55 protein-coding genes (1 of these 55 running past the window's edge) are annotated in these 57,671 nt (G+C 28.1%); 7 read left to right on the forward strand and 48 right to left on the reverse strand.

The window, feature by feature from the left end:
- Positions 1-85: 85 nt before the first annotated feature.
- The 20 genes from murA to ACQRD5_RS05135 form a co-directional block, all read right to left on the reverse strand.
- Positions 86-1,345, reverse strand: a complete 1,260-nt coding sequence (gene murA, locus ACQRD5_RS05040; RefSeq protein WP_427746546.1) for a UDP-N-acetylglucosamine 1-carboxyvinyltransferase — start codon at positions 1,343-1,345, stop codon at positions 86-88.
- A gap of 21 nt (positions 1,346-1,366) precedes the next feature.
- Positions 1,367-2,014 (reverse strand): hypothetical protein, encoded by a 648-nt coding sequence (locus ACQRD5_RS05045; protein WP_320901732.1) that lies wholly within the window; start codon positions 2,012-2,014, stop codon positions 1,367-1,369.
- A gap of 503 nt (positions 2,015-2,517) precedes the next feature.
- On the reverse strand, positions 2,518-2,922 hold the full coding sequence (locus ACQRD5_RS05050; protein ID WP_320901730.1) for an ATP synthase delta/epsilon chain alpha-helix domain-containing protein: 405 nt from the start codon (positions 2,920-2,922) through the stop codon (positions 2,518-2,520).
- An 11-nt stretch (positions 2,923-2,933) separates the two neighbouring features.
- Positions 2,934-4,325 carry a F0F1 ATP synthase subunit beta gene (gene atpD / locus ACQRD5_RS05055; RefSeq protein ID WP_320901728.1) on the reverse strand — a complete coding sequence of 464 codons (1,392 nt, stop codon included), beginning with the start codon at positions 4,323-4,325 and terminating at the stop codon, positions 2,934-2,936.
- Between the two features lie 15 nt (positions 4,326-4,340).
- A complete protein-coding gene (gene atpG, locus ACQRD5_RS05060) occupies positions 4,341-5,192 on the reverse strand; it encodes an ATP synthase F1 subunit gamma (protein WP_291628171.1) in 852 nt (283 codons plus the stop codon).
- A 126-nt stretch (positions 5,193-5,318) separates the two neighbouring features.
- Positions 5,319-6,833, reverse strand: coding sequence for a F0F1 ATP synthase subunit alpha (gene atpA / locus ACQRD5_RS05065; RefSeq protein ID WP_291628170.1), 1,515 nt, complete (start codon positions 6,831-6,833; stop codon positions 5,319-5,321).
- Between the two features lie 10 nt (positions 6,834-6,843).
- Positions 6,844-7,383 carry a F0F1 ATP synthase subunit delta gene (locus ACQRD5_RS05070; protein WP_320901726.1) on the reverse strand — a complete coding sequence of 180 codons (540 nt, stop codon included), beginning with the start codon at positions 7,381-7,383 and terminating at the stop codon, positions 6,844-6,846.
- Entirely contained in the window at positions 7,383-7,865 is a 483-nt protein-coding gene (locus tag ACQRD5_RS05075) for a F0F1 ATP synthase subunit B (RefSeq protein ID WP_291628184.1), read from the reverse strand. Before ACQRD5_RS05075 ends, ACQRD5_RS05070 begins: the two co-directional genes overlap by 1 nt.
- A 39-nt stretch (positions 7,866-7,904) precedes the next feature.
- Positions 7,905-8,135, reverse strand: coding sequence for an ATP synthase F0 subunit C (atpE, locus tag ACQRD5_RS05080; protein WP_320901724.1), 231 nt, complete (start codon positions 8,133-8,135; stop codon positions 7,905-7,907).
- Between the two features lie 64 nt (positions 8,136-8,199).
- Positions 8,200-8,898: a F0F1 ATP synthase subunit A gene (locus ACQRD5_RS05085; protein WP_320901722.1), complete on the reverse strand. Its 699-nt coding sequence runs from the start codon at positions 8,896-8,898 to the stop codon at positions 8,200-8,202.
- Entirely contained in the window at positions 8,899-9,261 is a 363-nt protein-coding gene (locus tag ACQRD5_RS05090) for an ATP synthase subunit I (RefSeq protein WP_291628162.1), read from the reverse strand. It lies immediately after the preceding gene.
- A gap of 448 nt (positions 9,262-9,709) precedes the next feature.
- On the reverse strand, positions 9,710-10,891 hold the full coding sequence (locus ACQRD5_RS05095) for an acetyl-CoA C-acetyltransferase (RefSeq protein WP_291628160.1): 1,182 nt from the start codon (positions 10,889-10,891) through the stop codon (positions 9,710-9,712).
- 119 nt (positions 10,892-11,010) lie between these two features.
- Positions 11,011-12,162: a non-hydrolyzing UDP-N-acetylglucosamine 2-epimerase gene (gene wecB, locus ACQRD5_RS05100; protein ID WP_291628158.1), complete on the reverse strand. Its 1,152-nt coding sequence runs from the start codon at positions 12,160-12,162 to the stop codon at positions 11,011-11,013.
- A gap of 270 nt (positions 12,163-12,432) precedes the next feature.
- Complete coding sequence (upp, locus tag ACQRD5_RS05105; protein ID WP_291628156.1) at positions 12,433-13,062, reverse strand: uracil phosphoribosyltransferase; 630 nt, start codon at positions 13,060-13,062, stop codon at positions 12,433-12,435.
- A 26-nt stretch (positions 13,063-13,088) separates the two neighbouring features.
- A complete protein-coding gene (rpiB, locus tag ACQRD5_RS05110; RefSeq protein ID WP_291628154.1) occupies positions 13,089-13,553 on the reverse strand; it encodes a ribose 5-phosphate isomerase B in 465 nt (154 codons plus the stop codon).
- Positions 13,554-13,706: 153 nt separating this feature from the next.
- Positions 13,707-14,756: an L-threonylcarbamoyladenylate synthase gene (locus ACQRD5_RS05115; RefSeq protein ID WP_291628152.1), complete on the reverse strand. Its 1,050-nt coding sequence runs from the start codon at positions 14,754-14,756 to the stop codon at positions 13,707-13,709.
- Positions 14,757-14,785: 29 nt separating this feature from the next.
- Complete coding sequence (locus ACQRD5_RS05120; RefSeq protein WP_320901718.1) at positions 14,786-15,373, reverse strand: hypothetical protein; 588 nt, start codon at positions 15,371-15,373, stop codon at positions 14,786-14,788.
- Between the two features lie 51 nt (positions 15,374-15,424).
- On the reverse strand, positions 15,425-16,510 hold the full coding sequence (prfA, locus tag ACQRD5_RS05125; RefSeq protein WP_291628148.1) for a peptide chain release factor 1: 1,086 nt from the start codon (positions 16,508-16,510) through the stop codon (positions 15,425-15,427).
- 63 nt (positions 16,511-16,573) lie between these two features.
- A complete protein-coding gene (gene prmC / locus ACQRD5_RS05130) occupies positions 16,574-18,334 on the reverse strand; it encodes a peptide chain release factor N(5)-glutamine methyltransferase (protein ID WP_320901715.1) in 1,761 nt (586 codons plus the stop codon).
- Positions 18,335-18,352: 18 nt separating this feature from the next.
- A complete protein-coding gene (locus ACQRD5_RS05135; RefSeq protein WP_291628144.1) occupies positions 18,353-18,940 on the reverse strand; it encodes a thymidine kinase in 588 nt (195 codons plus the stop codon).
- A 152-nt stretch (positions 18,941-19,092) separates the two neighbouring features.
- Between ACQRD5_RS05135 and rpmE the strand changes: the two genes are divergently transcribed.
- On the forward strand, positions 19,093-19,299 hold the full coding sequence (gene rpmE, locus ACQRD5_RS05140) for a 50S ribosomal protein L31 (protein WP_008676589.1): 207 nt from the start codon (positions 19,093-19,095) through the stop codon (positions 19,297-19,299).
- 239 nt (positions 19,300-19,538) lie between these two features.
- Positions 19,539-20,645 (forward strand): MGDG synthase family glycosyltransferase, encoded by a 1,107-nt coding sequence (locus ACQRD5_RS05145; RefSeq protein WP_294363632.1) that lies wholly within the window; start codon positions 19,539-19,541, stop codon positions 20,643-20,645.
- A 164-nt stretch (positions 20,646-20,809) separates the two neighbouring features.
- Here the strand turns inward: ACQRD5_RS05145 and rho are convergent, their stop codons facing one another.
- The 20 genes from rho to ACQRD5_RS05245 all read right to left on the reverse strand — a co-directional run bounded on the left by rho (position 20,810) and on the right by ACQRD5_RS05245 (position 44,306).
- Entirely contained in the window at positions 20,810-22,210 is a 1,401-nt protein-coding gene (rho, locus tag ACQRD5_RS05150; protein WP_291628135.1) for a transcription termination factor Rho, read from the reverse strand.
- A 266-nt stretch (positions 22,211-22,476) separates the two neighbouring features.
- Complete coding sequence (locus ACQRD5_RS05155; RefSeq protein ID WP_291628134.1) at positions 22,477-23,424, reverse strand: ABC transporter permease; 948 nt, start codon at positions 23,422-23,424, stop codon at positions 22,477-22,479.
- Positions 23,424-24,512: an ABC transporter permease gene (locus ACQRD5_RS05160; protein ID WP_291628133.1), complete on the reverse strand. Its 1,089-nt coding sequence runs from the start codon at positions 24,510-24,512 to the stop codon at positions 23,424-23,426. Before ACQRD5_RS05160 ends, ACQRD5_RS05155 begins: the two co-directional genes overlap by 1 nt.
- Positions 24,512-26,032, reverse strand: coding sequence for an ABC transporter ATP-binding protein (locus ACQRD5_RS05165; RefSeq protein ID WP_291628131.1), 1,521 nt, complete (start codon positions 26,030-26,032; stop codon positions 24,512-24,514). The genes ACQRD5_RS05160 and ACQRD5_RS05165 overlap by 1 nt, the downstream gene beginning before the upstream one ends.
- A 101-nt stretch (positions 26,033-26,133) precedes the next feature.
- The gene (locus ACQRD5_RS05170; protein WP_291628130.1) at positions 26,134-27,231 is read right to left on the reverse strand and encodes a BMP family lipoprotein; all 1,098 of its coding nucleotides are present in this window, start codon (positions 27,229-27,231) and stop codon (positions 26,134-26,136) included.
- A gap of 246 nt (positions 27,232-27,477) precedes the next feature.
- Positions 27,478-27,612 carry a hypothetical protein gene (locus ACQRD5_RS05175; protein WP_291628129.1) on the reverse strand — a complete coding sequence of 45 codons (135 nt, stop codon included), beginning with the start codon at positions 27,610-27,612 and terminating at the stop codon, positions 27,478-27,480.
- Positions 27,613-27,796: 184 nt separating this feature from the next.
- Positions 27,797-28,861, reverse strand: coding sequence for a BMP family lipoprotein (locus tag ACQRD5_RS05180; protein ID WP_291628128.1), 1,065 nt, complete (start codon positions 28,859-28,861; stop codon positions 27,797-27,799).
- A gap of 154 nt (positions 28,862-29,015) precedes the next feature.
- Positions 29,016-29,762 (reverse strand): response regulator transcription factor, encoded by a 747-nt coding sequence (locus ACQRD5_RS05185; protein WP_291628127.1) that lies wholly within the window; start codon positions 29,760-29,762, stop codon positions 29,016-29,018.
- The gene (locus tag ACQRD5_RS05190; RefSeq protein ID WP_291628126.1) at positions 29,759-31,522 is read right to left on the reverse strand and encodes a cache domain-containing sensor histidine kinase; all 1,764 of its coding nucleotides are present in this window, start codon (positions 31,520-31,522) and stop codon (positions 29,759-29,761) included. Before ACQRD5_RS05190 ends, ACQRD5_RS05185 begins: the two co-directional genes overlap by 4 nt.
- 145 nt (positions 31,523-31,667) lie before the next feature.
- The gene (locus ACQRD5_RS05195) at positions 31,668-33,269 is read right to left on the reverse strand and encodes a CTP synthase (protein ID WP_291628125.1); all 1,602 of its coding nucleotides are present in this window, start codon (positions 33,267-33,269) and stop codon (positions 31,668-31,670) included.
- A gap of 163 nt (positions 33,270-33,432) precedes the next feature.
- Positions 33,433-33,735: a hypothetical protein gene (locus ACQRD5_RS05200; protein WP_291628124.1), complete on the reverse strand. Its 303-nt coding sequence runs from the start codon at positions 33,733-33,735 to the stop codon at positions 33,433-33,435.
- Between the two features lie 165 nt (positions 33,736-33,900).
- Positions 33,901-34,317: a DUF1934 domain-containing protein gene (locus tag ACQRD5_RS05205; RefSeq protein WP_291628123.1), complete on the reverse strand. Its 417-nt coding sequence runs from the start codon at positions 34,315-34,317 to the stop codon at positions 33,901-33,903.
- A 145-nt stretch (positions 34,318-34,462) separates the two neighbouring features.
- Entirely contained in the window at positions 34,463-35,086 is a 624-nt protein-coding gene (spoIIR, locus tag ACQRD5_RS05210; RefSeq protein WP_291628122.1) for a stage II sporulation protein R, read from the reverse strand.
- A gap of 58 nt (positions 35,087-35,144) precedes the next feature.
- Positions 35,145-35,987, reverse strand: a complete 843-nt coding sequence (gene ispE / locus ACQRD5_RS05215) for a 4-(cytidine 5'-diphospho)-2-C-methyl-D-erythritol kinase (protein ID WP_291628121.1) — start codon at positions 35,985-35,987, stop codon at positions 35,145-35,147.
- A 298-nt stretch (positions 35,988-36,285) separates the two neighbouring features.
- The gene (cphA, locus tag ACQRD5_RS05220; protein WP_291628120.1) at positions 36,286-38,910 is read right to left on the reverse strand and encodes a cyanophycin synthetase; all 2,625 of its coding nucleotides are present in this window, start codon (positions 38,908-38,910) and stop codon (positions 36,286-36,288) included.
- A complete protein-coding gene (locus ACQRD5_RS05225; RefSeq protein ID WP_291628119.1) occupies positions 38,897-39,727 on the reverse strand; it encodes a cyanophycinase in 831 nt (276 codons plus the stop codon). Before ACQRD5_RS05225 ends, cphA begins: the two co-directional genes overlap by 14 nt.
- 141 nt (positions 39,728-39,868) lie before the next feature.
- Complete coding sequence (locus ACQRD5_RS05230) at positions 39,869-41,452, reverse strand: DUF3794 and LysM peptidoglycan-binding domain-containing protein (RefSeq protein ID WP_291628118.1); 1,584 nt, start codon at positions 41,450-41,452, stop codon at positions 39,869-39,871.
- Positions 41,453-41,835: 383 nt separating this feature from the next.
- Entirely contained in the window at positions 41,836-42,072 is a 237-nt protein-coding gene (locus tag ACQRD5_RS05235) for a Veg family protein (RefSeq protein WP_291628182.1), read from the reverse strand.
- Positions 42,073-42,257: 185 nt separating this feature from the next.
- On the reverse strand, positions 42,258-43,148 hold the full coding sequence (gene yabG, locus ACQRD5_RS05240; RefSeq protein WP_291628117.1) for a sporulation peptidase YabG: 891 nt from the start codon (positions 43,146-43,148) through the stop codon (positions 42,258-42,260).
- A 156-nt stretch (positions 43,149-43,304) separates the two neighbouring features.
- Entirely contained in the window at positions 43,305-44,306 is a 1,002-nt protein-coding gene (locus ACQRD5_RS05245) for a CotS family spore coat protein (protein ID WP_291628116.1), read from the reverse strand.
- Between the two features lie 105 nt (positions 44,307-44,411).
- Here ACQRD5_RS05245 and ACQRD5_RS05250 point away from each other — a divergent pair, with 105 nt between their 5' ends.
- Positions 44,412-45,530, forward strand: coding sequence for a glycosyltransferase family 4 protein (locus tag ACQRD5_RS05250; RefSeq protein WP_291628115.1), 1,119 nt, complete (start codon positions 44,412-44,414; stop codon positions 45,528-45,530).
- Between the two features lie 177 nt (positions 45,531-45,707).
- On the opposite strand, the gene ACQRD5_RS05255 is transcribed toward ACQRD5_RS05250, so the two are convergent.
- Genes ACQRD5_RS05255 through ACQRD5_RS05265 form a run of 3 tightly spaced genes read right to left on the reverse strand, consistent with a single transcriptional unit; the run spans position 45,708 to position 48,528 of the window.
- Positions 45,708-46,754: a CotS family spore coat protein gene (locus ACQRD5_RS05255; protein ID WP_291631576.1), complete on the reverse strand. Its 1,047-nt coding sequence runs from the start codon at positions 46,752-46,754 to the stop codon at positions 45,708-45,710.
- A 14-nt stretch (positions 46,755-46,768) separates the two neighbouring features.
- Positions 46,769-47,521, reverse strand: coding sequence for a hypothetical protein (locus ACQRD5_RS05260; RefSeq protein ID WP_291631577.1), 753 nt, complete (start codon positions 47,519-47,521; stop codon positions 46,769-46,771).
- Positions 47,522-47,532: 11 nt separating this feature from the next.
- Positions 47,533-48,528, reverse strand: a complete 996-nt coding sequence (locus ACQRD5_RS05265) for a CotS family spore coat protein (RefSeq protein ID WP_291631578.1) — start codon at positions 48,526-48,528, stop codon at positions 47,533-47,535.
- A 123-nt stretch (positions 48,529-48,651) separates the two neighbouring features.
- On the opposite strand from ACQRD5_RS05265, the gene ACQRD5_RS05270 reads away from it, so the two are divergent.
- Entirely contained in the window at positions 48,652-49,773 is a 1,122-nt protein-coding gene (locus ACQRD5_RS05270) for a glycosyltransferase family 4 protein (RefSeq protein ID WP_291631580.1), read from the forward strand.
- On the opposite strand, the gene ACQRD5_RS05275 is transcribed toward ACQRD5_RS05270, so the two are convergent.
- Positions 49,770-50,888 (reverse strand): ABC transporter substrate-binding protein, encoded by a 1,119-nt coding sequence (locus tag ACQRD5_RS05275; RefSeq protein ID WP_291631582.1) that lies wholly within the window; start codon positions 50,886-50,888, stop codon positions 49,770-49,772. The genes ACQRD5_RS05270 and ACQRD5_RS05275 overlap by 4 nt on opposite strands.
- A gap of 129 nt (positions 50,889-51,017) precedes the next feature.
- Between ACQRD5_RS05275 and ACQRD5_RS05280 the strand changes: the two genes are divergently transcribed.
- Positions 51,018-51,905: a LysR family transcriptional regulator gene (locus ACQRD5_RS05280; RefSeq protein WP_294362962.1), complete on the forward strand. Its 888-nt coding sequence runs from the start codon at positions 51,018-51,020 to the stop codon at positions 51,903-51,905.
- Positions 51,906-51,913: 8 nt separating this feature from the next.
- Here the strand turns inward: ACQRD5_RS05280 and ACQRD5_RS05285 are convergent, their stop codons facing one another.
- From ACQRD5_RS05285 to ACQRD5_RS05300, 4 genes are all read right to left on the reverse strand, one after another.
- Positions 51,914-52,879 carry a polyprenyl synthetase family protein gene (locus ACQRD5_RS05285; protein ID WP_294362965.1) on the reverse strand — a complete coding sequence of 322 codons (966 nt, stop codon included), beginning with the start codon at positions 52,877-52,879 and terminating at the stop codon, positions 51,914-51,916.
- Positions 52,880-52,937: 58 nt separating this feature from the next.
- On the reverse strand, positions 52,938-53,453 hold the full coding sequence (locus tag ACQRD5_RS05290; protein WP_291629828.1) for a Gx transporter family protein: 516 nt from the start codon (positions 53,451-53,453) through the stop codon (positions 52,938-52,940).
- Between the two features lie 9 nt (positions 53,454-53,462).
- The gene (locus tag ACQRD5_RS05295; RefSeq protein ID WP_291629826.1) at positions 53,463-53,843 is read right to left on the reverse strand and encodes a NusG domain II-containing protein; all 381 of its coding nucleotides are present in this window, start codon (positions 53,841-53,843) and stop codon (positions 53,463-53,465) included.
- A gap of 125 nt (positions 53,844-53,968) precedes the next feature.
- Positions 53,969-55,852 (reverse strand): FAD-dependent oxidoreductase, encoded by a 1,884-nt coding sequence (locus ACQRD5_RS05300; RefSeq protein ID WP_320901701.1) that lies wholly within the window; start codon positions 55,850-55,852, stop codon positions 53,969-53,971.
- 316 nt (positions 55,853-56,168) lie between these two features.
- Between ACQRD5_RS05300 and ACQRD5_RS05305 the strand changes: the two genes are divergently transcribed.
- Both ACQRD5_RS05305 and ACQRD5_RS05310 read left to right on the forward strand, forming a co-directional pair.
- Positions 56,169-56,591 carry an FMN-binding protein gene (locus ACQRD5_RS05305; RefSeq protein ID WP_291629821.1) on the forward strand — a complete coding sequence of 141 codons (423 nt, stop codon included), beginning with the start codon at positions 56,169-56,171 and terminating at the stop codon, positions 56,589-56,591.
- Positions 56,592-56,696: 105 nt separating this feature from the next.
- On the forward strand, positions 56,697-57,671 hold the 5' portion of the coding sequence (locus ACQRD5_RS05310) for an FAD:protein FMN transferase (protein ID WP_320901699.1). 72 nt of this gene lie beyond the right edge of the window; the window shows 975 of its 1,047 coding nt (coding positions 1-975); the start codon lies at positions 56,697-56,699; its stop codon lies off the right edge, out of view.

Here is a 57,671-nt window from a genome sequence, read left to right on the forward strand (position 1 = left end):
AAATTATAGGAGTTGCTCTTTCTGCAACTCCTTAATAAAAATATAGAGTATTAAATTTAAATTAAAGTATTTATTTAAACTAATATTATTTTTCTATTCTATATATATTAGCTCCTAATTTTCTGAATTTTTCCTCTATATTAACATAGCCTCTATCGATATGATATAATTCACTGATTTCTGTTTTTCCTTGAGCTACTAGTCCTGCTAATATCATAGCAGCTCCAGCTCTTAAATCTGTTGCCTTAACATCACATCCTGTTAAGGTTCCTACACCTTCTATTATAGCTGTTCTGCCATCTATTTTTATATTTGCTCCCATTCTAACTAGTTCAGCAACATGCATAAATCTATTTTCAAACACAGTTTCAGTAATAATGCTTGAACCTTTTGTAACTGATAATAATGCCATCATTTGCGCTTGCATATCTGTTGGAAATCCTGGATATGGAAGTGTTTTTATATCTACCGGTGCCTTTATTCTTGTTCCATCTACTAGAATAGTATCTTCTTTTATATTTTCAAATATAACTCCACATTCTTTTAACTTTTCTATTGTTGGTCTTAAATGCTCTTCATTTGCACCATTTATAGTAATTTTACTATTTGTTATAGCTGCTGCAACCATAAATGTACCTGCTTCAACTCTATCATATATAGGCTTATAAGTTATTCCTTTTAATGACTCTACACCTTCAATTGTAATTTTACCTACACCAGCTCCATGAATCTTTGCTCCCATTGAGTTTAAAAAGTTTGCTAAATCCCAAATTTCTGGTTCTTCTGCAGCGTTTTCTATAATAGTTGTTCCATCTGCTAAAACAGCAGCCATTAATATATTTTCTGTTGCTCCTACAGATGGAAAGTCCAAATATATTCTATTGCCTTTAAGTCTTTTCGCTTTAGCTTCTACATAACCATGCTCCATGTCTACTTCTGCACCTAAAAGTTTAAAGCCTTTTAAATGCAAATCTATAGGTCTACTACCTATATTGCATCCACCAGGCATTGATATTCTACATTTTCCAAACCTTGATAACATAGGTCCCATAATTAAAAAAGAAGCTCTCATCTTCCTAATTAGTTCACTATTCATATTAGTGTTTTCTAAATTAGATGTATTTATTTTAAGATCACTGTTTACATTACTTTCAATATTACAATTCATACTTGATAATAAATCTATTAATACTACTACATCTTCTAACATAGGTGCATTTTTTATAACTATGTCATTTGGACTTAAAATACTTGCAATTATTATAGGTAAAACAGAATTTTTAGCTAAACTAATATTCACTTCACCCCTTAGTTTATTACCACCTTCAACTATAATTTTTTCCATATTATCCTCCATTATATATTGTTAGTATGTTATGAATATCACTGGTGTTCCTAAAACCAAATAGTTTTCTTTATCATAAGTCATAAATGAAAAATTAATTTTACTTCCATCAATCAATATTCCTTTAGCAACTTTTCCATTTAAAATATTTAGTTCCTCTAAAGTTTTTTCATCTATATTACTCTTTAGTAAGTCTAAAACTTTCTGCTTTTGCTCCTCTATTATTTTTACCTTTACAAAATTAAAATATTTTATATTTTTAGCTGCAAAATATTCATTTTGTTCTAGTTCTTTCTTTAATTGATTAGTAGTAATTTTATTGTTATTATTTACATAAGTAATTTGAACCTTTGTATCTTCTTTATTACTCCATACTATTGCTTTTATCTCTCTATAATCTTTGCTTATAGAAATAGTATTTTTCTCAATATTTACCTCATCTTTAAATTGATTTTCAAAATTATTTTTTAATTTAAGTATCTCTTCTTCTACACTACTTTTTGTAGTATATTCCAATCTAACTCCGTTTTCTTTAAAGGTTCCATAGTTTTTTATTTTATCTTCTAAAAAATAAAAGTCTTTTGAAATTAATTCAGATTTTACTGGAACTGTTCCAATAATTAATAAAACAAAGGTTAATATAGGTAATACTATTAAATACTTCCTCATGATTCCCCCTACCTTTCTTTTATGATTATTGTCCAGTTTTTTTCTTTTTATTCAAAAATAATAGTCATATTATAATATATAAAATTAGTTGAAATTTGTGATTAATTGTCAATACTTAAAAATTTTATAATATTTATTCTTTAAACATCTATTTTATTATTTAATTGAATAAATTTTAATTTTAATATAAAGATCTTTGCTAGTAGTATTTTTAGGCTAATCTTATATATAGCTTGTTCAAAATATAAAAAACAATTCTATTTTATATAACTTTTAAGAGTTATTTTTATTAATTATTCGATATTATTTATAAAAAAAAAATAGATATTATATTCTTTGCGACCTCATAGGCTTGTAGTCACCAGAACATAATATCTATCTCTTCCTATACAGAAGTAAAGGAGTTTTAAAATAAATATATTATTATTAATTTCCTTAGAATTACATCAATAATTCTACATTTTTAATTTTCACTATATTAAAAGTTCTATAGATACGTTTAATTAATTATTAATATCTAAAGTTCTAATCCTTGCATTTGCTCTTGCTAATGCTCTTTTAGCTCTTTCTATATCAATATTTTTCTTTTCATTTATTCTTTTTTCAGCTCTTTCCTTTGATTTTAAAGCTCTTTCCCTATCAATATCTATAGCTGACTCTGCTGAGTCACAACAAAATTTTAGTTCATTATCTTTTATATATACTATTCCAGATGATGTAAAAAATCTTTCTTTATTAGAACCATTAATTATTATTGTTGTAGCTGGTATTGTGCTTATAATTGCAGGGGCGTGATTAGCCTTAAATTCAATTTCTCCATCAATAGTAGATGTTATTAATCCTTCCCCTTCTAATTTAATTAGATTTTTACCTGGGGAAACGATAGTTATTTTAAAAATATTACTCATAGCAACATCCCCTATTCTAAGGTTTTAGCTTTTTCTATAACTTCTTCTATTGTTCCTACAAAAAGGAAGGCTGATTCTGGTAAAGTATCATATTTACCTTCTAATATTTCTTTAAATCCTCTAACTGTTTCTTTTACTGGAACATATCTTCCTTGCATTCCTGTAAATTGCTCTGCAACAGTAAATGGTTGAGATAAGAATCTTTGAACTCTTCTAGCTCTTGCAACTACCTTCTTATCGTCATCAGACAATTCATCAACACCTAGTATTGCAATTATATCTTGTAATTCTTTATATCTTTCTAATATATTTTTTACCTCAGTAGCTACATCATAATGTTCTCTTCCTACAATTCTTGGATCTAATATTCTTGAATTTGATTCAAGTGGATCAACTGCTGGATATATACCAAGTTCTGTAATACTTCTTGATAAAACTGTTGTTGCATCAAGGTGAGTAAATGTAGTAGCAGGTGCTGGGTCAGTTAAGTCATCTGCTGGTACGTATACTGCTTGAACTGATGTTATAGATCCATTTTTAGTTGATGTAATTCTTTCTTGTAATGCACCCATTTCAGTTGCAAGTGTTGGTTGGTAACCAACAGCTGAAGGAATTCTTCCAAGTAAAGCTGAAACTTCAGAGCCCGCTTGAGTAAATCTAAATATATTATCTATAAATAATAATACATCTTGACCTTGATCTCTAAAATATTCTGCCATAGTAAGACCAGTTAATGAAACTCTCATTCTAGCTCCAGGAGATTCATTCATTTGACCAAACACTAGAGCAGTTTTGTCTATAACTCCTGATTCCTTCATTTCATAGTATAAATCATTACCTTCTCTTGATCTTTCACCAACTCCTGTAAATACAGAAAGTCCACCATGCTCTTTAGCTATATTATTAATTAATTCTTGTATTAAAACTGTTTTTCCAACTCCAGCTCCACCAAATAGACCTATTTTTCCACCTTTTTGATAAGGTGCTAAAAGATCTATTACCTTTATTCCTGTTTCAAACATTTCAGGTTCTAATGATTGTTCTTTAAAGCTTGGTGCTGGTCTATGAATTGGATACATTTCTTTTATTTCTACCTTGCCAGCATTATCGATAGGATGACCTAAAACGTTAAATACTCTACCTAGTACTTCTTTTCCTACAGGAACAGAAATACATCTTCCCATGTCTAATGCTTTCATGCCTCTTTTTAAACCATCTGTTGACTCCATAGCTATAGTTCTTACTATATCGTCACCCATATGTTGTTCAACTTCAACTATTAATTCCTTTTCTCCCATATCTATTCTAATTTCATTATAGATATTAGGTAGCGAATCTGAATCAAATTTTATATCTACTACAGGTCCAATTACTTGAACTACCTTCCCTATTTTTCCAGGCACAGTAATCCCTCCTTACTATTTTTGAGCTTCTGCCCCTCCTACTATTTCTGATATTTCTTGAGTTATCATTCCTTGCCTAATTCTATTATACTTAAGATTTAATGCTTGTAAGATATCATTGGCATTTTGTGTTGCTCCATCCATAGCAGTCATTCTAGCACTTTGTTCACTAACTTTGGAATGCAGCATAGCTCTTCTTATTTTACATTTGAAATATATATTTAAACTAGAATCTAAAACCTCTTCTAAACTAGGTTCTATTAAGAATTGTTCTGAACCTTCACTTTTTATTTCTAATGGAAATAGTTTTTCTATTTTAACTTCTTGCTTTATAGCAGATTTGAATTCAGTAAATACTAAATTAACTTCGCCTACTTCACCATTTTTAAACATAAATACTGCGTCGTCATATATAGCTCTTACCTCTTTAATTGTTGGAATATCTGGAATTTCAACATATTCTTTTACAGTATAAAGTCCATACCTTCTTATGTATGAAATCCCTTTAGATCCAACTACTACTATTTTGGCTGAGCTTTTATCATCAATCATATCATTTAGACTGTTAACTACATTCCCATTAAAGCCTCCACAAAGACCTGTGTCTGAAGTCATAACAATATATAACTTATCTAACTCATTAGACCTTGTATTAATGAAGGAACTTTCATAATCTTCTGGTAATGAAGCTACTAATTTATTAACTATTTCTTCAGATAGATTATAGTAATCTTCACTACCATTTAACTCTTTCCTTACTTTTCTAAGTTTAGAAGTGGCTACAACATTCATAGCTTTTGTTATTTTTCTTGTACTTTCAACTGACTTTATTCTTCTTTTTATTTCTATAAGTCCTGCTGATCCCAAGATTCCACCTCCTAAAGAATTGGAGCTGTCTTTAAGACAGCTAATTTAATAATTTAGTTTAAAAAACTCCCTTAGGAGTTTTTACCTCAATTCTTCATTTTACACTCTTTATTTTTAATTATAAAGTTATGCATCTTGTAAGAATAATTTTTTGAATTCTACAATTGAGTTATCTAATTCAGTCTTTATTTCATCACTTAAGACTTTACCTTCAACTATTTTCTTTAATAACTCTCTATTGTGAGTATCCATATATTCTAAAAGTTCACTTTCAAATCTTCTAACATCACTAACTTTAATGTCTGATAGTAAGTCATTAACTACAGCATATAGAATTGCTATTTGTTTTTCTACTGCCATAGGTGAATATTGATCTTGCTTTAATACTTCTACTAATCTCTTACCTTTTTCTAATCTCTTCTTAGAATCCTTATCTAAGTCTGATCCAAATTGAGCAAAGGATTGAAGTTCTCTATATTGAGCTAACTCTAATCTTAAAGTACCTGAAACTTGTTTCATTGCTTTAATTTGAGCATTTCCTCCAACTCTTGATACTGATATACCAGCATTAACTGCAGGTCTTTGGCCAGAATGGAATAAATCTGATTCTAGGAATATTTGTCCATCTGTAATTGAAATAACATTTGTTGGTATATATGCAGTTACGTCACCAGCAAGAGTTTCAATTATTGGAAGAGCTGTTAATGATCCTCCACCATTTTCTTTAGATAGCTTAGCTGCTCTTTCTAAAAGTCTTGAGTGAATATAGAAAACATCTCCTGGATAAGCTTCTCTACCTGGTGGTCTTCTAAGTAAAAGTGACATAGTTCTGTAAGCTACAGCATGCTTAGAAAGATCATCATATATTATAAGAACATCTTTTCCTTGATGCATAAAGTACTCACCCATACTACATCCAGCATAAGGTGCTAAATATTGTAATGGAGCTGATTCTGAAGCTGTACCACTTACAACTATTGAGTAGTCTAAAGCACCAAATTCTTCCAAAGTATTTACTATATTTGCAACTGTTGATTGTTTTTGACCAATAGCAACATATATACAAATTACATCTTTTCCTTTTTGATTTAATATAGCATCTATAGCTATAGCTGTTTTACCTGTTTGTCTATCGCCAATTATAAGTTCTCTTTGTCCTTTTCCAATTGGTATCATAGAATCTATTGCCTTTATACCTGTTTGCAATGGTTCATTTACAGAACTTCTATCAATAATACTAGGTGCTGGAACTTCTATAGATCTATAACCTGCATTATTTACTGGTCCTTTTCCATCAATAGGTTCACCAAGAGAATTTACTACTCTTCCAAGTAACGCTTCTCCAACAGGAACTTCAACTATTTTATTAGTTCTTTTTACTATATCCCCTTCTCTAATGCCTTCTTCTGATCCTAAAAGAACACAACCAACATTATCTTGTTCTAGATTTAATGCCATACCGAAAACATTATTTGGAAACTCTAATAATTCACCTTCCATACAGTCATCTAAACCATAAACTCTAGCTATACCATCTCCAATTTGGATAATAGTTCCTGAATCTACTGTTTTTATTTCTTTTTCATATCTTTCAATTTCTTTTTTAATTATGGAAGTTATTTCTTCAGGCTTAATATTCATACCTTCACCTCTATTCTGTTTTAAGCATTAATTCTTTTAGCTCATCTAACTTAGATTTTACTGTTCCATCTATAACATCATTATTAACTCTAACATATATTCCACCTAAGATTTTTTCATCAATAATTTGTTCTAAGATTATATGCTTTTTATATTTATTCTCTAAGGTCGATACTAGATTACTAAACTCTTCTTCAGTTAATGGAATGGTAGTCTTAACTATACCTTTTAGTGTATTTTTTCTTTCTAGATCTATTTTTTCCATTTCAACTAACTTTTCTTTTAAGTATAGTATTCTATCTTTTTCAATAAGAATTAATAAAAATGATAATAATTCTTCATCTATATGACCTTTAAAAATATTAATAAAGGTCCTCTTTTTCTTTTTCGTACTAATTTGAGGGTGCTTGATTACTTCATAGAAATCTTTATTTGTTTCTATAATATTACATATTTCATATAAATCATTTAGATATTGTTGAACTTTATCTTTTTCTTCTGCTACCTCATATAAGGCTAAAGCATATCTTCGGTCTAAATATTCATACATTATGAATTACCTACCTTAGTTATAAATTCTCCAATTAACTCTCTATTTTTTTCTTCATCAATATTCTTTTCTATTACCTTCTTAGAAAGTTCAATAGCTAATTCTATAGCTTCCCTCTTTAAATTGTCTTCTACTTTTTCTTTTTCTCTATTAATTTCAACCTTAGCTCTCTCTATTATTATTTTCGCCTCTTGGTTTGCTTCATTTACTATTTCTTCATATACTTTTTCAGCTTTTTGCTTATGTCTTTCTGTTATTAATTTACCTTCTTCTCTTGCATTTTTTAACATTCTTTCATTTTCTATAGCCATCATTCTAGCTTTTTCAGCTTCTTCATCAGCATAATCTAACTTTTCATTTATAAGATTTTCTCTTTCTTCGATAATAGCTTGAACCTTTTCAAAGAAGAAGTACTTCAAAACTGCAAAAAGTATTATAAAGTTGATTATAGTAGCTATAAGGGTGCTAGGGTTTATTTCCATTAACATATATAATCGCCTCCCTTCTGGAGTACTAAAATACTATTTTACTCCAAAGAATATTAAAAGGATTGATACTAATAAACCGTATATTGCTGTTGCTTCTGCAAATGCTGATCCTAACATTAATGCAGTTGTTATTTTTCCACTAGCTTCTGGTTGTCTTGCTATCCCTTCAACTGCTTTACCTGTTGCATTTCCTATTGCAAGTGCTGCTCCTATACCTACTAATACAGCAATTGCTGCTCCTAATGCTCTCATTGATAATTCCATAATAAAATCCTCCTTAAAATATATACATTTTTATAATTTAAAATTAAAATAAACTTTATTGTTATTAGTGCTCAGTATGCCCTGAGTGATCTGCTATCATCTTTATATTTATCATAGTTAACATGATAAATATTACTGTTTGAATACCACCATCAAATATATCGAAATATGCATGTAATGGTATAGGTATTCCTAACTGTGTAATAAATCCTATATGTCCTAAAGCTTCATAGCATAGCTCAACTAAAAAAGTTGCAGCAAGTATATTACCAAATAATCTTAGTGCTAATGAAACGGGAAGCATTATTCTTTCCAAAATATTAATTGGAGTAATTAATGCAATAGGGAAAGTATATCCTTTAAAATAGCTCTTTAAGCCATATTTTCTTATAGTGTAATATTGCACCATGTAGAAAGTTACTAAAGCCATACCAACTGTTACACTAAAGCTTTTTGTTGGAACTGGTAATCCAAATAGGCCAGTTAAATTCATAAATAACAAGAATACAGCTAGACTTCCAATGAAGGGAAGAACATCTAAAAATTCCTCTCCCATATTAGCTGTTATTACATTTCTTAATGTAGTATAAATATACTCCACTACCACTTGCTTTTTATTAGGTCTAAGGGGTAAATTTCTGGTTGCCCATATTGCAATAGCTGCAATAATAAGAATAATTATCCATTGTATTATTATTTCTGGCACTATATCAATCTTTATGGATCCAACATTAAATGACCATAATGGTTTTAGTGGTTCCACCTAATCACTTCCTTTCTCCTTCTTTAACCAATAAATTGTTACAAATAAAAAATGTGCTAAATATCCCGAAATATAGGCTAAAAGTTGTATTAAATTGTTTAAAAACGGCAATGCTATTAAAACAATAACAATTATTCTAAATATATAACTTAGAGTTAATAATATCATTTTTTCCCTTAATAAGGAATACTCAATGACTAGTCCATTAATAGTAGTATTTATTAAAGAGATTATTAATCCAAGAAAAAATATAAGAGCCACTTTTAAATTAAAGAAGAAAGATAATACAAGTACAAAAATGAAACCAGCTACTAAATCATATTTTATCATCTTAGAAATAATATCTTTCATTTCTCTACTCATTTTATCTTCACTCCTAACTAACTCTTGTTATTATATTACTCTAAAATAATTAATGAAAACCGTAAATAAGTTTATTTATCAGATTATTACTTTATTTTACATGATTATAGGGATTTATATCTCTTTTGCTTAACTAACTTCATTTTTTTTCCTATTATCTTAAAATACTATTCCCATTTAGCCCCCTACTTCATTTTTCAGAAAATTTGTTATAAAAATATTTTTTCCATTTTTTATTGATAACATTTTCAACTCTTCTAGTTTATATTCATTTTTCGTCTTTTTGTTTGAAAATATACTTTTTATATTTTTAAAATTTACTTAATATTAAGCAGATGAATACTTAAAAAAGATTCATTCATATTTCTTTTTTATTATTCTCTAAAATTTAATATATAATTCATAAAATAAAAAATGCCCCCGAATAATCGAGGGCAATTAAGTAATTCTATTCTCTTTCAACTATAAGTGCAGTTCCCATTCCTCCACCTATGCATAAAGTTGCTAAACCTTTTTTAGCATCTCTCTTTTGCATTTCATGAAGTAATGTAACAAGTATTCTTGCACCTGAAGCACCAACTGGATGTCCTAATGCAATAGCTCCACCATTTACATTTACTTTGCTCATATCAAAGTGTAAATCCTTAGCAACTGCTAAGCTTTGTGAAGCAAAAGCTTCGTTTGCTTCTATTAAGTCTAAGTCTTCTACTTTTAAGTTTGCTACTTCTAATGCTTTCTTAGTAGCATGGAAAGGTCCATATCCCATAATTGTAGGATCTAATCCTTTTTGTCCATAAGATACAATTTTAGCTAAAGGAGTAATTCCTAACTCTTCAGCTTTTTCTGCACTCATAACTACAAATGCTGCAGCTCCATCATTTATTCCTGATGCATTACCAGCAGTTACAGTACCATCTTTAATAAATGCAGGTCTTAATTTTGCTAATCCTTCCATAGTAGCGCCGAATCTTGGGAATTCGTCTGTATCAAATACCTTTGGTTCACCTTTTCTTTGAGGTATTACAACTGGAACTATTTCTTCTTTGAATTTTCCAGCCTTAATAGCTGCTTCAGCTTTTAATTGAGAATTTAAAGCAAATTCATCTTGCTCTTCTCTACTTAAATTCCATTGTTTAGCGATGTTTTCTGCAGTAACACCCATGTGATAATTATTAAATGCATCTGTTAAAGCATCATTAATCATTGCATCAACCATTTTTCCATCGCCCATTCTTTGGCCCCATCTAGCTGATTTTAATACATATGGAGCTTGAGACATATTCTCTGCTCCTCCAGCAACGATTATATCAGCATCTCCAGCTTTAATCATTTGAGCTGCTAATGAAACAGTTCTAAGTCCTGATCCACACACCATATTTATTGTCATAGCTGGAACTTCTACTGGTAAACCAGCCTTAACTGTTGATTGTCTAGCAATATTTTGTCCAAGACCAGCTTGTATAACATTCCCCATTAAAACTTCATCTACTAATTCACCTTTTATTCCTGCTCTATTTACAGCTTCTTTTATAACTAAAGCTCCTAAATCAGCTGCTGAAACATCCTTTAACGCTCCACCAAATGAACCGACTGGAGTTCTCACAGCACTTGCAATAACAACTTCTCTCATATTCACATCTCCTTCTATTTAATCATATAAAATATTAAACGATTAACATATAAGTTAATTATACCACTTTTACCCTTTTATTCAACCTAATTTTCTTAATATTATTAATTTTTACAAAACTACCTTAAAAACTCTTCGATTTTTATACTATTTATGCCAAAATAATTCTCTATAATATCTGCAATTCTCTTAGAAGCTAATCCATCTCCATACGGATTTGCAGCTTTACTCATTTTTGTGTATTCATCTTTTTCTCTTATTAATATATTAGCTTCACTTACTATTTTATTAATATCAGTTCCAACCAATTTTACAGTACCATATACTACTGCTTCTGGTCTTTCTGTAACATCTCTTAATACTAAAACAGGTTTTCCTAAATGAGGTGCTTCTTCTTGTAATCCACCTGAATCAGTCATTACCATAAAGCACTTGTTCATTAAGTTATGAGTTTCTTTAGTATCTAATGGAGGAAGTAAATGTATTCTTTCTTTATTTCCTAGTTTCTTTGTAACTACATCTTTTACAACAGGGTTTAGATGAACTAAATAAACTAATTCTACATCTTTATTTTCTTCAACTATTTTATTTAATGCATCACAAATATTTTCTATTCCTTCTCCCCAGTTTTCTCTTCTATGGGCAGTTATCATAATTACTTTTTTATTTTCAAAATCTATTTCATTTAATAATTGATTTTCAAATTTATAATTATCTTTAACAGTATGAAGCATGGCATCTATAACAGTGTTTCCAGTTATAAATACATCACTTTCTTTAACACCTTCTCTTAAGAGATTTTCCTTTGAACTCTTTGTAGGAGCAAAATGTAAATCTGCTAAAGCTCCTGTAAGCTTTCTATTCATTTCTTCTGGAAAAGGAAAATACTTATCAAAAGTTCTAAGTCCAGCTTCTACATGCCCTACTTTTATTTGTTGATAAAAGGCTGCAAGTGCACCTGAAAATGTAGTTGTAGTATCTCCATGAACTAATATCATATCTGGTTTTTCTTCAATAAAAACTTCTTCTAACCCTTCTAAAACCTTATTTGTTATTCCAGTTAATGTTTGCTTACTCTTCATTATATTCAAGTCAAAATCTGGTTTTATATCAAATAGATCCAAAACTTGATCTAGCATTTCTCTATGTTGAGCTGTAACACAAACTTTAGATTCAATTCCCTCTCTTTTTTCTAATTCTTTTACTAAAGGAGCCATTTTTATTGCTTCTGGCCTCGTCCCAAATATAGTTATTATTTTTTTCTTTTTCATTTAAGGTTCCTCCCAATATATTGTTTATTGTTATAAACTTATATCTATTATCCTATATTTCTAATTTCATTATACACATTATACTTTAAATAAACAAATAAAGGAAATAAATATCATATTCATTACGACCTAGTAATTCTAAGTCGCCTTTATATGTATTTATCTCCTTGTCTAATTAAGATATTATTTTTTCAAATTATTTAAATAATCCTCTTCTTTAACTTCTACATTTTTAATGTGAAACTATTTTAGCAGCTCCACTATACTAGATTATTTAGTTCCAAATAATCTGTCTCCTGCGTCTCCGAGTCCTGGAACTATATATCCATGTTCATTTAATTTTTCATCTATTCCAGCTACATATATATCTACATCTGGATGTTCCTTTTGTACAAATTCAATTCCTTCTGGAGAGCCAATTAAACACATAAGTCTTAAGTTTTTAGCTCCTCTTTTCTTTAACATAGTTATTGCATCTGTAGCTGATCCACCTGTTGCAAGCATAGGATCTACTACAATTATATCTCTTTCTGCTATATCTTGAGGCAACTTGCAAAAATATTCAACTGGTTGAAGAGTTTCTTCATCCCTATATAATCCAATATGTCCAACTTTAGCTGCTGGTATAAGTTTTAACATACCATCTACCATACCTAATCCAGCTCTTAATATTGGTACTATTGCAACCTTCTTACCTGAAAGCATCTTGCATTTAGTTTTGCATATTGGAGTTTCTATTTCCACTTCTTCAGTACTTAAATCTCTAGTTACTTCGTATGCCATAAGCATTGATACTTCTTCTACTAATTCTCTAAAATCCTTAGAACCTGTTTCCTTACTTCTAATAAAAGCTAGTTTGTGTAATATTAATGGGTGATCAATTTGAGTTACTTTACTCATTTAACTTCCTCCTATAGCATTTAAATTTATTTTATTTTTTTATTTATTAAACTTTTTTCTATTTCCTCAATTTTATCAATTCTATTTTGATGTCTTCCGCCTTCAAATTCAGTGTTTAAAAATGTCTTTACTATATCTAAAGCTAATCCAGGTCCAACTACTCTTTGACCTAATGTCAATATATTTGCATTATTATGTTCTCTTGTAGCATGTGCACTAAAAGTATCTGAGCACAGTGCTGCTCTAACTCCAGGCACCTTATTTGCTGCAATTCCAATTCCTATTCCTGTTCCACATATTAAAATACCAAATTCGAATTCTTTTGCTACTACAGCTTCTGCAACTGGTATTGCATAATCTGGATAATCACAAGAACTATTTGAATTAGTTCCAAAATCTTTAACTTCATATCCTTCTTTTAATAAGAAGTTCTTAATTTCTTCCTTAAGTTCAAAGCCTCCATGATCAGATCCAATTGCTATCTTCTTCATTGCTACTCCTCCCAACTATAATATTATAAAAATATGATATATAAGTTTACTTATCTAGCATTTTCACTATATTTTCGCAATATTATATAGCATAATTTAAAACTAATTCACATTGCTTAAAAAAAAAGGAAAGGTTTCCCCCTCCCTCCCTTATTATACTTCCAATATATTGAATCCTGCTGCTTTATTTAATCTATTCATTATCGCAAGTCCAACACCCTTATCTTCAAATGCTTGACATATAATAAAATCTACATTTAAATCATCACATTGTCTAAGAGCTTCAAAAAGGTTTCTTGCTACATCATATAGATTTTTTTCACTTCCTAAAGAAATTATCTCTCCTAAAGGAAATCTATTAGATACTTCTTCAGTAGATAAAATTGCCACTCTTTTTTGATTATCTATATAATTTTGTACTATTTCATTAATTTTTTCAATAGTTTTTTCTTTATTTCCTTTTATTATCTGTAATTTTGCCTTTGGTGCATAATGTCTATACTTCATTCCTGGTGCCTTTGGTTTTAAATTTGAATCTGGCTTTCCTTGTATAGCCTTGTCTATAGTAATTTCACTACAAACTTCCCTAAGCATTTCTAATGTTATTCCACCCGGTCTTAATATTACTGGTGGCATTACTGTGCAATCAACTATAGTTGATTCTACTCCAACATCACTTTTTTTCCATCCAATAATATAATCTACTTTACCATCTAAATCTTCAATGCATCTATCTACCTCTGTAGGACTAGGTCTACCTGATATATTAGCGGATGGTGCTGCAATTGGACATCCAGAAAGCTCTATTAATTTTAATGCAATTTCATTATTAGGCATTCTTATACCAACTGATTCTAAATTTGCACTAGTTCTATTTGGTATTATATCTTTCTTATTTAAAATTATTGTTAATGGTCCTGGCCAAAATTTATCTATAAGATCTTTTGCAACCTTTGGAACCTCTTTAGCTAAATTCTCTATATTTTTTGAAGCCACATGAACTATTAATGGATTATCTTGTGGTCTTCCTTTTGCTTTAAATATTTTATCAACAGCCTCTTCATTTAAAGCATTTGCTCCAAGTCCATAGACAGTCTCAGTTGGAAACGCAACAACGCCTCCTTTATATATTATATCAGCTGCTTCATTTATGTATTCAATATCTTTATCAATATCATTAATAATACCTATCTTTGTTTCCAAAAAAGATTCCTTCTTTCATATTACATTTGTTATAACTCTCTTTGTTCTCTAGCTATCTTTATATTTTCTATAGCAGAATAAGTATATGATGCTCTTACACAATTCTTATATATAACATCTAGTAGCATATATTTTTTTAAAGCTCCTCGTTTTATTACTTGAAAATAGTAATTTTCTTCAGGATTTATTTTTTTTACTTTTATGTATTCTTCCAAGGCTTCTGGATATCTTTTTAAAAACCCTTTAGAAACTGGTTTTAAATATATATTTATGAATCTTACTGTACTTATAAGTATTATGTCCATTTCTTCCCTATCTTTATCAGTATGCACTACAGCAACCTTATCACATAGTATAAATGATTCTTTGAAAAACAATCCACTTTTAAACTTAAGTTTATTATTATTACAGGAAAATTTTAAATAATTATAGTTCAATTTATTTATACATACTATGCCTATTAAAAATTCTATAATCCCTAGATAGAACCATAAAAATAATGATTCTATTTGCGACAAAAAAGATATTAGAGGAAGAATCAAGAAAAGTATTATCATAAATATAAAGAAATGCTTTTCTTTCTTTTTCTCCTTCTTCAAGGCCTTTAGTATCTTCATTACTACACCTGCTTTAAAAGCCTCACATTTAAAAATGCAAGGCTTTCATTATTAAATACCGTCTGTATTACCCATTTTCTTCATCTTTTCAGCTTGATCAGCCGTAATTAATGCATTTATTACTTCTTCTATATCTCCATTTAAAAATTGTTCTAATTTATAAAGTGTTAAGCCTATTCTATGATCTGTTACTCTTCCTTGTGGATAGTTATATGTTCTTATTCTTTCACTTCTATCCCCTGAACCTACTTGGCTTTTTCTATCTTCTGCTATACCAGCATTTCTTTCAGCTTCTGCAGCTTCATATAATCTAGATCTTAAAACCTTCATAGCCTTTTCTTTATTTTTTAATTGTGATTTTTCATCTTGACAAGCAACTACAACACCAGTAGGTATATGTGTAATTCTTACTGCTGAATCTGTTGTATTAACGCATTGTCCTCCATTACCTGAAGATCTATATACATCTATTCTTAAATCTTTTTCATTGATTTCTATTTCAACATCATCAACTTCTGGTAATACTGCTACAGTTGCAGTAGATGTATGAATTCTACCACTTGATTCTGTATCAGGAACTCTTTGTACTCTGTGAACTCCACTTTCATATTTAAGCTTTGAGTATGCTCCTGAACCCTTAATCATAAATACTACTTCTTTAAATCCACCGATATCTGTTTCGTTTGCACTCATAAGTTCTACTGACCATCTTTGAGTTTCAGCATATCTTGTATACATTCTAAAAAGATTAGCTGCAAATAGAGCCGCTTCATCGCCACCTGCACCGCCTCTTATTTCTACAAATACGTTCTTCTCATCGTTAGGATCTTTAGGTAGTAATAAAATTTGAATATTCTTTTCTAATTCTGCTTCTTTTTCAGTTAGCATTGAAATTTCTTCTGAAAGCATTTCTTTCATTTCCTTGTCACTTTCTTCTGCTAACATTTCTTTATTAGCTGCTAAATCATCTATAACTGTCTTATATTCTTTATATGCTGTAACAATAATCTCTAAATCAGCATGCTCCTTACATAGCTTTCTCCATTCGTTTTGATTAGCCATAATTGAAGGATCTGATATCTTTACAGATAATTCATCATATTTATTCTCTATAAACGCTAATTTATCTAATAACATAAATATCACTCCGTACTTTATTTTTTTCCATCTCCCTATTATATCACAAAAGATAGAACTTTATCAATATTTAAAGTATCCCAGTAAAACTCTGTCTAGTCCTGCTAAATCTTTTACTAGTTTTACATTTGAAAATCCTGCCTCTTCCATTAATATTCTTACATCAAGTCCTTGATCATGACCAATCTCAAATGCTAAAATTCCCTTTTCATTTAATGTAAGCTTACTTTCCTCAATTATTCTTCTATAAAATATTAACCCATCTTCTCCTCCATCTAAAGCTACATGAGGCTCATAAAGTTTAACATCATCCATTAATCCTTCGATTTCAGAAGCTTTTATATATGGTGGATTAGATACTATAATATCATATTTTTTTTCTGCTTTAATAGCTTCTTCCAATAAATCACTTTTTATAAAATTTACTCTATTTTCTAATCCATGTTTAACTATATTACTTTTAGTAACTTTTTCTGGAATATCATAATTATCTATTTCATCTACTTTTATATTTTTTCTATTCATTGCTAAAGATATTCCAATTGCTCCACTACCTGAACAAAGATCGCAAATATTTAGTTCTTCATCCTCATTAATAATAGAAAGTAATTCTTCTACAAGTATTTCAGTATCACCTCTTGGTATTAAAACACCTTCTTCTACATCAAAGTCAAAGCCCATAAATTCAGTTTCTCCTAAAATATATTTTATAGGCATCTTACTACTTCTTTTTTCAATTAAAGCTATATACTCTTTTTCATCTTTATGCGATACTTCCTTATCTCTATTAGTAATAAGATATATCTTATCTTTTCCTAATACCATTCCTAGCAACAATTGTGCATCTAACATATAAGAATCTATACTTTTTTCCTTTAACTTTTTAGATCCAAACTCTAAAAGTTCTCCTATAGTTTTTTCTTTTGCCTTAATTCCTTCTGCAGTCATAAGTGCTGCTATTGCTACTTCTAATTGATCATCATCTGGTTCTTTAGTAGTAAGTTCCTGAAGCTTTAATCCTGGATAAGCTATTACCTTAGATAATATATTTTCACTTTTTCCAAGCCATCTTATTAACTCATAGGTTATTCCTGATACTATTGGAATTAATACTATTCTTAGTAAAAGTCTTTCAAAGAATCCTCCCCATCCAGTAAAACTAAATATTATTATACTTACAAACATAATAAGAAAAAGAAAATTTGTTCCACATCTTGGATGAAATCTAGGAAATTTTCTAACATTCTCTACTGTTAGTTCTTCACCTGCTTCATAGCAAAAAATTGATTTGTGTTCAGCACCATGATATTGAAAAACTCTATAAATATCATCCATTTTGCTTATGGAATACATATATATAAGCAGAATTACAATTCTAATTATAGCTTCTATTAGATTTAATAATACTGGATTTAAATTAAGTGCCGCAAATAATGAAGCTATACTAGTAGGTAATGCAACAAATAATGCAATAGCTAAGGCAAAGGATAAAACCATAGTACCTCCTACTATTAAATCATTACTTTTATCTCCAAACTTATTTTTTAACCAAAGCTCAAATTTTGATTCTTCCTCATCTTCTTCAAAAAATGAAGCAGAATAATTTAAAGTATTAATTCCTGTAACTAAAGAATCAATAAGTACAAATATTCCTCTTATAAATGGAATATTTAAAAACTTATATTTTTTAGTTATTGGAACTATTTTTTTCATGTCTATTTCTATTTTTCCATCAGATTTTCTAATAGCGGTAGCTTGCCCTTTGTTTCCTCTCATCATTACGCCTTCAATTACAGCTTGGCCTCCTACTTCACACTTTCTCATTTTACCACTCTTTCTAATTTATAAATTATTTTTATATTTAAAATAACAGTGTCCACATAAAGATTCGTATTCAATATTATCTACATTATCAATAGCTACTTGTTCTCCTTCAAAAACGAATCTATTATTTATTTTTCTACCATTTAATACAGCTTTTTTCCCACATTTACATATAGTTTTCATTTCTTCTATACTATGGGCTAATAATAGAAGCCTTGTGCTTCCTTCAAAGCCTTGCATTCTGAAATCTGTTCTAAGTCCATAACAAATAACAGGTATATCTAAAACCACAGCTATTTCAAATAAATTATCTATTTGTCTTGACTTTAAAAATTGTGCTTCATCTACTAAAATACAATCTATTTCACCATGTATTTCCTTGTATTTTTTAACCTTTTCTAATATATCGTCTTCCTCATAAATAACAAAATCTACTTTTCTTTCAACACCAAGTCTTGAAACTAATCTCTCTCCACCTTTAGTATCTGTAAAAGGCTTAATTAATATAACCTTCATTCCTCTTTCTTCATAGTTATATGCTACTTGCATAAGATGTGTTGATTTTCCTGAGTTCATTGCCCCATATCTAAAATATAACTTACTCATATTTATGTCTCCTTTACATTTAGATACATAGATTATAGCATTTTTATTTATATAAGTAATCAAAAATATTTTTATTATGTATATTCTTGACCCTAATATTAACCTGTGATATACTCTAATAGTTATTTAAGTATTCGAAAGAGGTGAAATAAATGAGAGAAGGCATACATCCAAAATACAATCACGAAGCTGTAGTTAAGTGTGCATGTGGAAATACTTTTACAACTGGTTCTGTTAAAGATGAACTAAAAGTAGAAATATGCTCTAAATGCCACCCATTCTTCACTGGTAAACAAAAAATTATTGATGTCGGCGGAAGAGTTGATAAATTCAATAAGAGATTCAATCTTAACAAATAGAAATTCTGGGAAAGATAATATCTTTCCCATTTTTTCTTTTTATGGAATTAAAAATAGATCTAAATGATAAATATCTTGTATGTACACATTTATAACAAAAAAGTTTTCAAATTGTAATTTTCTTAATTTTATCTTAGAATTTTAATTTTTATACTTTTAAGAATAATATTTATATTATAATATTTATATTGGTATAATTTTAGTATTTATTATGTTATTTAGAAAAGTGAGTGTTGTATATGAAGAAAATTTTAATACTAACAACTTCTACAGGTGAAGGTCATAATCAAGCAGCAAAATCTATTTCAACTACTTTTGAAAAGTCTGGATACGAAGTAATAACTCATGACTTTTTAAAAAACAATAGTAAGCTTTTAACTAAATTATTTATTAGAGGATATGAAATATCAGCTTCTTTCTTTCCTAAAACTTATGGATTTACTTATAAGTTAACAGATACAGGTTTTACTAATAAACTTTTATCCTTTGTATTTTCAATAACTAAAATAAAAATAAAAAAAATGATTGATTTAACAAAACCAGATATAATTTTAGTTACTCACCCCTTTGCAGTAAGTATTATGGGTGCCCTAAAAAGAAAAGGGTTAAATATACCTGTAATAGTTGTTGTAACTGACTTTAAGGCTCATTCTACATATATAGATAATAGTATAGATGCCTACATTACCGCTAGTGAGAATACTAGATTAGATCTTTCAAATAGAGGAATAGATTCTAGAAGAATATTTTCTTACGGTATTCCTGTTAAAGATGAATTTTTCGATAATACATTAGATGTTATTTCTACTAAAAATGATAGCTATTTTAATATTTTATTAATGAGTGGAAGCATGGGATTAAAAAATATATCCTATGTTTTAAAGGAATTATTAAACAATACTAATAAACTAAGAATAACTGTAGTCTGTGGTAAAAATGACAAGCTTAAAGATAATTTATTAAAGGAATATGGTCATTCTATAAAAAATAAAAAACTTCATATTTTAGGATTTTCTAAAGATATCAATTATCTAATGGAATATTCAGATTTAATAATAAGTAAGCCTGGTGGATTAACTGTTACTGAAGCGATTAACAAACATCTTCCTATGCTAATCCCCTTTGCTATTCCTGGGCAAGAAACTCAAAATGTTGATTTTCTAACTTCTAACGGATATGCCATAAATATAGAAAACTTACTAGAAATAAATTTAGTTATAGATAAATTAATATCTAATCCTAAGGAATTAGAAAAAATGAGAGCTAACTTATCTAAATTATCATCATTATATTCTAAGCAAAATATAGTTAATTTAGCTGATAAATTAGTTTTAAAAGAATTTTAAATGTGCTTTAGCACAATGTAAAATGAATAATGAATAATGTAAAATAAAGGAATAAACTCCTTGCGGAGTTTATAAAATAAATATATTTTTAGTAATTTGTTTTAAATTAATTCTACATTTTACATTCTAAATTTTTAATTCAGGGTTGTTATGACAACCCTTTTTTATTTCTTTTCTATTTCACTTTTACTAAAAATATTAATAAATTCTTTATTGTTTTTAGTCTTTGAAAGCATATTTATTAACTTTTCAGTAACATTTTCTACATTTCCATCTCTATACATAACTTTTCTTATTGAATAAGCTACTTCTTTTTCTTCTTCAGTTAAAATTAAATCTTCTTTTCTTGTACCAGATTTATATATATCAATAGCAGGGAAAATTCTTCTTTCTTGTAACTTTCTATCTAAGTGAACTTCCATATTACCAGTTCCCTTAAATTCTTCGAATATCATATCATCCATTCTAGAGCCAGTATCTATTAAAGCTGTTGCTAGTATAGTCAGACTTCCCCCTTCTTCGATATTTCTTGCAGCACCAAAGAATTTTTTAGGCATAATTAATGCTCCTGGATCTAATCCACCTGATAAGGTTCTTCCAGTTGGAGTTATGGTTAAATTATATGCTCTAGAAAGCCTAGTTAAACTATCTAATAATATAACTACATCTTTTCCTTGCTCAACCATTCTCTTTGCTCTTTCTAAAACCATTTGTGATACTTTTGCATGATTTTGTGGTTCTTCATCAAAGGTAGAATATATAACATCTCCATTTATTGACCTCTTCATATCTGTTACTTCTTCAGGTCTTTCATCAATTAACAATACTATTAATTTAACTTCTGGATAGTTTTTAGATATATTTTGAGCTATTTTTTTTAATAAAGTAGTCTTTCCTGCTTTAGGAGGCGCTACTATTATTCCTCTTTGTCCTTTTCCTATTGGACAAATTATGTCCATTAATCTTGAGGATAAATCATTTTCATTATTAGTTTCTAAATGAAGTCTGTCTTCTGGATATATTGGTGTTAAAGACTCGAATGATTTTCTTCCTACCGCTCTTTCAGGATTCTCTCCATTTACTTTCTCAACATAAAGTAATGCTTTAAATTTTTCCCCCTCTTTTGATTCTCTAACTTTTCCTTGGACCTCATCTCCAGTTCTTAAATTAAATCTTCTTATTTGTGATGGGGATACATATATATCATTTTCACCAGTTTGATAATTATTACATCTTAAAAATCCAAAACTATTGTTTTCTAAAATTTCTAATACTCCTATAGCAGTATCAGATTCATTTATCATAACCTTTAATCTTTCTCTCTTCTCTTCCCTAACTTCTTCCTTATTATCATTAGTAGGAGTGGAATTATCTTCATTCTTATTCTTAGGCGTTATCTTTTCTTGTAGTATAACTCCGTTTTTTTCTATACTTTTAGGAGAATTATTTAATATTTCTTCTATAAGTTCACTTTTCTTCAATTTACTAATATTTTTTATGTTAAGTTCCTTTGCTATTTCTTTTAACTCTATTAAAGTTTTTTTCTCGTAATTTTCCTTGTTCAAAATTACACCTCCATATTTTATTCCTACGTTCTATTTATGGGAGTTATAAGATATCAGATATGGTTATTAGAATTTACATATGTATTTATATTATGAATTAATTATCTCAATTTATCAAGTTATTTATTATTATATCCAAATTATTCACTTTTAATCCTTATCTTATTGGAATATAAAACATTTCTTTGACTTATTAAAATTAAAAGGAGCTATATATAAAATACAGCTCCTAAAAAATATCATTAACTTATTTCTTCTTTTTTGCTTTATCTCTTACCTGTATCAAAAGGTTCACCAGAAGCCTTAGGTGCTTGTGATGATTTAGAGAATATTACTAAAGCTATTAAAGTTACTATATATGGGAATATCTTTAATATTACTCCAGGTATTTGTGCTAATGATGGTATTACTTGTGATACATTTGCTATAGTTGAAGCAAATCCAAAGAAGAAAGTTGCTCCTAATATTCCAAGTGGTTTCCATTGTCCAAAGATTAATGCTGCTAAAGCAAGGAATCCAAGTCCTGCAACATTACCATTGAATTCTCCTGAATATGTTAAGAGAATTATAGCTCCACCTAAAGCTGACATTCCTCCTGATATCATAACACCAATATATCTCATTTTAAATACGCTAACTCCAGCTGCTTGTGCTGCTTGAGGGTGTTCTCCACAAGCTCTAAGCCTTAAACCAAAGCTAGTTTTGTATAGTAAAAATGCACTAATTAACAGTATTAATAATACTAGCCAAGTAGTAGCATATGTTTTTGTAAAGAAAAGTGGTCCTATTACAGGTATTTCTGAAAGTATTGGAATATCTCTTGGAATAAATCCATTAGCTACTCTTATATTACCACTACCTGTAATATTTCTTGCTAAGTAGATTGTTAATGCTCCAGCCATCATATTTATAGCTGTACCACTTATAACTTGATCTGCATTTAAATTAATACTTGCAAAAGCATGAAGTAATGAGAATAATACTCCAACTATTACTGCTACTAATAAACCTATCCATAGGGCTCCCGGCACTCCATTTGCTTGTAATTTAGAAACTGATAGAGCTCCAGCAAAAGAACCAATTATCATAAGTCCATCTAAACCTATATTTACAATCCCACTTCTTTCACAGTATAACGCTCCTAAAGCTGTTATTAATATAGGAATTGTATAAGAAATTGCATATGGAAAAACTTGTTCAATTATGCTCCACATTATTTTTCCACCACCCTTTCAGTAGAAATATCTTTTTTATTAGACTTATCTTTTTTAGATTTTCTAAATTTTTTAATTAACTTATCCATTACCATACTTGTGGCTGCAAAATAAATAATTGTAGCCATTATAGTATCTGCAAGTTCTGGCGGTACTTTTACAGCTGCATTCATAAAGCCTTTTCCAACATATAAAACTCCAAAGAATAATGATGAGAAAACAACTCCAATAGGACTACTTGCTCCAAGTAAAGCTACTGCTATTCCGTCAAAGCCTTGGCTTGGCATTACACCTATTTGCATTATATTTGCATTTCCTGTATATTGTATTGCTCCTGCAAGCCCTGATAAAGCACCAGCTATCATCATTGATATAACTATATTTCTATTAACGGGCATACCTGCATATTCTGCACCAAATCTATTAAATCCAACAGCTTTTAATTCATATCCTAAAACTGTCTTATTTAAAATAAACCATATTATAAAAACTGCTATTAAAGCTAAGAATATACCTAAATTTATATATGATCCTTTAAATATTTCTGATAGCCAATGTACTTTTAAAGTAGCTGATTCTGGTAACATTTTAGATTCTGTTTCTAAGAACTCACCTTTAAAGTATAGTGGTACCACATAATAAACTATCCAGTAAGCTACCCAGTTCATCATTATAGATGATACAACTTCATGTACATTGAATTTAGCTTTTAAAATTCCTGGAACTGTTGCCCATAAAGCTCCTCCAATAATACCAACAGCAACAACTATTGGAACTAATATGATCTTAGGTAAATCTAAACTTAAACCTACTGCTATTGAACAAAATCCACCAAATAACATTTGTCCAGGTGTACCTATATTAAATAATCCTGTTTTAAAAGCAAAGGCAACTGAAAGTCCTGTAAGCATTAAAGGTGTTGCTGTAGCAATTGTATTTCCTATTCTTTCTAGGTTCTTTAATCCACCTTGAAATAAAAATTTATATCCTTCAACAGGGTTAAATCCCATAATTAACATCAATAAAGCACCAGCTATAAGTCCAAGTATTACGGCCATTACGGATTTTATACCTTGATCTTTTCCCATTAACTTTCACCTCTCTTTATTCCAGCCATCATTAATCCGACTTCATTTTCATCTGTTTCAGAGGCATTAACTATTCCTATAAGTTCCCCATTATTTACTATAGCAATTCTATCTGAAACATTTAATATCTCATCTAATTCAAGAGATACTAAAAGAACAGCCTTGCCATTATCTCTTTGTTCAACAAGTCTTTTGTGTATATATTCTATAGATCCTACATCAAGACCTCTTGTTGGCTGAACAGCAATTAATAAGTCAGGATTTGATTGAATTTCACGTCCAATTATTCCTTTTTGTTGATTTCCACCTGATAGAGATCTAGCAATTGATTTACCACCTTCTCCAGATCTTACATCAAAAGTATCTATAATTTCATTTGCATACTCTGTAATTTTATTTCTATTTATAAGTCCATTCTTAGAAAAAGGTTCGTTCTTATAAGCTTTAAGAACTAAATTATCTTCTAATGTATAATCTAAAATAAGTCCTCTTTTATGTCTATCTTCTGGAATATGCGCTATTCCTTCATCAATTCTACTTCTTATAGAATCTTTTGTAATATCTTTTCCGTTGAAAATTATGCTTCCTTCTTCAATAGGTCTCATACCTGTAATAGCTTCAACTAACTCAGTTTGTCCATTTCCTTCTACTCCAGCTATACCTACTATTTCACCTTTTTTTACTTCTAAATTAAAGTTTTTTAATCCTAGAACTTTTTTGTTATTTTTAACACATAAATTTTCTATTTTTAGAACTGTTTCTCCAACATTAGCTGGTTTTTTCTCTACTACAAAGGATACTTGTCTTCCAACCATCATTTTAGCCATATCAGCTTCTGATGTTTCTTTAACATTAACAGTTCCAATGTACTTACCTCTTCTAATTACAGTGCATCTATCCGCAGCTTCTTTAATTTCTTTTAATTTATGAGTAATTAAAATTATTGACTTTCCTTCTTTAATAAGATTTCTCATAATTCCTATTAAATCTTCAATTTCTTGAGGGGTTAATACTGCTGTTGGTTCATCAAAAATAAGTACTTCTGCATTTCTATAAAGCATTTTTAATATTTCAACACGTTGTTGCATTCCAACAGATATATCTTCGATCTTTGCATATGGATCAACATTTAAACCGTATGCCTTAGATAATTCTTCAATTTTCTTTGCTGCACTTTTTATATCTATAGATAAAAATTTCTTTGGCTCTAATCCTAAAATAATATTTTCAGTTACAGTAAAGTTTTCAACTAATTTAAAATGCTGATGAACCATACCTATTCCTAAGTCATTAGCTACATTAGGACTTGAAATATTAACTTCTTTTCCATTTACTTTAATTACTCCTGCTTCTGGAGTATACATTCCAAATAGCATTCCCATTAATGTAGATTTACCTGCTCCATTTTCTCCTAAGAGAGCATGGATTTCTCCCTTTTTAAGCTGTAATGTGATATTATCATTAGCTACAATGCCAGGGAACTCCTTTCGGATATTAAGCATCTCTACTACATATTCCATATAATTCACCGCTTTCCATTTTTATATATAGAAGAAACTGTCTCAAAATTTAAAATTAAAAATATATTTAATTTTAAATAATGCGACAGATTCTAAATTTATTACTTAATTAAATCTCCTTGTTCATCGGATACTTTAATCTTTCCATCTTTTATTTGATTAAACACTTCTGCTACCTTGTCTTGAGTTTCTTTAGAAAGGTTTGGATTATTTTCTGGTATACCTACTCCACCTGTTTTTGCATCAAAAGTTAAAGTTTGTCCACCTGGGAATTTTCCATCTAATTCATCTTTAATTATATTAAATGTTGCTGTATCAATTTTCTTAATTGCAGAAGTTAAAATTATTGATTTTTCTCCCTCATAAATACCTTCTGAATATTGGTCAACGTCAACACCAATTATCCAAGCTTCTTTACCTGTATCAGCTCTATCCTTGGCTTCTTTTATAGCTCCAACTCCAACTCCACCAGCTGCTGTAAATATAGCTTTAACACCATTATCATACATAGTAGCTGCTAATTGTTGTCCTGCTGCAGCATTATCAAATGATCCTTGATATACTACATTTTCTGCTTTAAGGCTCATCTTAGTACCTAAATTATCATTAGCATATTTAACACCTTGTTGGAAACCCCAGTTAAACTTTTGAACTGCTGGTATTTCCATACCACCTATAAATCCAAGTTCTCCTTCTTTTAATTGAAGAGCTGTTGCAACACCTGCTACAAATCCAGCTTCATGTTCTGCAAAGAAAACAGCAACTGTATTTTCTCCAACTTTTGCTTCTCTTGCATCTCCTTCTTTACCATTATTTGGTGAACCATCAATGATTACAAATTTCGCATCTGGATATTTTGCTTGTGCATTAAATATTGCAGTTTCAAATTTAAATCCAGGAGTAACTATAAATTTATATTCTGTATCATAAAGATTCCCTATTTCTTTCATATAATCAGCTTCTGTAGTTCCAGCTGGTTTTATATAGTTACTTTCAACCCCTAGCTCTTCCTTAGCCTTTAATATACCTTCCCAAGTTCCTTGGTTAAATGACTTATCGTCTATAGTTCCAGCATCAGTAACCATACCTACTTTAAAATCTTTATTTGTCCCTGTTTTTCCTTCTTCCTTACTTCCACAGCCAATTAAGCCTGTTACCATAAGAGCTGAAAGTGCTAGTGCTATTACCTTCTTTTTCATATATAATCCCTCCATAAAATATTATATAGCAATCTTTGTTATACAAAGAAATGCACGCATTTTAAAATCCCTCTTATTTTATATAGCTCTTTTTCAAAGCTTTTTTCTTACCCTTTTAAGATAAGATTATATGGAATATTTATTCTTTTTTTAATTAAAGCCTTAATTACACTCAATGTCCTTCTATTACTACATGCAATTATTGCTCTTGGAGAATCTTCTATATTACAAAAAATCCTTTGTTAATTAATATGCTTCTTTTAATTTAAATTTCCTTTCTTTTATGTATTTATTATCAAAGTAAGAATTATTTTTTACTTTAGAGATAGTTGTAGATAATATGCCAGCTTTTCTATCTATTTCATCTGTATTTACTACCATTTTATCTCTTCTTACGACATATTTATATTAATTAGCAAATTTATCCTCCATGGATTATTATATATCTATTTAATTTAATTATACTAGAGTAAATCTTTAAATAATACGATTTTTGATAATTTTCTCAATAAATATTTGATATTTTTAGAAAATTATTAAAATAATTGTAGTATTATTAATTAATTTATTCTATTTTATTAATCCAAAGATTAAGTTCCTTCTTTGTTTTAGGTATACTTAATTCATCATTAATAATTTTATTTTTTGTTTTATTAACAAATTTCATTACACTTGGATCTAATTGAACCTGAGATCCTTCTCTTGTAATATCTATAATACCTTCCTTCAAACCTGAGTAATGAACTCCATCCTTCCAAGTATTATCTTTAATATACTTAATTTCATTAAATACAATTTCATTCATATATCTAGTTGATGTTGATATTATAACACTTGGATCAAAAGAGTTCTGATTTTCATCTACTCCAAAAGCATATGCTTCTGCTTCTTTTGCTGCAGCAAAGACTCCAAGTCCAGAAGCTCCGGCTAAATGTTGAATATACTTAACACCTTTGTTATACATTAAAAGCGATATTTCTTTAGCCTTTAAAGGATTTCTGAAATCATTTACCACCGCTGTCATAACTTCCCCCTGTGGAAATACATATTTATATCCAGCTTCAAATCCAATAGCACCTTCTCTAAGATGTGCAACTTCCATTCCTAATACAACTCCAGCTTTATTTATATTTCCTGTTTTTTCATACTCATCTTTACTTAATAACCCAGCTATTACACCATTTAAAAAAGCTTGTTCCTCCCACCTAGTATAAATAGAACTTATATTTTTACCATTTAACTTAGAATCTATTAAAGTAAACTTTTGATTAGGAAACTCAATTGAAACTGCTTTTACATCACTTTCTTGTTCAGGGCCAACTGCAATAATCAATTGATACTCTCTAGTTTTAGCAAATTCTAAAATACTTTGCTTGTATTTATCAGGATACATTGGTTCTGCATAGTCAAACTCTATATTCAACTCTTCTTGTGCCTTTAATAATCCATCATAAATCAAATCATTAAAGGATTTGTCACCTAATCCACTGCCAGTAAAAACAACAGCTATTTTTATAGTTTTTTTAGCTTTATCGTTATATTTTTTATTATTAATAAATCTTATTGATATTACAGAAAATAATATTAAAAGCACTGAAGCTATTAACATAATATAGCTTGTCTTTTTCATTTATTCTCCTTTACAAAAAACAAATAACACTACTTTTTTTCATTATACATAAATAACTTATTGCTTTATATAAATAAAATTGATAACAAATGTAATTATTTACTTGTTTAATAGTAAAATATTGATTTTTAATGTATTTTTTTGATATTTAACTTTAAATATATGATCTATCATCTTCCGGAGTTTTTCCTATATACTTCTTATAATTCTTAGAAAAATAACCTGGATTAGAATATCCAACTTCCATTGCTATTTGAGATATCTTCATATCTGTTCCTTTTATTAATTCTCTAGCTTTATTTATCCTATATAAAGTTAAATAGGTGCTAAAATTCTCTCCAACCTCTTCCTTAAATAATCTTGAAAAATACTCATGAGATAAATAAATATGCTTAGCTACATCTATCAAAGAAATATGACTTTTATAATTCTCTTCTATATATTTAATTGATTTTTCTATAGTTTTAGAATATTTTTTCTTAGCTTCTCTTTTATTAACTGATGGATTTTTAATATTAGTTTCTTTTTCTTTTAATTTTTCATCTATTCTAAATAATAAATCTTTAATTTCCTTAGTTCTAATCTCAGATTTTATTAAATATTCATAAGCACCAAAACTAATTGCTTCCTTTGCATAATTAAATTCTGCAAAATTTGTTAATATAATTATAAAAACCTCTGGCATTATCTCTTTTATTTTTTTTGAAAGCTCTAAACCATCCATAACTGGCATTTTAATATCTGTTATTATTACATCTGGTTTTAATTTCAATGATAATTCATAAGCTTCTCTTCCATTTTTAGAACTTCCTATTAATTCAAAATCTTTAGATATGTTTTTTATTGTATAACTTATCCATTCTCTAATAGGAGCCTCATCTTCAACTACTAAAATCTTCATATAGTATCTCCCTTCTTAGGTAGAATATATCTAATTCTTGTGCCTTTCCCTTTCTCACTTATAATTTCTATTCCATACATTTTCCCATAATTTAATTGTATTCTTTCATGTACATTTATTAAACCAACCCTATTCATTGCTTCCTTATTTTTAAACACATCATTTATTTGCCTATTACTCATCCCTTTCCCATTATCTATAACTTCTATAATTATTTTCTCTTCTTCACTATATCCTATTATTCTAATCTTACCTTTTTTACCTTCATTATCAATACTATAAAAAATAGCATTTTCTACTACTGGTTGTAATATAAGTGCTGGAACTTTAATACTCTTTATAGATTCCTGTATAAATATATCTACTTTAAACAAATTGGGATATCTAATTTTTTGTAATTCTATGTAATCAATTACTATTTCAATTTCTTCATTAAGACTAATAAGTTCACTTGCCTTAGGTAATATATTTCTTAAAAGCTTTGTAAATTTAAATATCATTTCCTCTGCTTCCTCATTCTTATTCATAGAAACCAAAAATCTAACTCCACTAAGGGTATTATATAAAAAATGAGGATTTATTTGAGCTTGTAAAAAGCTTAATTCTGCTATACGTTTTTGTTTCTCCTGTTCTTTTATTTCTTCTATAGATTCTTCTAACCACTTAATCATATTATTAAAAGACTCTTCTAAACTCCCAATTTCATCATTTCTATCAACCTCTATCTTTAAATTCAAATTTCCATCCATTACTTGTTTCATAGTATTTTTCATATTAATAACAGGCTTAGTAATCCAAATTGAAAGTTTATAAATTATTATAAATGAACCTACTATAACAAGTGTTAATGTCAAAATAAATTTTTCTGTAATTTGCTTTATTGGTTGTTTTATTACATTAGAAGGAATCTCTTCAATTATGGACCACCCATACTTATCTAATGTTGATTCCAACTTTATATAATTAGCATTATCTCTTTTTATTACTGAATACCATTCATTTTCTTCTATATAATCTCCATATTGTATATCTTCAAAATAATTTTTACCTATTAATCTCTTATCTTTGTTTGAAATTATATTTCCTTTTAAATCAACTATATAAATATTTTTTCCATCTTTAATTATTTTGTTATATCTATCAAATAGCATTTTTTCACTTATATCCATTATAAGAACCCCTAAGTTATCTCCAGTAATTAAATTATTGATAGATCTTCCCATTCTAAAAATAGATTTAAAGGGCCCAATCCCCTCCTCATCTTCAAAGGTACTTAATAATACTGTCTTTCCATTAGCCTTTACTATTTCACTATACCAAGTTTCATTTTTTATAGATTCCATAGTGTATTTATTTTTAGAATATGTACTAAAATTAAAATCGTTTTCAGAAACTATGTAAAGATCTGGCTTCATATACTTTCCATACTTCCATACTTGTTCATTTAGTAAAACATCAACATATTTTTCTAAATTAATAACCTCTTCTGTTCTATTTAATATATCTTCTTTAGAAATAGCCAACGCACTATTTATTTTATTATCCTCCACAATATTAGTTCCTATTTCTTCTATATTAGATAGAAAAATAGAAATATTATCTGCAACTTCATCTAATATTTCTCTATTTAGTTTTCCCATTTCAGCTTGTACAACTTTATTAGTATCTTTAATTGACCAAGCAGCAATTACTATTGATATAGTAATTATAAAAGTTGTTAAAAGCAGACAAAGTTTTGCTGTTATACTTTTTATTTTCATAATAATTTCCTCTATTAATATATTTATAGTAACATTTTACTAAAGTTAATTTGCTTAGTCTATTATTAAATGAAAAAGACCAATATATCATTTTATATGCAAAAAAGAAGCGTCCTAAAACGCTTCTTAGATTATCATTTATATTTTATTTTTCATTAAGAGCTGCCTTTATTAATCCAATAAATAAAGGATGTGGTCTATTAGGTCTAGATTTTAATTCTGGATGGAATTGAACTGAAACATACCATGGATGATCTTTTACCTCAACTATTTCTACTAATCTTTCATCTGGACTAGTTCCTGTAATACTCATTCCTGCTTCTGTAATAGCTTTTCTATATTCGTTATTAAACTCATATCTATGTCTATGTCTTTCATAAATTAGGTTTTCTTTATAAACATCATATGCTGTACTATCTTCTTCTAACTTACAAGGATATAATCCTAATCTCATAGTTCCACCTAAATCTTCTATGTCCTTTTGGTCAGGCATTATATCTATAACAGGATATTTTGTATCATTATCAATTTCAGCGCTATTAGCACCTTCATACCCTAATACATTTCTTGCAAATTCAATTACTGAACATTGCATTCCAAGACAAATTCCAAGGAAAGGCTTTTTATTTACTCTAGCATATCTTATAGCTTCAATTTTACCCTCAATGCCTCTATCTCCAAAACCACCTGGAACTAATATACCTTGGCAATCTGATAATAATTCATGGCTATTTTCTTCAGTAACATCTTCTGCATTAATCCACTTAATTTCAACATTAGAATCATTAGCTAATCCCCCATGATTTAAAGCTTCAACTATGGAAATATATGCATCATGTAATTCAACATATTTACCCACTAAGGCTATTTTAACATTTTCTTTTAAGTTTTTAACTTTCTGAACCATTTCCACCCATTCAGTATTATTTATATCTCTACATCCAAGTTCAAGTTTTTCACAAACTAATCTATCTAAGCCTTCATTATGTAACATAAGTGGTACTTCATACAAATGTTCTGCATCTAGATTTTGAATAACACATTTTGATTCTAAATTACAGAATAAGCCTATTTTTGCTTTTAAATCTTCTGATAATTCTTTTTGAGATCTACAAACTATTATATCAGGTTGAATACCAATACTTCTTAATTCTTTCACTGAATGTTGAGTTGGTTTTGTTTTAAGTTCCCCAGCTCTTCCCAAATATGGAACTAAAGTAACATGGATAAAACATACATTTTCCCTTCCAACTTCATATTTTATTTGTCTAATAGCTTCTAAGAAAGGTTGTGATTCAATATCTCCAACTGTTCCACCTATTTCAGTTATTACTACATCTACATCTTTTTCCTTTGATACTCTATAAACTCTTTCTTTAATGGCATTAGTAATATGAGGAATAACTTGAACTGTTCCACCTAAGTATTCTCCTCTTCTTTCTTTAGATATAACTGACCAATAAATTCTACCTGTAGTCACATTATTATTTTGGCTTAAATTTTCATCTATAAATCTTTCATAATGACCTAAATCTAAATCTGTTTCTGCTCCATCATCAGTAACAAAAACCTCTCCATGTTGATATGGACTCATAGTACCTGGATCTACATTTAGATATGGATCAAACTTTTGTATAGATACTTTTAATCCTCTGTTTTTTAATAATCTTCCTAAAGATGCTGCCGTTATTCCTTTTCCTAAAGAAGATACAACTCCTCCTGTTACAAATACATACTTAGTCTTCATAATATTCCTCCAAAAAAATAAAATTTATTTTATTTTCTTGACACTAATCCCCCTATTTGATATAATCATAATTACCTCACTATTTATGATGGGTTAATAATGCCTAAATTCAATAAGACTTATAATATCATAAATTTTTTGAAAAATCTAGTTTTTTTTATTCTTAAATAATCTTATTTATTCCATCTTGGATTTCAAAATACATTTCTCTAAATTCCTTATTAATAAGAAACTTCTCCTGAGCCTTATCAATACTATATTTAATACTTTTATCACTTACTATATTTAAAATTTCTTTAACCTTATCCTTTTGAAGACAATTATAATCTTTTAATAATAACAAAAAAATATACTTATTTTCTTTCTTTTTTAAAATTTTATTTATTTCATTCAGTTCTATATCTAAGTAAGAAGCCAATACATTCATAACTATAGAAACCTTATCAAGCTTATTATTATAACTCAAAATATTATCACCCCTTTATTTTTCTATATTATTTCCATTCACCCTCAAGCTTATTCATATATATTAAATCAATAAATAAAAAAAAAGAGAAAATACATGATATAAATTGTGATCTCGTAAACTCTAAGTCACTCTAAAATCATTTTTCTCTCACTTATATTTATCTTAATTAATTTTAACATTAACAGAAAGTTTATTTACAATAGGTGGTTGCCCTGCAAGTTCCATAGAATATTTTGCTGTTATTTTACCACCATTTTCATCAATATCTACATTTAAATCTTCAGTGTGAATTTGTAAATCTAAAACCCCATAAGGAGTATTATATAAGGATACAGAAGTCTCTCCCTTCTTAAAATCCATTTTAGCACTAACATTACCTTCTCTTTCAAGAATCAACTTATCATTTAATATAGTCAAAGTTGTGGTAGTTCCACTCATACCAGATAATTCAGTTTCTTCATATATAGCTTTAAAGCCACCTTCAATTACTAAAAATTCTCCTGGAGTTACTACTTCTATTATATCATCACTATCTAAATCATTAAAACTTCTTAAAGATATAACTGCCTTCTTATTCATATAAATCCTTAGATAAAGCTTAATTAATTATCTTTATCTATATTCCCTCCTTCTATATCATTATGTAATCTATATAATCATTTCAATATAAGACTACTAATTATTTATATCATATAGTTATACTATAATAAAGAATTAATAAAACTTATTTTTCAAATAACATTTCAAATAACTTAAATTTAAACTTAATTTTATTATTTTTAATCTTTTCTTTTTTATTATTACCCTCTAATTTCTCTACTACTTCTGTAGAATCTATAGCATCCTTAGTCCCATCAACAAAACAAAGCGGAGGAAACATAACGCACCACCAATTTTCACCCTTAGCTTCTCCAATAAGAATTCTGTATGCTTCGTACTCTCCTTGAGGAAATACTACATCTCCATAAATCTTATCTGGAAAGTTTTCCCTAGATAAAGAGCTAGTCACATTATAATCATATCCATTTTCAATAATAACAGACTTTGCAATACTCTCTATATTACTTTTATTCTCTATAATAAATTTCCTGGATTCCTCTAAGCTATTACTTTCCTTCAAACTATTAGATACAAATTCTATTGCTTTATCTCGTACTTTCAACTTCAGAGCTTGGTCTTCATCAGTATTACTATTTGCAATTACATGAAATCTAATTATTTCGTTAGCTATGTCCTCATAAACTAATTCTTTCATAGAATTAGAATCTTCTATCAATTTACCGCTTGTACAACTTTTTAAATTTAGAGCACATATTAATAATAAAACTATACATATCTTATTTTTCATACTAAAACCCCCTTATAGCTATAATTATTGCCAATTCTAGGAGGTTTATACTTATCTTTTAAATAGTTCTTGTAATAAATACATCATTATATTTTAATTTCATTTTTTCAAAACATCTTTGCGCTTTAAACATATCATCAAAGAAAGCAAAAACAGTCGGTCCACTTCCACTCATCATTGCTCCAATTGATCCTAAAGCTTTCATTTCTTCTTTAATGTTTATTAGTACTTTATGTTTTCTTAATGTAACATTTTCTAGTAAATTCTTCATATTATTAGAAACTAACTTCAAATCATCCTCTTCAATAGCTTTAATTAACATCTCAGTATTAGGATGACTTCTAACTTTTGATAAATCAAACTCTTGATAAACACTTTTAGTAGAAACTCCAAAAGGTGGTTTAACTAAAACTAAAATCTTATCTTTAAAATTCTTTAATTCTGTTACTTTTTCTCCAATTCCTGTACACAAGGCAGTCCCACCCTTAATACAGTATGGAACATCAGCACCTAGTTCTAAACCAAGCTCCATTAATTCTTCGTCACTTGCTTCAACTCCAAAAATCTTATTCATAGCCTTTAATACTGCAGCACCATCTGTACTTCCACCAGCTAATCCAGCACAAACTGGAATATTCTTTTTAATACTTATATTAACTCCACCGTTAATTTTGTACTTTTCCATAAATAATTTAGCTGCTTTATAAGCTAGATTTCTTTCATCAGTAGGAACATAAGTTTTATTGCACTTAATAGTAATATCTTTATTTTGTTTTTCTATGTTTAATTCATCATATAAATCTATGGATTGCATTATCATTTCTAATAAATGATATCCATCTTCTCTTTTACCAACTATATCTAAGGATATATTAACCTTAGCATAAGCCTTAATTCTCATATATATATTTCCTTTCATTTTTTAACTACTGTTATTGCACAATGCAAAATTAAAGAGGTGCTATCGCACAATGTAAAATTAATAAGAAAAAATGTAAAATTAAAGAAGAAACTCCACTAGGAGTTTCTGAAAGAATATATATTTTCAGTAATTCCTTTCGAATTACATCAATAATTCTACATTTTTAATAATTTGATTAAAATTTATTTAATAACTCTTTAATTCTTAATTAATTGCTACAACTCTTTTTTTTATTATATATTTTTTTAATAACATAGTAAACTAAAATACTACTCTTTTAATTTAATGCTTTATATTTAGTTTCGTTATTTTCATTATAAAATCTATTATACTCTTCAATTATTTTTACTAATGGATTCATATTTTCGAAGAAAACTATAATAGTATCTCCTTTTTTAGCTATACTAATTGCTTTAACTAATGCTTCCTCCTCATTAAAAATAATTTCATGTTTAGCATTTTTATCCTTGTTTAATAATCCATTTACTATTAAATTAGCTATTTCACCTTGATTTCTTCCTCTTAAGTCTTTATCTTCTTTTATTATTGTATAATTCAAGTGATCAGCACATATACTACCAATTTCTATAGCAGAGTGATCTAATCTATCACCAGGTATTCCAACGATCCCATAAAGCTTTCCTTTATTTAATTCTTTTAATGCTGTTAAAACTGCATTATATCCATCTGCATTATGCCCATAATCTAATACTATATTTATTCCATTTATATCATAACAATTAAATCTTCCAGAATTCTCTTTAGAATTTAATTCATATGTAGTTATTCCATTTTTAATCATACAATAATCTATATTCATAGCCACTAATGCAGCTGTTGCTGATAAAATATTTTCAACATTAAATTTTAGCTTTCCATTTAAGGTAATTGGTATTTCTTTAACATTGCATATTAAATGCTTTTTATTTTTATTTAACACAATAATATTGTCATCTTCTAAATATACATATATATCATCAATATTATTATTCTTCAATATTTTATTATTAGAATTAAGAGTAAAAAAAACTTTCCTTGACTTTAATCTATCTAAAATACTAATACTCCATTTGTCGTCTGCATTAATTACTACATAACCATTTTCTTTCACAGCTTCTCCCACTAAAGCTTTTACATAACAAAGCTCTTCCATAGAATTTATGTTATCAATACCCAAGTGGTCTTCTCTAATATTGGTTATTACCGCTACGTCTGCTTCTTCATAAGCTAAACCTTTTCTAATAATTCCTCCTCTAGCTGTTTCTAATACAGCAATATCAACATCTGGATTTAATAAAATAGATTTTGCACTATTAAAGCCAGTATCATCTCCAATATCTATACATTCATTATTTACAAATATTCCACTACTATTTGTCATTCCAACACAGTATCCCATTTTTGAAAGTGTATGACTAATTAATCTTGTTGTAGTAGTTTTACCATTAGTCCCAGTAATAGCTATAACAGGAATATTGTGAGGCTTGTTATCATATAACATATTCACTATTTCTTTTGCAACATTTCTACTATTACCTTTACTAGGATTTATATGCATTCTTAAACCAGGAGCAGCATTAACTTCCATTATTACTCCATTATTGTATAAAGATTTAGATATATCTTCACTACATATATCTATACCACATATATCTAATCTCAATGCTTTTGCAACTCTTATACATAAATCAATATTTTCACTACAAATTTCTTCTGTACAATCTATTGCTTCTCCTCCAGTAGATAAATTGGCATTTCTTCTTAAATATATTTTGTTACCTTTTTCTAGTACATCAGTTAAAGATTTACCTTGCTCAGCAATGCAATTAATAACTTCATCATCTATCCTCACTTTAGTTAAAGGTTTTTCATGATCATCTCCACGTGATGAATCTTCATTCAACCTATTAATAAGTTCAATTATTGTGTCTATGTTGTTTCCTATTATAACTGGAGGAACTCTAAGGGAAACTGCAACTACTTTATAGTTAACCATACAAACTCTATAGTCATTACCCTTATAGTATTTTTCAACAAGCAAATCTTTAAATTTATTCTTCAACTTTTTATATGCAACTAATAATTCTTTTTCATTTTTTATATTTAAAATTACTCCATTACCTTTATTGCCATATTGCGGCTTAATAACTACAGGATAACCAATATCTTCGGCTTCTTTTAATAAATTTATAATATTCTTTACTTTATTACCTTTAGCAACTGGAATATTATGCATTCTTAGTATTTCCTTTGTAACAAGCTTATCACAAGCAATATCTACTGATACGCATTTAGTATTATGACCTATAGAATTTTCAATTATTTTACCTTGTTTTCCATATCCTATTTGATAAAAATCTTGATTTCCAAAATCTATTACTGGAAGACCTATTTCTTTAGCATAATCACATATGGATTTAGTGCTAGGTCCTAAAAGCTCATTTTTTAATACTTCTCTTAAACAATCTAGTCTTTCTTCATAATTTATAGGAATTTTTTTTATTAAGGAATTTACAATGTCTAAAGCTAACTTTGCTGACTCTATAGCTGTATTCTCATAAAGGTATTGAAAAATAATATAATAATGATCATTTTTAACTTCTCTAGCCTTTCCATAAGCCACATCTATTCCTATTTTATTTTGGATAGCTATTATTATGTGTTCACATATATGAGCTAAATATGTTCCTTCATTAAGCCTTTTTATAAATCCTTCATCCTCATCAATGCCACATCTATGACTTTTTAACTCTGGAATCATACTAACCAAATTAAAATTAAAATCTTCAATGCATTTACTTGGAATTTCACAATAACCTTCCAAGTCAACATCTAGTCTAATACACTTCTTATGGGAATAGATATTTTTCCCTTTAAAGACTTTGGTCTCAGTTACTCTCATTTTTACACTTATCCTCCTCAAAAGGCTTCTTAATTAGAAGATTATATTTATCTCCTTCTTTTAGTACATGTAGATTAACATTAAACATACTTAACACTTCATCATAATTTTGTTCAGATACATTACTATAAGTAATATTTCTAGCATCTAAAAAGTAAACAGCTCCACTTCCAATGACTTGAGCATCTCCATTATCTCTAACTACCAATGCAGTATCTTCATCTATTCCGATGCCAAGGACTTCTGGATTTTGTGCAATTCCAGTTAGTAGTCTCCCTATCCTTCCTCTTTGAGCGAAGTGTTGATCTATCATTACCCCCTCTATTAACCCTAAGCCAGGAGCCATTTTTAAAGTGCACTTTCTTGGTGATTCATCATCTTCACCCTTAACAACCATAGTTTCACTCATTACTGATGCACCTGCAGAAGTACCAACCATAATACATCCATTTTGTATTGATTCTTTTAAAGTATCATAAATTAAAGTACCTCCAATTAAGCTTGTTATTCTTAATTGATCACCACCTGTAAAAAATATAAGAGCTGCTTCTCTTATTAAATCAATATTATTTGGGATTAAAGAATCTTCTCTAGTTTCAATATTTAATCCTTTTATGTTTTTAACTCCTAATCCACTAAATATTTTCCTATATTTCTCAAAGGCTTCTTTAGGATATTCAGTAGCTACTGTTGCAATTATTATAATATCTTCTTCTTTATTAATGGAATTACAAACTTTTTTTAATATTTCTTTATCTCCCTCTTTATCTTCTGCTCCCCCTATAATAATTAAGTCTCCCTTTATTTTTTCTGCCATTTTCTCACCTCTTATCATGCATTTTTTATTTTATCCATGAAAAGTTGATATTATTCATATGAAGTTACTGATAATCCTATACTACAAATGTATCTATTACAAAAAAAATAAGGAACTGTCTTAATAACAGCTCCTTTATTTTTAAAATATAGCTCTTCCCGGAATTATAAGCTTACATCCTGGTTTAATATTTTCTTCTTCATTTAAATCATTTAACTTTTCAAGTTCTGCAACAGTAGTATTGTACTTCTTTGCTAAATCCCATAATGTTTCTCCTTCATCAACTACATATATAGTTACTGATGCCTTTTTTTCTTTTACTTCTCCAACACCTTCATTAACATCCTTTATATAGTTTTTGTTAATTTTATAATAAGCTTTAATATTTAAACCAACTGTTGCTCTTACAGAAACTGCATTTCCTTCTATATTAGTATCTATATTTTCTAAATAAGGATTAATTATAACACTCATATCTTTTCTCAATCCTCTAATATCTATAGATGTATTAAAAGGTATGCTTCCACTTAGTATTCCATAATTTAAATCTTCTCCAGCAAGTCTATAAATTATATTGGTCTTAGCTAATCCTTCTACTTTTACTCTCTCATCTTCAATAATTTTATCTTTTATTATAGGATGTCCAGTAACTGCTATTACTTCTCCTACTCTTTCATCTTTATCTTCAATTGCAAAAGTTTCTTTAGCCATTACTTCGGAATTTGCTATAGAATGAATTAATGTAAATTCTTTATTTGCATTTTCTAATTCTATATTCATAGTTGGTGAATATGCATCCTTCAAAATCTCTACTTTTTCATTAGAATAAACTTTCACATTTCCTTTTACCAAAAATTCCACATTAACTATTCTATTTTCCCCAACATCATCTAAATTAATTGCGTGCTGCTCATCTGCTACCATTAGTTCTAATACACTTATCATATCTCCATTTATTCCTGCTAACTCTTCTTCTCTTGATAAATAAACATCATCCTCTAATGATTCAAGTTCTTTATTATCTCTTCCCTTATAAAGTATGGATATCTTACAATAGCATCCTATATAAGCTCTACCATCTACCACTTTAACTTCCTTTTTATGAAGATTCATAGAACACTTTAAAATTTCATCTATTTCAGGTTTATCCATATTAACTTTAATCATAGATTTTCCCATGAAGTCAATATCTTTATCACCTTTAACTCCATTTAATACTTCTTCTTCTTTTTTAATTTGAATATCATCTTTTCCTTCAATATCTTTTACATATTCAAATTCTCCAATTTTATAAATTTTCCACTTTAAAATAATTAATCCATTAATCCCAACTTTTCTTTCATTCATCCAATTTGCTTCAATATGTTCTATATCGCACTCAACATTGCATACTATATTATGTTCATCGTTATTAAGATCTAGATAATTTGAGAACTTATCATTAAAGACAACTGCATGTATCTTATTAGCTGGTGAATCTAAACTTGACTCATCTTTAGATAAATAAAAAACAATGTAATCTAAACTCCCTTCTACGATAACTTTCTCACCTAATACTTCTTTATTAGTTATAGTTGCTTTAACATCTACTCCTAACACTTCCTTCATATCAGGATATTGTGAATCTCTTAATAAATACTCTCCTTTTATTGATTGATTAGCTGAACCTTCCCTTAGTAATTGTTCATATCGAATACTTTCTCTTATAACATCTACTTGTGACATATAAACCCTCCCACATAATTCCTATTAATAAATATATTTCTAACCATATATATTTATTCAAGAATTGTCTTATTGTTTCTAAAAGATAGTATGCAAATTTCAACATTTATCTTACTCTTTTTTACATAAAAGGTTACTTTGATTAATCAGTTGTCGAATTATATATTTAAAATTATATTATTTTACTTTTTCTCTAATTTTTTTAAATAATATGTTGACATTACTCAAAATATGTCGTATTATAAATTTGGTTATTGACCATATAACCTCTCATAAATTCTCAATACCCTTTTATACCATAGTTGAAAGATGGAAACCCACCATCTTTCTTTTTTATACATTTATAACATAAAAATAGAGCCCTTATTTATGAGCTCTACTTTCTATAATGCAAAATATAATTGAACTGTCTTTGTTAATACATCCGAATAACTATATGTTACCATTCTAGGAACATCATTATCTAATCTAACTACAAAAATACTTGGATGTGCACTTTCTATTACTCCGTTGTTTACTAGGATCTTTTTTCTTCCACCGTTTGCCTTTAAAGTTACTTTTTCTCCTATATGATTTTCAATATTTCTCTTTATGGACGCGATAGTCTTTACATTTTCCACATAAACACCTTCTTTCTTCATTATATTATACACCCAAACCCATATATTGTCAAGCAAAAATTATTATTTTACCACCTTAAATACTAATTGTCAATGTAAACTTTTCCCTTTTTATAGTTGTTTCATTCATTTATTATTATTTCTATTTTCTAGTTTTTTATTCATATTTTATATAATCTTTCACTTTAAATATAAGGTGATCTAGGATATCCTTCTCTATACTTTCCTCTAGTTTGTAATCCACCGATCCCCTTAATACCAGTTATAGTGTTGTCAATAACATCTGTTATTGATACTACTTTATCTATTCTTGTATAAGCTATTTTTTCACAGACTAAAACAGGATCTAAACAATGTATTAATACTCTATTTGGAGAGCTTGCAAAGTTAGCACCTGCATCTAGCATACATTCATAACAACTCTGACAAGCTCCTGCAAAAATAACTAATTCATCATAACTAGAATTGTAATTTCTCAAAGCTTTAACAGCATCAATATAATGCCTAGAATTCCTATAATTGTCCAAATTCAAATAATCATCTGGAGTTCTAAGAACACTATCATGACCTGTTAAAACAACTATATCAGGTTTTATTTCTTTAACTAAATCCACTATAATCTCCGGTTGCTTTTTTTCTGGAATAGCTCTCCCCACAGCCTCTAAAGATAGTTGCTTATATACCTTAAGGCATGTCTCTAAATATTCACTATCTCCATCTATATGAAGTATTTTCCCTGGTCTGCCAAATACTAATTCTTTATTTTGCTGATTTTTTAAAGATTTATTCCCTCTATAAAGGTTATTTAAAACTTTTGTAGCTTCATCATCGCCTCTCATAGAAACTGCCCTTTTTATAGCTTCTTCTACCCTTCTATTAAGTATCTTTTCTTTTGTTCCTGCATATTCATCATCAACCATTTCTAAATCATCTAGTCTAGAATCTGCTATTATTCTTATGCTGATTCCTTTTAAAATATATACTTCCTTCCCTTTAGCATCCTCTTTAATATCTATAATCTTAAAGGTTATATCCTTATCATATGACTTTCTAACTACTAAATCCCCTACTTTCATTTTGTACCTCTTATTTATTATTTTATATTATCTTATGTCGAATTATCTGTATTTGTACTCTAAGAATAGTAAAAAAAGAAGAAACCCCCTAGGAGTTTCTAAAATATATATTTTCAGTAATTCTATATTTTTAATAGGAGCTGTTAAAACAGCCCCTTAATTTGTGATATATTTATTTTCAAATTCTTCTAGGAACTTAAGCATAGCTTCTTGCTCATTAATTATTGATTCTAATTTACTTCCAAAAGTATTTTGCCCCCAGTTAACCTCATTATAATAATATCTATTAGCAAGTCTCCAATATCTTTGTGGAAATTGTAAATAAGCATATAAAACTTTATATTCTATTTCTAATAAAGGTGAAACCTTACTATAAGCATCTATTATAGCTGTTGCAAAGTCTATATCCCAATTAACTCTTTTTAATACTTTCACCATAAAATTTGATATATCAAAAGTTCTAACTTCTCTCTTACAATAATCAAAATCTATTACATTACAGTTATTGTTTTCATCTAATATTATATTATGATAGGTAAAATCATGGTGGCAAAAACTCTTTTCATTTTCAGCTATTTCGCATAACTCAATATATTTGGATTCCTCTAGAGTTTTTAAAGCCTTTTTACCAATTTCCTTATAAAAATCCATTGATTTTATATACAATAAATCAAAGTCATTTTTATTGTTTTTCTTTCTTACCATATCCCTCATCTTATCTAAGGATTTAATTCTCTTATTCATTAGATGAGTCCATCTTCCTAGATCACTCTTTAACTTTGAGTTCTCTGGAGGATCATATCCTTTAGATGCTTCATGTAGCATACCTAAAGTACTAGCTGCTAATTTCACTTCTTCTATGTTATGAAAGTCACACTCTCTTCCCTCTATCCATTGAGATAAAGTATAAAGGTCTTCATTTACTAGGGCATATGGTTCCCCATCTATGTTCAAATCATATTTATCAACGGTATTAAAACCATTTTTAATTAGATGTTCCTTAGCTCCGTAAACAAATAATAGTTTCTGAGGTCCATAATTAATCTTCTTTAGGCATTTTTCTCCTTTATTTGTCTTCAGATAATAAACTCCTTTATTGGCTTTTAAAGCTTCAATCTTAATATCAAATTGTCTTTCTATTTCAAATTCTCTCATCATAACTCTCACCCCCTTTTTATTTATATGACTATATTTATTCTTTTATTAACATTTTATTCCTAAGTTTAATATAATAAATTAAAAACAATTAGAAAGGATTAAATCATGAAGATAGGCATAGATGGTAGAGCTGCAAAATGGTATAGGGGAACTGGTATAGGAACATACACATATCAAATTATTAATAGTATTAATAAAGTAGATAATTCTAATGATTACTTAGTTTTTTTACCTGAAAATTCAGCTCTAGATTTAAGTGATAATTTTAATATTGAGCTAGTTAGAGCTACAACTTCATCAAATTTTTGGGACGAAGTTAGGGTGCCAAATATTATAGAAGATAATAATCTAGACCTTTATCATGTGCCTCAAAATGGAGTTGGACTATATACTAATATTAATTGTCACAAAGCTATTACGTTGCATGATATAATCCCATTGAGAATGCCAGAAACAGTTAGTGATCGTTATTTATATATATTTAATAATGAGCTTCCTAAAATTATTAACAATTGCGATGGAATATTAACAGTTTCTGAATTTTCAAAGCAAGATATAGCAAAAGAATTTAACTTTCCAGAAGATAAAATTTTTGTTACTCATCTTGCTGCTGAGGATATATATAGGCCTTTAGATAAGTGTCAATGCAAAAAAATAATAGAAAAAGAATATAATATTAAAGATGATTTTATACTTTATGTAGGGGGATTTAGTCCTAGAAAAAATATTGTAGGATTAATTGAAGCATTTTCACTTCTATCTAAGGAAATAAGTAAAAATCTAAAATTAGTCATTACAGGTAAAAAAGGAATTTCATATAGCATTTATAAAAAGAGAGCAATAGATCTTCATATAGAGGATGCTGTAATCTTTACAGATTTTATTCCACTTGAAAAACTACCCATTTTTTATAATGCCTCAAAATTGCTAGCCTACCCTTCCTTCTATGAAGGTTTTGGTCTGCCTCCTTTAGAAGCTATGGCTTGTGGTACACCAGTTATTTCTTCTAATGTAACTTCTCTTTCAGAAATATGTAATGATTCTGCTTTATTAATTAACCCATATGATATTAATGAACTTAAGAATTCCATAGAAATGGTGTTGAAAGATGATTTATTAAGAATGAGTATGGTTAGTAAAGGACTTATTCAAAGCTCTAAGTATTCTTGGAATATAACAGCAAAGTCTACAATACAAGCTTATGAAAAAATAATCAAGTTTTAAAGGAACCGCCTAAGCCGCTCCAACTTAAAAATATAGAATGCAAAATGCAGAATTATTGATATAATTTAAAACAAATTACTAAAAATATATTTATTTTAGAAACTCCTCAGGGAGTTTCTTCTTTAATTTTAAATTTTTCATTATTCATTCTGCATTGCATAACAATCCTTTATCTAATTAATAAAAATATTGACTAAAATCTGTAATGAATCTACTAATAAATTCCTCTCTATATAATTCATTGTTTATTTTATCCTTTAACCTATTTAGGAAAACCTCATATTCCCACTTCTTCTGTCTATAATAATAATCTCTTACTATAGTTGTAAAATCCTTTGGAAAACTTAAGATAGCATATATTAATTTAATTTCATCTTTACTTAATTCATCTATGGAATTATATGATTCTAAAATTAATTTAAAGGTATCAATATCATAATAAGTATTTTTAATAACCTTAATTACAAAATTCGCTATATCTACAGCCCTAGTATCTATTTTGCAATAGTCAAAATCTATAATTTTAATTTCGTTTCCATCTACAATAAAATTATGATGTGCTAAATCATTATGACATAATACCCTCTTCTTATAATCTTCTAGTAAATTATTATAATTACACATTGCAATAAGTTCTATAGACTTTCGTATTTCATTTATATGCTTATCCACATTTTCTAAAAACAAAATATCGAAATCTAACTTATGTCTAAATTTCAATACATATTCTTTAATATTAATAAGATCTTCCTTAGCTTTGTTAAATTGATAAGGTAAATATTCTCCTAAATTTCCTTTAACTGTGTCTGTACTTAAAGCATTAAAAATTCCTATAGATGCTAAATGCATATTTGCCATAGCTTTAGTACATAATTCAACTTCTACAGGATTGCTAAATGTAGCTTCTCGCCCTTCTATCATATTTAAAATCACATAAATATTTTCTCCAGATTTATAAATGAATTTTCCATTCTTATCTTCATAATAACTAAGTAAATTTTTATATTCTTTAGAAGAATAATTCAATGCTTTATTTATAAAATTTATTCTTTGTTCTGATGAATCTGTAAGTTTTAATATCTTTTTCCCTTCATTTGTTAATAGCACAAAAACCTTTCTTAAAGGTATTATATCTTCAACCTTAAAGTCTAGCTTATTAAAAAATTCCTCCCTTAAGTCATACTTACATAAAATATCATTATCTATATATCTAAATTTATTCATATTGCCTCCCATATCTAAATAATTATACTATTACTATCTAAGGTTCTAGCCCTGTTTAAGCTTTCTAACAATTCTGTATCCTCAACATTTAACTTCCCTAAAATATACTTTTCAATTATCCTAAACTCTTCATTTGGATAAGATACTAGAGCTTTTAAGTACTCTTTGCTATACTCTCCAAGTTTGGTAATACTAATATAGTAATTTATAATATCCTCTATATCTAAATTTACTTCTCGCCTCTTAATCTTTTTTATATATGAATATATATCATGTTCCTTAAGATTGTAAGTCATATATCTTATAGTTCCTATCTTTATGCTACCATCTTCTTCCACTTTTAAATTTCCTTCATCTACCCTAGTTAGACATACTTCATAATTACTCATACTTCTTTTAATTAATTCTTTAAACCCATTTTTATTTATATGATTTAATGACTTTTTACCTAAATCAATTAATAATTCCCCCCTATTAATTAAATAAAAATCTATAGAATTTAAATTATCCTTATTTTCAATTTCCCTTAAATATTTACTTATCAATATTATTTGAGAATAATACATATTTACTTCCTTCCCAATAGTTGCCCCTATTCTAGGAAATAAATTTTCTTTATACTGCCCAATTTTATTATTAAAAAAAATAATATTTTCAATTTGTTTATATATATTTTTATTATCCTCATTTTTATCCTTAGAAATTTTACTGTTTAAAACATAAATATTTCTATCTTCTAAATAAGAGCTTAATTCTGATTTCTGCATTATTTCACTCCTTAATAAATAAAGCTTTCTAAAAACTTTTCTCTATTGTTTCTATCATTTAAATACTTATTTAATTTATCAACAAGAAAATTTTCACCCCAAGGTTGTTGTTCCCAATAATACTGTAGACCAATTTGCCAAAACCCCTGAGGAAACCTTATAAACCCCTTCATAAGTCTTAATTCACTATCAAATAAACTATGGGTATTAGAATAAGAATTTAATATAATATTAGCTGAATGGTTACTCCATTGCCCATCTTTCATTGTTCTAATTAATAAGGATGCTAAATCATGAATATGGGTGTCTAGTATGCAATAATCAAAATCAATTATATTAATATCCCCACTTTTGCTTATTAAGACATTATGATGTGCATAATCATGGTGACAGAATCCCCTCTTAATCACTTCTTTATTCATTAATTCAATATATTTATTACTCTTTATCTCTTCTATTGCTCTTTTCCCTCTTTCTATTTCTTCATCTATTGATTTTAAATATATTTCATCAAATTTTGATCTATAAGCTTTTTGATAAATTCTCCTTTTAAAATCTAAAATTTCTTCACATCTAGTTTCAAATACCTTTATCCAAGAAAACCAAGCAATTCTAGGTCTCATATTACAGTTTAAGGTAAATCCTTGGCTACAATTATGAAATTCACCCAAAGTTTCAGCTGCTAACTTTAATTCCATAAAGTTTTTGTAGTTACAACTTTTTGAGTCTATCCATTTGTTTAAATAAGCAAAATTATTTCCTAGGACTATATATTCTAAATTATCCTTAGTATTAATTATTTCTGGTATCTTTTTAAAACCTCTTCTTTTTAAATGATTTATTGCTGAAAGAATAAAATAAAAATGAGGATACTGATATTTAATTACTTTAATACCATAATCCCCATCCTTTGTTTTTATCTTATAGCTATTTTTAACCTTCTCTATAGTTTCTATTTCTATTAAATACTTATCCTGAATTTCATTTTTTATATATGAAATCTCCATAGGCTTCTCCTTATGATTTATTCTATGTTATTATATGGTCTTACTTATTTTATTGTGTTTATATCATAGAATTAATTAACTAATAATATCTATAATATAAAGGATAATTTTAGGAGGATTACTATGAAAATTTCCATAGATGCTAGAGGAATAAATTTATATAACGGAACTGGTATAGGAACTTATACTGAAAATTTAGTTAAAGAATTACTTAATATAGATAAAGAAAATGAATTCACTCTTTTTTGGACCGGAAAAAACTATGAAGAATATAAAAAAGATAATTGTAATATAGTCTTTACTTCTAGTAAGCATGGTAACTTTTATGAAAATTATTATTTCCCAAGCTTTATAAAAAGTAATAATATAGACCTTCATCATATTCCACAAAATGGAATGGGCCTTTGTAATAGCTATGATACAAATTCTGTTGTAACTATTCATGATTTAATTCCTTATGTATTACCAGAAACCACTGGCAGAGGATATTTAGAAAGGTTTTTAAGAACTATGCCAAATATAATTGATAAATCAAAGGGAATTTTAACTGTATCTGAGTATTCTAAGAAGGATATATTGAAATTTTTTAATCATATTCCTGAAGAAAAAGTACATGTTACACCTTTAGCTGCAAATTCTAATTTTAAGCCATTAGAGAAAGATATCTGTAAGAAAAGCATACAAAAAAGATTTAATTTTTCAAAAGACTATATTTTATACATAGGTGGATTTAGTTCAAGAAAAAATGCTAAGGATTTAATTTTATCCTTCGATAAAATTTATAATGATTTAGAAAAACCTTATGTACTACTTTTAGCTGGATCAGTTAGAGATGAAGGGAAAAAACTTTTAGATTTATCTAAAACATTGAAATATGGAGAAAATATTATCTTTACAGGGTTTATAGAAGATGCCTTATTACCTACACTATATAATGGAGCTGAGGCTTTTGTTTATCCTTCCCTATATGAAGGTTTTGGATTACCACCATTAGAAGCTATGTGTTGTAAGACACCTGTTATAACCTCAAACGTAACCTCCATACCTGAAGTTACTGCTAACTCGTGTTTATTAATAAATCCACTAAATAAAGGAGAATTAGAAGAAGCATTAGTTAATTTACTAAATAATCCTGATTTAAGAAATACGCTATCTAAAAAAGGCTATGAAAGAAGCCTCCAATTTTCATGGAAAAATACTGCCATAAAAACTTTAGAGGCTTACAAAAAAATATACACTTCTTAATTATTATATATATCATTTAATATTTCTTTTAACTTATCGTAATTATTAATTATTGGAGCCCGTTCAACTATATTAACCATTATTAAGAATGGGCTATTTCCATTTATATTATTACTATTAATTTCATTTTCTTTAACATTTAATGAGTATAAAGAGCTTGGAAAGAAACTATTAGCCAAAAGTTCTTTAGCTAATAAATCTTTATTAGTAGCTGCAAAAGACATAAATTCTTTAATTGTTTCTCTATTTTTTCCAGCATTTAAGGCTACTAAGCTTTTCCCTCCTATATCATATAATTTATTTTCACCGATTTTATAACTAGGTGGATTCTTACATAACCATCCTCCTAATTCATTTCCTTTAATAATATCTCTATAAAAATCTAAAGATGCTATTCTATATAAATAATTATTATCTTCAGTAATAAACTCATCTTTATATATATTTTTTATTTCTTTTAATATATCTTCTTTAGTATAAATATTTTCTTTAGAGTCTACTAATTGAGAAGTCATTAATAGTTCTATATTATTTATATCCTTATTTGAGAATACATTAATTTCACCAGAACTTTTAGTTTTAATTTCAATACCTATTTTCACTAAGTCATTCCAAGTATTTAATTCTGAAGCTTCATATCCATACTTATTCAAAATGTCATTTCTAACATATAATGCTATTGGATTAGATTCAAATGGAATTCCATAATAATCATCATTAATTTTAACTTGTTGTAGTCTATTATCTTTAAAATTTTTACTATATGTTTCAATTATATTTTTATTTTCTTCTAAAAAATCTATCTTTTCTTTAATCTTCTCTATTTCTATAAAGTTTAATTCTACTATATTGGGCCAATCTTTTTCATTTAAATTTAGCATTTTATCTAAAAAATTTTCATTTCCTATGTTTATAACCTTTATATTAACTTTTCTATTACTTTCTTTAAAGTCATTAGCAATGTTAAGAAAATAATTATAATTTTCTTCATCTGCCCACACAACTATATCACCTTTTAAATCTTCTCTATTTGACTTAATTAATATTAAATTTATAGAAAAAATAACAAAGAACCCAATTAGTAATAAAATACTTGCTTTTTTCTTAATTTTCATCCTCTCACATCCTAACCTTAAATAAATTATACACTATTTTTTTATTATTTTTAAAATAATAAACTTTGATTTTTATAAATTAATATAATATAATAATCTAATATATAGATTTTAAGATAGGAGATTGATATGCATATTGATAGTTTAAATTATTTTTTTCAGGTTGCTAATTCCAAAAGTATTTCAACTGTTGCAAAAAATGCGCATATTTCACAATCTGCACTTAGCCAGCAAATTTCAAAACTAGAAAACAAACTTAATGTACAACTTTTTAATAGAACAAATAAAGGAGTATCTTTAACTTCTGAAGGTGAAATATTATTCAAATATGCTGAATCAATATTAAATTCTTATAATAAAATGCAAGAAGAATTATTGAATTCTATAAACAAGAAAAAGTATGTATCTATTGAAGCCGTTGAATCCATAGGATTAACACTTTTACCTATGGCTATTTCTAAGTTAAAGAAAAACTTTTCTTCTTATACAATTAACCTTAACACCTTAGATTGTTGCTCAAAGGCTAATTTATCTAACAATTTATGTGATATTTTTATTTGCTATACAAAACCTGAAAGTACTAATAACTTAAATACAAAACTAATTGGTTATGATGAAATACTTTTAGTAGCTAGTAAAAACTTCCCAGTTAATTCTATAAAAAGAGATGAAATTTTTGATCTTCCTTTAATATTATCTTCTGATAAAAACTGCTTAAAGGATTTATTATGTAATGAATTTAATTATAGCAATAAAATTTTTGATTCTTCAAATATCTTATATAGTACTAATTCGTATTTTTCTGCTTTAAAAGGTGTTTCTTCTAGTAAAGCTGCTACTTTTATTCCTGCTAGTATATATAATAATTATAATTCATTACCCGATATTAAAATAATCAAAATTAATGATTTATCTATTAAACTTCCAATATATATTAATTATTTAGATTCATTTTATAAGATTCACTCTGAATTTGTTAAAACTTTAAAAAACACACTAAAGGGTTACTTAAATTAAGTAACCCTTTAATATGTCCTTTTTAATAACCAAGTAGCAATTTCTTTTAATACAACTTTATAATTGTTATTTGGTAATTTATCTATGCCCTTAAAGCACTTATTAACATATTTTTCAGCTAATTCCTTAGCCATCTCTATTCCATTATTAGCTCTAACTAAGTCAATAATTTCAATTACATCATTTTCATCGTAATAGTCTTTTCCCAGAACATCCTTAAATGCACCTTTATTATTTCTATAAGCATAAATTAAAGGAAGAGTATAAATACCTTGTTTTAAATCATTTGCTGCAGATTTCTTAATACTTTTATCGTTACCTTCATAATCTAAAATATCATCTATAATTTGAAATGCCATTCCTAAATTATGACCAATATTTCTAAGCTCCTTAGCTACTTTTTCTTCTGCATTGCATTCTGCTGCTCCTAAATATAAAGATATTGAAAATAACTCTGCTGTTTTTCCAGATATTCTACTTAAATAATCCTTAATTGATAATTTCATTGAAAATCTTGAATTTAGCTGATTTACCTCACCCATACAAATCTTTGACATGGCTCTAGAGTCAACTTTTATTGCTTGTAAGGATTCATTTGTTGCTAATATTTTAAAGCATACACAAAAAAGATAGTCTCCTATATATACAGCATAGTCCTTTCCATATTTAGACTGAATAGTTTCTCTTCCTCTTCTAAGCTTTGAGTCATCTATTACATCATCATGAACCAAAGTTGCCATGTGAAGCATTTCTATTACTGCTGCAGTAGGTATTGCCTTGCTTTTATCATTATCACCGAATTTTGATCCTATTAAAACAAAAGCTGGTCTTAGTAATTTACCACCTGATTCAATTAATTCCATTATAGATTTCTCTATTTTCTTATCTTTACATTTTACATTTTTCTTCATTAAATTTAGTACTTCAATAAGCTCTTGTTTTATTTCAGGATATTTATTCCAAACATTATCCATTTTTATTCCACCTTCTTAGTGATTAAAAATCATATATTTATTCTCAATGCATAACTATTTAGCTTTTGAACATTGGAAGTTTCTTTAAGTGTGCTACTGCATAGTTAGCTGTTATACCTATAAAAATACCCGTTCCTATTCCTATAATTGATAATACAGGTAGATATAACATAACACCTATGTTTCTTACTATTAATGAAGCAATTATTAATTGTCCTACATTATGGAATATAGCTCCTGTTGAACTAACCCCAATAATGCTAACCTTATCTTTAAATAATTCTTTTACTAACACCATTGAAAGAAAACTTAATATTCCACCAGCCGCACTATACATGAATGAAGATAAATTTCCTCCAAACATAGTTGATAAAGTAAGCCTCAAAAATAATACTAAAAAAGCATCTTTTTTATTGTCTAGAGTATATAAAGCAATTACAGTAATTAAGTTTGCTAATCCAAGCTTTGCTCCTGGTGTTATAAATGGTACAGGAATCATACGCTCGATTATATGCAAAACTAATGCTTGAGCTACTAGTAATCCTATATATACTATTTTACTAGTTTTTTTCATAGTTTCTCCTTAATATGATAATATAATATCATCTTCTGCTCTTCCTTTAATTTCTATCATAACCTTATGAGGAAGACATACTAAACTCTCTCCAGCTTTTTCAATATATTCTGGATTCATACAAACTTTATCTGGACAGTCAGCTTCTATTATACCTATCTTATTATCTTTTATCTTAATAATATTAACTCCATACTTAGTTTTTACCTCTATGGTTTCTTCGCCTTTATGTTGTGCTAAAGGAATAGTTTTATATAACTTACCAGAAACAGTTATTTCAGCATAGGTATTACTAAATCCCTTGCCAACTGATGCTCCTAATATAATTTCGGGTAAAAATGACAGTATCATCAATACTGCTATTATAACAAAATCTAACTTTTTAAACATAATACTCATCTCCATTATAATGTAATTAATTGAATTCCCATTATAATTTTACAATTTATAAGGTAGAGTAAACTAACTCTACCTTATAATACTTATTATACATATATATTAAACTAATTTCATCATTATTTTACATCTAAATATATTGGTTTTTTCTTTCCATGCCAGAAATTATCTGCCAATTTTGTTATCCAAGGCATAATGTAGTAATCAAGACCAAATGTTCTACCAGCTCCACTCATTAATGCAATTGAACCAAAGAAATACCATAATATATCCCATCCAGCCATAGCACATAAGATAAAGTTAATTACCATACCTGCTGAAACTGCACTCCAGATAAATGTAAATAATCCAGCTATTAAGCATAGACCCATTCCTATTTCTATTAATACAACGATTCTTTGGAACCAAACAGCTACTTCTGGGTTTGGCATCATAATTTCCATTATTGCAGAATACCAACCTGGAATTTCTTTAAATATTGGCGTAGCCCATTCTGTTGCTGCTTCACCAGCACCTGCAGCTGAAGCACCTGATGTAGCATCTTGTAACCATGTAAATGGCATCTTTACATTACCAGCTTTAGTCCAGCTATCAGCACCAATTTCTATGCTCTTAAAGAAGCCCTTAATACTATTAGCATCCCACATCTTATCCCATGTAGATTCTCCTAGTAGTTTCTTTAAACCTTCAATTAACCATAAGCAACCTATATATAATCTTAATGGTACTAACCATAATCTATTTCCCTTAGATGATAAATGTCCTCTCATTACAGATCTTCTATCTTCCATTGTAAAGAACTCATGTTGTAAATAATTATATACAGCATTAATATTGTTTACTCCCCATAAGTAGTACATATTAACTAAATGTTTCATTATCATTGCAAAGAATCCTGATAATTTTATTCCACTTAAGTTAGCAACACAATATCTTCCACCAATTGATACCATAAAACCATGATATTTCCCTTGGAATTTTTCCATTTCTTTATTTTCCATTGAAGCAATTATATTTTTAACTGCAGTATTAGCTGTTTGTTCTGCTGCTTCAACTATTTGAGGAGTACCTTTACCAGGTTCTTCTTCAAAGTAAGCCATATCTCCTACAACAAACACATCTTTCTTTCCTACAGCTTGCATATATTCATTAGTTTGTAATCTTCCTGCTCTAGCTGTTTCTAATCCATACTCTTTAGCATCTTGATTTCCTTGAATTCCACAAGTCCATATTAAAGTTCTTGTACCAATTTTTTCTCCACTCTTTAAAGTTATATTATCTTCACTAACTTCTACTATAGGTGAATTCTTTAATATTTCTATTCCATGTTTAAGCATGTACTTTTCAGCCTTATCAGCTTGTTTTCTATCTAACATATTTAAGATAGTACCCATAGCTTCAACTACTTTTAAAGTAACTTCACTTTCATCTACATTATACTCTCTTGCTAATCTGCTCTTCCATTCTAGAAGTTCTCCAGCCATTTCTATACCAGTAAATCCTGAACCTGCTACTATAAATGTAAGCATTTCTTTTCTCTTAGCAGCATTTCTTTCAAGGCTTGCCTTAGCAAACATATCTTCAATGTGATGTCTTATTCTAAGTGCATCTTCAAATGACCATAGAGTAAATCCATTTTCCTTTACTCCAGGAACACCAAAGAAAGCAGGTTCACTTCCTGTACCTATAATTAGATAATTGTATGAATATTTTCCATTTGTGGTTTTTACAACTTTATTATCTGTATCCACTTTTTCTATAAAATCTGTTACAACTTTAACCTTTGATTTGCCGAAAATTTTACATAATTCAACTTGTACTGATTCAGGGTGAACTCTTCCCCCTGCAACTTCATGTAACTCTGTCATTAATGTGTGAAATGGATTTCTATCTATTAAAGTTATTTCCACATCATCATTTTTCTTATATTTCTTGGCTAATTTCTTTGCAGCATGGACACCACCATATCCTGCACCAAGAACAAGTATCTTGTTTTTTGACATGTTGAACCCTTCCCTTCATTTAAATAATTCTAAAATAGCATATCTAATTCTATACACTATTTATTAATATGTCTATATAATAAAAAATATTTTTTGTTGTTTTTTTAACAATATTTTTTGTTGTTTCTCTTAAACTTCTTTCTCTAAAACCCTTATATTTCCTAAGGTAGAGCCAATTACCCACCATTATTTACTATTAGTTTTTCTTATATATCATAAGTATTTCGAATATCAATTTTGTTTAATTTTGTGTATAATGAATTAGTGATTGAAAACAATTCAACATATTTTAAATAAGTTTAAGGGGGATTTTCTAATGAAATCAAGAAGAGTTATAAGCTTATTAGCAGTTGCTGCTTTAGCTACTACTGTATTTGTAGGATGTGGTAATAAAGAAGAAGCTAAAGAAGCAGGATTAAAGAATGGCACATACAAAGCTGAATCTGAAAAAGACGAAAGAGGCTATGTTGCTTCAATAGAAATAGAAGTTAAAGATGGAAAAATTGCTACAGTTAAGTACGATGAAGTTGGAGAAAAGGGAAGCAAGTTAGCTGATGCTGACTACAATGCAAACATGAAAGCTAAAAGTGGTACAAACCCAGAAGAAGCTTTCCCAGCTTTAGAAAAAGCTTTAGTTGAAAAGCAAGATGTTGCTGGTGTTGATGTTATAACAGGTGCTACTCACACTACAGAAAAATTCAAAACTTTAGCTGAAGAAGCTTTAGCAAAAGCTAAGTAATATTTATTATTAAGATAAGGACTTTAGGCTCTCGCCTAAAGTCTTTTGTTATTTTTTATTTTTTTACTTATAATAATATTATTATTATTAATTAGGAGGATCTTTATGTCAAAAAAAATACTAAAAAATCTTGTTTTTTCATTTTTGTTGATTTTTTCCCTTTCTCTTTTATCTGGCTGTTCGAAAAATAACACAACCTCTGAGCCATTGTCAAAAAGTGAACTATTAATGGGAACTGTAGTTACCGTAACTCTTTATGACAGTAATGATGAAGAAATTTTAAATAAAGTATTTAATAAAGTTAAAGAACTTGAATCTACTTTAAGTATTAATGAAAATGGTACTTTAGTAGATAAAATAAATGAAGAAGCCGGTATAAATCCTGTAAAGGTAGATGAGGATACGTATACTGTTGTGAAAAAAGGTATAGAGTACTCAAAGCTTTCAAATGGATTATTTGATATTTCAGTAGGTCCAATAGTAAAGCTTTGGAATATAGGCCTTCCTGAGGCTAAAGTCCCAACTCAAGAAGAAATCCATGAAAGACTTCCTTTAATTGGCTATAATGATATTGAACTTAATGATACTGATAAAACTATTTACTTAAAAAGAAAAGGTATGATTATAGATTTAGGTGGTATAGCTAAAGGATATACAGCTGACGTAATTTCAGATATATTAACTGAAGAAGGTGTCAATAGTGCTATTATAAACTTAGGTGGAAATATATTTGCTCATGGTAAAAAACCTAATGGAGATGAATGGAAAATAGGCATTCAAGATCCATTTTCTGAGCGTGGTGGTATTATAGGTACTCTTGTTACTAGTAATAAATCAATAGTTACTTCTGGAATTTATGAAAGATATATTGAAAAAGACGGAGTTAAATATCATCATATTTTAAGTCCTAAAACTGGTTATCCATATGACAATGAAGTTGCAGGTATTACTATAGCAAGTGATAAATCTACTGATGGAGATGCATTATCTACTTCAGTATTTGCTATGGGAGTTGAAGAAGGCATGAAATTTGTTAATTCCATAGATGGTATAGATGCTATATTTATAACTAAGGATAAT

This window comes from Clostridium sp. SGI.024 (assembly GCF_050315195.1).
Classification (GTDB): domain Bacteria; phylum Bacillota; class Clostridia; order Clostridiales; family Clostridiaceae; genus Clostridium.

Bases quoted from the DNA above. Each gene is read 5' to 3' on its own strand.
- ACQRD5_RS05185 (WP_291628127.1), bottom strand. From the start codon at position 29,762: ATGAAGATTTTAGTAGTTGAAGATGAGGCTCCTATTAGAGAATGGATA.
- ACQRD5_RS05245 (WP_291628116.1), bottom strand. From the start codon at position 44,306: ATGATGAGAGAATTTGAAATAGAAAGACAATTTGATATTAAGATTGAA.
- ACQRD5_RS05290 (WP_291629828.1), bottom strand. From the start codon at position 53,453: ATGAAAAAAACTAGTAAAATAGTATATATAGGATTACTAGTAGCTCAA.
- ACQRD5_RS05260 (WP_291631577.1), bottom strand. From the start codon at position 47,521: ATGCAGAAATCAGAATTAAGCTCTTATTTAGAAGATAGAAATATTTAT.
- ACQRD5_RS05255 (WP_291631576.1), bottom strand. From the start codon at position 46,754: ATGAATAAATTTAGATATATAGATAATGATATTTTATGTAAGTATGAC.
- ACQRD5_RS05160 (WP_291628133.1), bottom strand. From the start codon at position 24,512: ATGGGAAAAGATCAAGGTATAAAATCCGTAATGGCCGTAATACTTGGA.
- murA (WP_427746546.1), bottom strand. From the start codon at position 1,345: ATGGAAAAAATTATAGTTGAAGGTGGTAATAAACTAAGGGGTGAAGTG.
- ACQRD5_RS05195 (WP_291628125.1), bottom strand. From the start codon at position 33,269: ATGAAGACTAAGTATGTATTTGTAACAGGAGGAGTTGTATCTTCTTTA.
- prfA (WP_291628148.1), bottom strand. From the start codon at position 16,510: ATGTTATTAGATAAATTAGCGTTTATAGAGAATAAATATGATGAATTA.
- ACQRD5_RS05285 (WP_294362965.1), bottom strand. From the start codon at position 52,879: ATGGATAATGTTTGGAATAAATATCCTGAAATAAAACAAGAGCTTATT.
- spoIIR (WP_291628122.1), bottom strand. From the start codon at position 35,086: ATGAAAAATAAGATATGTATAGTTTTATTATTAATATGTGCTCTAAAT.
- cphA (WP_291628120.1), bottom strand. From the start codon at position 38,910: ATGAGAGTAACTGAGACCAAAGTCTTTAAAGGGAAAAATATCTATTCC.
- ACQRD5_RS05070 (WP_320901726.1), bottom strand. From the start codon at position 7,383: ATGTATGAATATTTAGACCGAAGATATGCTTTAGCCTTATATGAGGTA.
- ACQRD5_RS05120 (WP_320901718.1), bottom strand. From the start codon at position 15,373: ATGAAGATACTAAAGGCCTTGAAGAAGGAGAAAAAGAAAGAAAAGCAT.
- ACQRD5_RS05145 (WP_294363632.1), top strand. From the start codon at position 19,539: ATGAAGAAAATTTTAATACTAACAACTTCTACAGGTGAAGGTCATAAT.
- ACQRD5_RS05135 (WP_291628144.1), bottom strand. From the start codon at position 18,940: ATGAGTAAGTTATATTTTAGATATGGGGCAATGAACTCAGGAAAATCA.
- ACQRD5_RS05095 (WP_291628160.1), bottom strand. From the start codon at position 10,891: ATGAGAGAAGTTGTTATTGCAAGTGCTGTGAGAACTCCAGTCGGTTCA.
- ACQRD5_RS05155 (WP_291628134.1), bottom strand. From the start codon at position 23,424: ATGTGGAGCATAATTGAACAAGTTTTTCCATATGCAATTTCTTATACA.
- ACQRD5_RS05205 (WP_291628123.1), bottom strand. From the start codon at position 34,317: ATGAATAAGAAGGCAGTTATATCTTTAAGAAGTTTTAATGATTTAGAT.
- ACQRD5_RS05090 (WP_291628162.1), bottom strand. From the start codon at position 9,261: ATGAGTAGAGAAATGAAAGATATTATTTCTAAGATGATAAAATATGAT.
- ACQRD5_RS05230 (WP_291628118.1), bottom strand. From the start codon at position 41,452: ATGTCACAAGTAGATGTTATAAGAGAAAGTATTCGATATGAACAATTA.
- ACQRD5_RS05165 (WP_291628131.1), bottom strand. From the start codon at position 26,032: ATGGAATATGTAGTAGAGATGCTTAATATCCGAAAGGAGTTCCCTGGC.
- ACQRD5_RS05250 (WP_291628115.1), top strand. From the start codon at position 44,412: ATGAAGATAGGCATAGATGGTAGAGCTGCAAAATGGTATAGGGGAACT.
- ACQRD5_RS05300 (WP_320901701.1), bottom strand. From the start codon at position 55,852: ATGTCAAAAAACAAGATACTTGTTCTTGGTGCAGGATATGGTGGTGTC.
- ACQRD5_RS05275 (WP_291631582.1), bottom strand. From the start codon at position 50,888: ATGAAAATTAAGAAAAAAGCAAGTATTTTATTACTAATTGGGTTCTTT.
- ACQRD5_RS05170 (WP_291628130.1), bottom strand. From the start codon at position 27,231: ATGAAAAAGAAGGTAATAGCACTAGCACTTTCAGCTCTTATGGTAACA.
- ACQRD5_RS05225 (WP_291628119.1), bottom strand. From the start codon at position 39,727: ATGGCAGAAAAAATAAAGGGAGACTTAATTATTATAGGGGGAGCAGAA.
- prmC (WP_320901715.1), bottom strand. From the start codon at position 18,334: ATGAGAAAGTGTGAAGTAGGAGGCCAAGCTGTAATTGAAGGCGTAATG.
- upp (WP_291628156.1), bottom strand. From the start codon at position 13,062: ATGAGTAAAGTAACTCAAATTGATCACCCATTAATATTACACAAACTA.
- ACQRD5_RS05265 (WP_291631578.1), bottom strand. From the start codon at position 48,528: ATGGAGATTTCATATATAAAAAATGAAATTCAGGATAAGTATTTAATA.
- ispE (WP_291628121.1), bottom strand. From the start codon at position 35,987: ATGAGAATTAAGGCTTATGCTAAGGTTAATATATCCTTAGATATAGTT.
- ACQRD5_RS05175 (WP_291628129.1), bottom strand. From the start codon at position 27,612: ATGGTAGTAAATACAGATGAAATAGATAGAAAAGCTGGCATATTATCT.
- rpiB (WP_291628154.1), bottom strand. From the start codon at position 13,553: ATGAAGAAGATAGCAATTGGATCTGATCATGGAGGCTTTGAACTTAAG.
- ACQRD5_RS05180 (WP_291628128.1), bottom strand. From the start codon at position 28,861: ATGAAAAAGACAAGCTATATTATGTTAATAGCTTCAGTGCTTTTAATA.
- ACQRD5_RS05280 (WP_294362962.1), top strand. From the start codon at position 51,018: ATGCATATTGATAGTTTAAATTATTTTTTTCAGGTTGCTAATTCCAAA.
- ACQRD5_RS05045 (WP_320901732.1), bottom strand. From the start codon at position 2,014: ATGAGGAAGTATTTAATAGTATTACCTATATTAACCTTTGTTTTATTA.
- wecB (WP_291628158.1), bottom strand. From the start codon at position 12,162: ATGAAAAAGAAAAAAATAATAACTATATTTGGGACGAGGCCAGAAGCA.
- ACQRD5_RS05050 (WP_320901730.1), bottom strand. From the start codon at position 2,922: ATGAGTAATATTTTTAAAATAACTATCGTTTCCCCAGGTAAAAATCTA.
- rpmE (WP_008676589.1), top strand. From the start codon at position 19,093: ATGAGAGAAGGCATACATCCAAAATACAATCACGAAGCTGTAGTTAAG.
- ACQRD5_RS05190 (WP_291628126.1), bottom strand. From the start codon at position 31,522: ATGAAAATAAAAAGTATAACAGCAAAACTTTGTCTGCTTTTAACAACT.
- atpA (WP_291628170.1), bottom strand. From the start codon at position 6,833: ATGAATATTAAGCCTGAAGAAATAACTTCCATAATTAAAAAAGAAATT.
- ACQRD5_RS05295 (WP_291629826.1), bottom strand. From the start codon at position 53,843: ATGTTTAAAAAGTTAGATTTTGTTATAATAGCAGTATTGATGATACTG.
- ACQRD5_RS05075 (WP_291628184.1), bottom strand. From the start codon at position 7,865: ATGGAAATAAACCCTAGCACCCTTATAGCTACTATAATCAACTTTATA.
- atpE (WP_320901724.1), bottom strand. From the start codon at position 8,135: ATGGAATTATCAATGAGAGCATTAGGAGCAGCAATTGCTGTATTAGTA.
- ACQRD5_RS05270 (WP_291631580.1), top strand. From the start codon at position 48,652: ATGAAAATTTCCATAGATGCTAGAGGAATAAATTTATATAACGGAACT.
- ACQRD5_RS05305 (WP_291629821.1), top strand. From the start codon at position 56,169: ATGAAATCAAGAAGAGTTATAAGCTTATTAGCAGTTGCTGCTTTAGCT.
- yabG (WP_291628117.1), bottom strand. From the start codon at position 43,148: ATGAAAGTAGGGGATTTAGTAGTTAGAAAGTCATATGATAAGGATATA.